This window comes from Salmonella sp. JXY0409-18, from assembly GCF_020268625.1.
Lineage (GTDB): Bacteria > Pseudomonadota > Gammaproteobacteria > Enterobacterales > Enterobacteriaceae > Salmonella > Salmonella enterica.
The window spans coordinates 173015-229226 of record NZ_CP084217.1; the positions used below are offsets into that span (position 1 = coordinate 173015).

A 56212-nucleotide genomic window follows, 5' to 3' on the forward strand; every position below is an offset into this window, starting at 1 on the left:
GCCCGGAGGGCTTTACTTTAACATGCAGGGGAACGCACATGCGAAAGTAAGCCGGGTTATTCGTAATGTGACTAACTGAAACTTTTTTCTGAATTGCGGTGTAAAAGTTACTTTTCACCGCGTCGTTTTCCATCACTACTAATTCAGAGTTTTTCTGAAATAAGCAGAGTTAAAGCTAACGATTTATTCAGGCCATTTTATTCTAATCATTATCCTACACTTCAAAAATATGCAATATTTTTTCTTCTGACCTATTAGCCAGAATTCTCGATTCGGTATCATTTACTTACGGTAATTCTTTTAAAAACGAGGTAAATGGCATGCATTCTCAGGATCCTATCACGAAATTAACCCAGACGTTGCAACGCGACGATGGTTCTCAGGTTCGTATTGTAGCGCAGCGGGGATATGGAAGCGGGCTTACAGCCTCGCTTGATGTGTACGTTCTCCGTCGTGATTCCTCTGAAAGCAACTGGTCACTGTGCGGAAAAGATCCTCACCCCGAGTGGAGAAAGATGTCAGTAGATGAGTATCAGAAATTTGGACGCTCAGAAATGCTGCGCTATGCCACACCAGGTGAAATTCTCAGGGTGGCATCCGCTATTGGCCAGCCAATGAGCTTCCTCGATGGCAACCCTGCGTTTTAGCCTGAACCCTGGCGACGCCTTTTAAACCGGCGTCATTCTTTTTACGAGCAACAGACGGAGAAAAAATGAATCTGAACGAACGAAGCACGAGCGCAGCGACGCCAGATTTGAACCGACTTTATCTCATTTCCGGGCGCATTATGTTTGATGATGATGATCAGGCCTACCCGGTCGAAGCCGATTCCCCTGGTGATGCAGAGGAGGCTTTTCGGCATCATATTGCCGACAGTGCCGACGACTTAGAAAAGGTGATTATAGTTTCCTCTACAAGTTTCGCTTCAGCTCACAGCAGTCGCGTAATTTGTCGGCCTGCCGTGAAGTAATTTCAGCTTCCAATGATATTTCCCTCTTTATAAAAGCCGCCGTCTGGCGGTTTTTATTTGCAAAAATGAATATTAATCCTGAACAATATTAATTTAAGATGAGGTGGTGTTCATATTCTTCTTAATATTTTTTCTAAAAAAACGACTTCAGGTTATTAGTTGGTAGTAGTGTGTTTGTTATGATCTTCTCATCAAATACATTAATTAAATAATCAAGGAGTCAACTGTGGCAGATAATTATACTCTGGCGTCGTTTATTATTCCCTGCACTCAGGAGCAGGCTAAAATGGCACAAGAAGCAATCACATTCGTTACCGAAGCAGAAATTGCAGAAGGTGAGCGTTTGCTTGATAAGCCACTGGCAGATTGTTCTCTGACTGAGAAGCTGATTCTCAGTATTATTGAGAACCACCCTGAGTATGACCCTTCAGAGCCGAGCTTTGGGCAACCATCCTGCCCAGACTGTAATTATGAACTGTCGTTCGCAACAGAAGTTAACAGCAGTGGGCTGTCAGTTTTTCATGGAGAGACTATTGATCTTGACCATGCAATTTGCCTCACAACTGCCGTGCTGTCGGTATTCGACCTCCCGGAAATGGTAACAATTACTGCTGCATTTACATGCAGTAAAAGCCGGACAGATGAATTTGGGGGTATGACTATTCTGGTCACAAAGGATACCCACTATTACCAGGATGGCTGTCAGTTTTCTCGTCTCATGAATGAGGCTCACAAAGCCGGTATCCAGTATGCTCTGTGTAAAGTGACGCATTACCACGGTGAGAGCAGCTATGTGGCAAGCTATGTCCTGAGCTGCGACGTAGCGGATTCAGCCCAGGAGGTCGTTAACAGACGACTGAAGGCATGTGCCGGAAAAGAGCCAGAAGACGGAATCTATATTCTGAGTGAAGAAGACAACACCAGTCTTTCGGTCGAACTCGTTACAGAACTGTCTCCGCTCGATTACGACAAGCTGAGCAAGCTTCTTCCTTCCCTTGACACCCTTTGCGGCGCATAAGCCTGCCTGATAACCGTAGCCACCGGTTCCCCCGGTGGCCTGGAGCCTGCCATGACCAATAAATTCATAGTATCTACCGTTGTTTGCATCAATGACTTTGCAAGTGATGTTCCGCAAAGTGTTTCCTTACGGATAGATACAATGCTTGAACAGCGTATCCGCAAATTGGCGACATACGTGAAAAAAAACGATCTTCAGTTAACTGAGTTTTACTTCTATGACGCTAACTGGTCATTTTGTGGTGAAGATGAAATTCAAGAAATAACAGACCAGGATGAATATAAGCATAGCGATAGCACAAGGCAGGAAGCGATGCTGCGGGAAGTAATGCCATCAGCACGTACGGAATGCCCGGTTATTAGGGTGATGAAAGATTCATTTCAGCTTTCTGCTCTACCACGCCATTGTGGTGATGACATGACTCTTAACACTCCTTCAATTCCGCTGTCTGAGTTGAAAACAAATGTCACGGCTTTTATTACACCACCAACCTATATCTAATAGCTGTGCTGGGAGATTAAATTACAATGGGTTTTTATTTTAAATCTATTTAAGAATTAAATTTGCGTGATTTTGATTTAATATAATTTCGCTAAATGGTTGCGCTGTAGTTATTTTAAAGTTCTAATAAAAATATCAGTGATGCAGCATATGCCGTGGTTCAGGAAAATATATGTTTATTGAAAAAAGTGACTCATTCCTTGAATTACCCTCAGAAGTTATTTTTCCTGAGGCGGCTAATGCTGCCATTTTGAAACATGATAAATGGGCTGATGTTTGGGAGACCCTGACAACCGATGCCGATCTGAACTATACCGATGAAAAGGAGACTGTGAGTCTTTCTTCTCTGGTCACGTCAGCCACATCTGCTATTTATCAGGCTATTACGGACGGATGGACGATGTGCGTGGGATACAGTGGCGGTAAAGACTCCCATTCTCTTCTTCACCTATTTCTGATGGCATTGATCAGGGCAGTACGTAACGGCACAAATATCAGCGAACATCATTTCATTCAGATGTCCGATACGCTGATCGAAAACCCTGAGATGCACTATCAGGCTTCACAGGTTCTCAACCAGCTTAGAATGTTCATTGCTGAACACCAGCTACCGGTCACAGTCCTTGTCGCCCAACCGTCTCTTACGCAGAGCTGGGTAGGCCGCATTCTGACTGGACGTGGACTTCCGACCTGGACTAATTCTTCAACCCGTCAGTGCTCAACCGACTACAAAATCGCCCCCCTGCGCAAGGCCAAAGCTCGTTATCTAAAAAACGCCCCGGCATCCGTACGAAGCAGGGTATGCCTGATGCTGGGCTCCAGGGATGATGAAAGTGCCCGAAGGGCCGGAAATATCCTCAAAATGGGAGGGCAGGCGAGGAAAGTAACCCTGACTGAGCACGGTGGTGAACTCTATCCAGTAAAGGAGTGGCGCACTCAGGACATCTGGTCTTTTCTAATGGCCTGTGGTTCCGAATCCCGCTTCCCTTTACCAAGCTTTATGCCGGATAACTTCAGCCTGGCAACGCTTTATAAAGACGCCACCGGAGAGTGTATCTGGTCGCCGGAGAAACCCACGCGAACCTCAGCTTGTGGGGCTAGATATGGGTGCTCGCTTTGCACAGCCGTAGGGGTTGACCATTCAATGGAAACGCTCCTTCGCACTGACCCTGAGAAATATGGTTATCAGGCAGGCCTAAGTCGTCTTCAGCGATTTCTTTCTAAGATCCAGTACGACTGGAGCCTGCGGGATTATATCGGTCGTAAAGTGTTCGAAGGCGGGTATGTGCGTCTTCAACCCAATATCTTTTCTTCGTCCCTGACTGAACGTCTTTTTCATGTCTGTTGCAGCCTTGATTATGTTGAAGCCAGACGTGCGGCAAAGCATCGCAGAAAGCTACTTTCCGGCGAGGTGGACGATACGGCTTATAACCGTCGTATGGCTGAGCCACAATTTCGGCTTGTACATGAAGCAAACGTGATCCACGTTGATTTCCTCTGGTCGTTGCACTGTTTCAACCCTCGCCCGTTTCGGGCAATTGAGATCTATCGCAGAGTCTGGGAAGAGGCCGATCTGGACCTTCTTGAGGATGAGCCTGACATGCTGCCTGTGGCCCGTACACCAATGCCAGCTCCACTCTGGATGAAACTGCCCGGAGGCCGGTTCGGTACAGCTTATGATGGACTGACTGATACGTTGCCGCTGATGACCTATTTTGACGGGCAGGCTGACCCCAGGGCTTCACGTAGCCTAAAGACCGGAGAGAGCAGTTCTGTCGTCGTGGCATTCGAGGAAGAGGATGAGCTGACTGTTGAAGAAGATACGGCGTCCTGGATTATCTGGCATGAATACGACGGGTTACGCCAGAGCATCGCTGACGGTGAGTTTACTCCAACGACTGCTGCTCAGTATCTTCTTCGTTATGGCGCGGTCCGAATTTCAAAAGGGAAGGGCGCTGTCTATCATCGTCTCGCACAACGGGGACAAACCTTTTCCCGCCTGGGGATAGGCGAAAGAGTGTCGCTTCCAGAGCTGGTTGCCAGTCGGCGTTTTAAAATACTCAGCGATACTGCATACCGTCAGGTTGTAGCCCGGAAATTGCGTGGACAGATAAAAAAGTTCAGATTCTGGGCATGCGTAGCTGCCTGTGTACAGTTGCACGTACACAACAAGACGGCACTCGGAGAAAGAATCTTAACGTTACTCGAAGGTGAGAGGGAACAGCAACAAGGTGCGATCCAGGCGAAGCTGAAGGCGGGAATGATGGATGCAGTTCTAACTCTGTGTAACCAGCGACTCCGGGTGAAAGAAAATACTAACCAGCCAGAGGAGTTCCGCTATTACCGTGCCGTAAGAGCTCGTTTCATGCGCCATTTATCTGAATGCCTTAAGCCAGAAAATGGCGGCGTTATCCGTGACGTTATCTGGGAACTGAGGGTGCTGAGCAGTGCTCACGGTACGACCAAAACAGGTTTTTACTATGTCGATAGCAATCGCCCGACAGCGAAAGGACTGTTAAACCGCCTTCTGATGAGGATGGTCAGGCAGGTCGTATAAGCGTCTGAAACGCGAAACACACGAAAATGAAGGGGTTATACAAAAAAAACTTAGCTTTGATCGTGATGTAATGTGGACATCATGTCCAAGCGTTGCTGCATCCAGAAAAGTAACTTTAATCCTGTTGATACAGCCTTTGCATTACCTGTTTACGCATAGCCTGGAAACGTTCTAATTAAACCAGACAAATATAAATTTAAATTAATTCACTCACCCCCGGAATCGGGGAACTAAACAAAAGGATCATCAATGCAAAATCAAAATACCCCCGCTCAGGAAAAACACACCGTATACCTTTTTAATGCTGAACATGCTGACAAGACAGCCGCCAAGCAAGCCGGGAAACTCTTCACGCTGGACATTGAACACCCAATGACCCTCAACGATCTCTCGCTGCTGTGTGAGTCGGTCGCGGACGCTGTGGGAGCACCTGGCGGTATTAAATATGAAATCACAACAGAGCCTAATGGGGTTCAGGAGGAATACTGAATCAGTGTGGTGTGAGTCCATTTTAATTTGAGGTTTCATGAGTTCTATCGAGAGGCTGAAGTATGACTTTGAAAATGGGAAGTCCCCGGACTTCCAAGCCTGAGGGGCCATTTGTATTAATCACTTTTGAGGGGGACGAATTTCTTTTTGATGACAGACATAATGTCGTCAAGATAAATGGCAGGCCTAAAAAAATGGATGTAAAGCGAAATTATTTTGAGTCCGATCTGGGAGAAGGGAAAGCGAAATACTGGACTTTAAATATCGAAGAGGCTCATCGGTTCAATTCGATTGATGAAGCGACAGAACAACTTTGTAAACTGAATCGCCCTCATCTGATCAAAATTCGCAAAGTTGAGGGGGTATCTGAATGACCAAAGAGATGTTTTTACGCATTTTAAATGAGGCACAGGCTCGTGTGGATAACGATTCGCTTCCGCTTGATGTTCGTATCCGGTCACGCACCACGGTAAATGATTGCGTCATCCGGGCAGATAAAGAGGGGTGGCCTATTGAGTATAAACAGAAGGTCTGGGTAGAGGCAGTCAGTGGCTGTTAACTTCAGCGGTTACTTAAGCCAGCTCCTGTGCCCGTGAGATTAGTAAAGGCGGAAAATGATATGGTCAAGGTGATAAATATCAACGGGAATTTAGTTGAGTTACCTGAGCCCTCAGCAAAGTTATCCAAAGCGGAATCACCTGATGGTAGGTTCTCAAAACCTAAAAATAAGATCTCTAAAATACAGCGAGCTGAGCTGCGAATGAAATTTGGGGGGCGTTGTGCCTATTGTGGTTGCAAGCTTCCTGAAAAAGGGTGGCATGCCGATCATGTTGAGCCTGTTCGACGCGACTTTGAACTGGTGAGAGCCCCGGTCGGCAGCGGCGTAACTCATGTTGCCCGAAGTACGGGTAAGGTTATGCACCCTGAACTGCATGCAATAGAAAACTTATTTCCATCATGCGCTCCCTGCAACCTTTTTAAAGGAGCTTTTAGTGTTGAAGGAATGAGAAATGAAATTACCAAACAGGTTGAACGGGCTCGCGCATATAGCGTGAATTTCCGTACCGCAGAACGTTTTGGTTTGCTTCATATTGTAGTAAAACCGGTCGTCTTCTGGTTTGAGCAGTATAACGAACAGAAACAAAACGAATAATTTCTCAGAGACATAAAACAAGTCAATCAACAGTGGTTAACCAATTAAAAAAGTCTATTAACTATTTTGATGCTGCTGAGGATCTGCCAGTTATATCCATAAAAGGAGAAAATGATGTATCTGCATCTTGTGCCACGTATTCTTCACCATATGAAAAACAAGTGTACTCTCATGTCCGTGTCTGTCCCTGAATTGTCACTTGAGCTTAAAGCTGATTCGCTGGTGGCAATGAAACCCTATCCCAACAAGACCTACCACGTTGGCATGCTGAAGGGGCGACGAGCATTAAATGGCTTTCTGGTAAAGAGCCCACGAACTTTAGCTGAGTTCACAATGATAACGCTCTGGGAAATAGACGGCTTTGGGGAAATTAGTCATACCGTAAAAACGCTCGTTCAGGACAACGACTATGACCTGGTCTCCCACGATGTCCTTTTGGCACATGCATACCATCAGACGGAGGAGGGATTGGGGTACCGTGTTCATCCATCCTATGACAGTTTAGCCCCTGTCGATTTTGAGCCAACAATGCAATCCCGGTACATAAAGGAATCCGACCTTTCTCACGACGTATGGGAAACCTATTCATGGGGGGAATTTCTGCGTTCGCGTGAAGAGACATTTCTGGCGATGACCATTTCTTCTTCTCGTTTAAACCACCCTGCATTTATCAGAGGAAACCGGCTTCCTCAAACTGACCAGGCCATCATTATTAGTTCCTAACTCTGCCTGGAATAAAAGTCAGACGACGGGTCAGATTTCTAGCATCTAATTAAATGAATGCCCGGTAAGCCGGGCTTTGTCTATTCAGCAATCAGCTTCTAAAATATAGTTGCTAACCGAAATTCACTCCTCCAGCTTGTTAGCTAAAGTGCTTACTTATGTATAATAATTTACGTCTGGTTATAAATTTTTTTGAATCATTTAACACAACGTCTTAAGGATACATAATGTATAAGTTCACTCCCGTCCAAATTATTGCTGATTATATACTGAGGTTTCTTAAAAATAATGCGGATGCCAAGCTTTACGAGGCAATGCAGCGGCTTGAAACAAAAATCGGTCAGTTTATCGCTGATGGGGTTGATGAACATCAACTACGCTCTTCATTAAGCAAAGCCAGTCGATCTCGTTCCAGGGCGACTCTTATACAGGAGTGTGAGAAACTTATTTCGTAAAAAGAGCATCATCCGGGAAAGTTACTTTAACGATAAATGGCTCCCTTCTTATCGGTTTAAGTTGACGGCCATCCCTACTAAAGCCATCATAAAGCTTGATTAGCATTCGAGTGTAGCACAACTGATTTTCATAGAGTCTTTATCCATTCTCCAGTTCTCTAACTGTATAGGTTCTATTCATGCCCAATAGCTTCGATAAGCCGCAGACGCGCCCAGCACATAACTCTGATGCCGAACCCTTTTTTCCCAAAAACCTTGGTTCGTTTATAGAGCAGGTGTCCGGAAGAGATCTGGCAATGCTCACAGAATCCGAAAAAGAACAGCTTGCGCACCTAATCAAAATTGGACGGAGATATGGAGTTTCTGTAGCTATCGTTCCCGATACAGACTCTGCTGAGCTTCATGAATTACTGTCTAATGCCGGTTCCATTGAAAGGCAGTTTTCCATCTATGAACGCATCCAGACGAAGATTGCGTTCACACGGTGTCAGGAAGCATAAACAAAGTGAGAAATACAACTACGTGGTATGACGTTGTACATGTTGAAATCATTACAGGCGAGCGAGACGGCAGGATATGGGTGCTGAAGCTCTCCTGTGGCCATACAGTATTTCGTCGAATACCTCCTCTTCGTCTTCATAGCCTCACCGCTTTTTCTCTGCGGGAGCCCCCAGAAAAATGTCGGTGCTCCCTTTGTAATTCGAATCCAAAATAAAACCTTTTTAAGGCCCCAAACTGAATATCACTGGATAAATCAACCTCTACAGCGTTCAATCATAAACGCTAAATTTATATTTCATTCATTCTATTTTAAAAGCGATATAAAAGACGGAATCCGATTTAGTCTGTTTGATGCTTAAATCATCTTTAGTGCCCTTTATCTTTTACACAGCGACTTTAACATTAACCTGAGCAGAAAAGTTGTTTTCAAACAAAGTGCGAAAACTTTCTGCTCAGGTTATTAGCCGGGTAAGCCACTTTGTTATATTTGTTTCACATTAACAGAGGAGGCGATATGCAAATTGAAAAGGTGATGTCATTACTTGAAGTGCTTTCAAGCTGGCTTGAAGATAACATCAATATGGATTCTGAAATTATCTTTGATAATGACGAAGATAATACCAACTCAGAAATTCTGTATCCTGCTGTAGAAAAGGCTAATGCCGTTTTGCGCAAAATGGCATCTTTATCTTCAGATTCTGTTCATGCAATTCGACAGCGCTTGCAGCTTGCCGTAGAAGGCAAAGCTGAATTGTCCCTCAAGGATGTGGGAGAGCTTCTGCTGGCAACAAAGTATCTGATGTTGTCCACTGAAGAGGGAGAGTAAGCCTGTGACCACTCTCGTATTTGAAATGGCGGATATTAATAAACTGATCGAAGAAATTCGCACCGCAAAAACGTTTTCGGTCACCGCAGATCAGATCTATGACCCGGCATGCTATCCGGGGGGAGCCCTCCTTAACGCTGAGGGACAGACTGAAGAAGAGGCGCGTAAAGCTGGTAGGGTTTTCTTTCCCTCATCCTCAAAAATTGCCAGCACACATCTGGTGCCAAAAGTGCTTCTCGCGCACAGTCATGGTGTATACCTGATCACTAATGCTGAGCTTGAGGGCTCTCCCGCATCCCGCGATACTGTGGCTTACGCCCAGGGGATGAATCCAAAACTGGATGAGGACTGGGATTACGCTTGTGATGCCGCTTTGGGTGGGTCTGATTGTAGCTATACCATTCCCGTTGAGTGGCTGGAGTTAGCGGTAGAGCAGGGTTTTCAGGAGTTTCGACTTCGAATGAGTGAAACCAAGATCAAACTTGTCACTAAATAGTATGTCCTTGCTGTTGCCAGTCAAACATTGTCCGCCAGTCGAGCTGCTGGCGGATTGTTTTATATAAGGAGGGGAAGGTATGTCAGGTTTAAGCAGTTCCGCCCAGAAGCTTACAATGGCACAGATTTACGTGTTACGACGGATGGCATCCGGCACGGTCTATGATATCTCTGGCAATTTCAGACGGGCCAGAGAACGGCGTACGTTTATGGGGAATCCTGATGATGTGACGTGCAGGAGCTCTCCGGTCCTGTTCCGGCTCGGCCTCGTGGAGTTATGCCAGCCAGCAAGCCATCTGGAGCCAGGTTTATACTATCGGCTCAAGTTGAGCTCCTCAGGGCATGAGGCTCTCAAGGCGAACGCACACCTCTAACATTTGAGATAGTTCGTTCGCAGCCAGGAAAGTAACTTTCACCTCAAGTGTGACCCTTACTACCTCATTTATGAGTAAACCCCCCCTCTGATATGTCGAAAATGCTCATTTATACGAAAATAGTTTCTCTTCAGGTGTGATGTAATTACTGAGAATTCTCCCTGAATGGAAGGCAACCGATGAAAATGTTTTTTACCCCTTATGTTCGTATCGTTTTCTATTTTTGCGCATTGATTTTTATTGTTTACAGTTTCAGTGATTTTTTCCAGGGCGTCCCTGACAGCACCTTCTTCAGTGCGGTCATCATGCTACTTGTTATCGGAACCATTGTTGCCCGGCATCTGGATCGCAAAAAATCTCTCAAAAATACTTCACAGATTTAAGTTTCAACTCAGGCCACTCTCGGGTGGCTTTTATAATTTAATAAGGACCGGTTCATGCATAACCACGAAATTCAGACCATTGCTATATTTAGTGCCCAGTATAAAAACATCGAAGATGCTGAAAATGCAGGTGCTTTATATTCTGTAGATATTGAATATCCGATGACACTAAATGATTTATCGCGGCTTTGCGACTCTATTGCCGAAGCAGTAGGTGTGCCTGGCGGCGTCAAATACCAGTTCGTGTCCCAGCCGGAAGCGCATGAAACCAGCTTCTGATAACCAGTAACCAAACTGCCTAAAAGCAGGTGCAAAGCCATGAAACAAACAAAGTCTTCTATGTCACGTATTGTGCAGCTGTACGACGGGAGCCGATACGGAAACTGCGAGCAGGCTGATAACGAAGGAGAGCTTTTTACGGTGGTGTTGAATAAGCCTTCGCAGATCGATGACATCCGTAAAATCGTAGACACAACCGCCGAAGTACTTGGCAAAGCTTTGCCAGTACTCCTCTTATAAAGCTTACATCCGTGAAGGATAATTACGGTCTTACTACTTTCAGTTTTTCATTCCAGTGCCGTCCATTTTAATTTATCGATTTTAAGCGGTCGGCGCTATTTCATCGTTTCTTTTCCGACTGTAATTCCTTATATATAGGAATATTTCAAAGAATTTTTCTCAGGTTATTTGTGGCGGGATGCCAGTTGTTATAATGATTCCACATAATCTGGAGAGTTAATCATGATCACATCTCTAATGAATTTCCGCGATTTAACCGGAGAGGCAGTCATCCAGGCGCGGCAATGCGTTATTAATGCGGAGATCGAAGCGGCCCGGGAAAAGGTAATTCATGCTCGTTCGTTATTCGAAGCGGGTATACATAATGTTGTAAACGGTAGTTCTGGCATTAAGGCTGCGGCAGCACATTTTCTGGTGATAAAACGTTTACAGACTGACACTCGGTATCTGGATGCGGTTATCACTGATAACCTTTGCATGTTTTCTCCTGAGGGTTATCTGTATCTGTTTATGCAACAGCGTTATATGCGATAAAACAATGTGTTAGGGAAGTATCTTGCCATTAAAAATATTAAAAAGGTGACTTGATGAAACCATTTGGACTTGCCGGAAAACCCCGGCCCGAACCTTGCGGCTGCTGCTGGTATACCCGTGAGGACTGCCCTTACGTCAGCGCAAAATAGATCTATCGCCGCAGGCAGCGCAAGGCAGAACGCCAGCGTCAGCGCAGCACCATTGTGATGGCCGTTTCTGAATTTCGCTGACTTCTTCTGGAAATATCATTTTTTCTCCAGAAGAATTTTAAAATAAAGGGAAATCTCTTCACGGGTATCTGATGTTTATTGTTTATGGTAAATTGCGCCACATTAATTTTTGTGGCGCAGTTCGTGTTGGCTTAAGGATATAATATGAAAATCAGCCAGCTGGAATCCGGGATGCAGGTTTGGTCTGTAACCCGTACCAAAATGGGAAATACCACCATTACAACGGTCATTGTCCACCCCGTTGTCATTATAGAAATTCATGATAATCATGTGATTGCTCGCTGGAACGGCAATGCACCACGTCGTTTTGGAGAAACGGCTATCAGGGGCTGGAAGAAGGAGAAGCCCCTGCTTGTCCGTGAACCTTTCGGAAATGCTCGCCTGGCCACCCGGGCTGAAAAAGCCGCTATGCAGGAAAAAGAGTAATACCCCTTTTAGCATCCACAATTTCAACGTCCATCTGCCTTTAACCTTGCCTGTTAATAACGGAATCCTTTCTGACTGGCCGGATCCCACGCATAACCTGAACTGTTGGCTAACCGTCTTACAGCCAAATTCCCTCCTTTATCTGGCAGGAGTGCGTCCGTGAGCTCTGTATGATCTACGTGTTTGTTCAGTAGAGCACATAACAGGAGTGGGGTATGACTGAATTAAATAAAAGCCCGTCCGGTTTTTCCGGAGCTGATGTCAGTAAAGAACAGGCTGCCATAAGGGCACTTGTAGAAAGAGTAGTGACCAACTATCGCAGCCGGACAGCACCTGATCGGGTTCAAAAGGCTTCGGTAGCGTTTAATGGGGGATTAATCCTGACCCTGATGCTGGCCTTGTCGCTATTGGGCTACCTTGTGGCGGAATTGTTCAGGGGGTATGTTGCGGATAGTTCACCCTATGTGCCTGGTCTAAGTTATTCGCAATTTTCGATGCTGATGATCGTTGAGCTGTGTCTATGCTTTCTCGCATGGTTTTTGGTTGTCACAGGGGACTATCCCCGGCCGTGGATATTTCAGGTAGTCCCGATGGAGCAGTACTGGTTCTTTGACGAAGTGGATGACGACGATCTTGCCCGGCTTTCCTGTAACCCTTACATCAAGCGCTGGCTACTTGATGAAATGTCCGGTATTCATCGACTGACCTACACGAGGCTGCATGATCGACTGGAGCGCATCTGTAATATTCCATCCCATCTCGAATACAGCCGTATTCAGGCACATAAGCTTTCCCTAATCAACGGAACCAGTGCCTCCTGATCCTACCATTGCATCCGGAAATTAAACGGGCAGGAACTGCACTGTATGTTCCGACCAAGCAGCTGCCCGTTACCCTTTTCTTTAGTGTAAAAAGACTGTCTCCGACAACCGGAAGTGACTCATGTCAAATAAATTATAAATCAATGATTTATGCAGGCAGGGTGTTTGGCTGATCAGGGCAGAGTGATATAATGACGCTGGTGCTGGAGGCTTTTGCCCCAGCCAGCGGTAACACTGTTTGACTGTGGTAAAAGCAGAAAGCCCCGAGTAATTTTTCAATTAACCTGTACTGCACCCATTTTGTTGGACGATGAAATGGAATAGCCCCTGATATGTCAAAGCCAAAATACCCTTTTGAAAAGCGCCTTGAAGTCGTGAATCACTACTTCACTACTGATGATGGTTACAGGATCATCTCGGCACGTTTTGGTGTCCCCCGAACCCAGGTCAGGACATGGGTTGCCCTCTATGAAAAACATGGAGAAAAAGGTTTAATTCCCAAACCTAAAGGTGTTAGTGCTGATCCTGAGTTGCGTATTAAGGTCGTGAAAGCGGTGATCGAGCAGCACATGTCCCTTAATCAGGCTGCTGCTCACTTTATGCTTGCTGGTAGTGGTTCTGTAGCCAGGTGGCTGAAGGTTTATGAAGAGCGCGGAGAAGCTGGTTTACGCGCGCTCAAGATTGGCACCAAAAGAAACATTGCAATATCAGTTGATCCAGAAAAAGCGGCATCAGCATTGGAGCTGTCAAAAGACCGACGCATTGAGGATCTTGAAAGGCAAGTTCGATTTCTTGAAACGCGGCTTGTGTATCTAAAAAAGCTGAAAGCCTTAGCTCATCCCACGAAAAAGTGAAAGTACTCAACGAGCTAAGGCAGTTTTATCCTCTTGATGAGCTTCTCAGGGCTGCGGAGATACCGCGCAGTACGTTTTATTACCATCTAAAGGCTCTCAGCAAGCCTGACAAGTATGCGGACGTTAAAAAGCGTATTGGTGAGATTTATCATGAGAATAGAGGCCGATACGGATACCGTAGGGTAACGCTGTCTCTTCATCGAGAAGGGAAACAGATTAACCATAAAGCTGTTCAGCGCCTGATGGGAATCCTCTCACTGAAGGCAGCGATTAAGGTCAAGCGATACCGCTCTTACAGAGGAGAGGTAGGGCAAACCGCCCCCAATGTTCTCCAAAGAGATTTCAAGGCTACGCGGCCAAACGAGAAGTGGGTTACCGATGTTACTGAATTTGCAGTCAATGGGCGCAAGCTGTATTTGTCTCCAGTAATAGATCTCTTCAACAACGAAGTTATTTCTTACAGCCTTTCGGAAAGACCAGTGATGAACATGGTCGAGAATATGCTCGATCAGGCATTCAAAAAGCTTAATCCTCACGAGCATCCTGTTCTGCACTCTGACCAGGGATGGCAGTATCGTATGAGAAGATATCAAAATATCCTTAAAGAACATGGTATTAAACAAAGCATGTCCAGAAAAGGCAATTGTCTGGATAATGCTGTGGTGGAGTGTTTCTTTGGAACCTTAAAGTCGGAGTGTTTTTATCTTGATGAGTTCAGTAATATAAGCGAGCTGAAGGATGCTGTTACGGAATATATTGAATACTACAACAGCAGAAGAATTAGCCTGAAATTAAAAGGTCTGACTCCAATTGAATATCGGAATCAGACCTATATGCCTCGTGTTTAACTGTCCAACTTTCTGGGGTCAGTACAACCCGAGGCCCCTGTATGCTAGTCACACACAGCGTAGCCTCTTGCCTGCTTAAATGCAAGGAGAAGAAGGCCATGAAAATGCCGAACCAACCCATTGTTTTGTGCATATTAATAGTTTGTTTAACGCTGTTGATATTCACCTGGCTCACACGAAACTCGCTTTGCGAGTTGCGGATGAAAGACGGAACAAGGGAGGTATTTGCTATCCTGGCCTACGAATCCGGTAAGTAGCTGACAAAGAGGGGGGCAACCCCCCTCTTTTCAGGGTGTGGATTAGTATGCCATCGGCACCTTTTGAAAGGGGTCCTCTAAAGCGGAGGAACCCTTTTTTCTTTTAGTGAAAAGATTGTGGTTAGTAACGTTATGCAGGGTAAGCGTTCATATCAGCGGGCCACCAGCCATCTTTCATTCCCATCATGAAATTGCGGTTCATTGTGCCCACAAACACTCAGCTGGGCACCGTTCCGCTTCATGCAGGTCCGGTGCATCTTCATTTTCAGACGCTAAGCTGATCGGGGTGCATCGTGGAGCAGTGATGCCAGAGGGAGAAATTGCAACCGTGAAATCAAAACTTATCATTCGGCTACCGGGCAGTGGTACTCACCTGGCAGAGCATGTATTTATATCCGGGCCTGGCTGATGCAGCCCTTCATACCTTCTGCTTCTCAAGGACACGGCGGAGTTTTTTTACCTGGGACGCAGTGGAAAGTGTGCCGGTTCTGGGATGGCATGCGCTTGCCTTTTCATCAGGTTTAAGCTCATAGGCTAATGCCAGATCGTTCAGAGCCGCCTCAGCTTTCAGCAGGGCCTCAATGGCCGTGTTCAGGTATACAGTTCGGCTCTCATGGTTCATCAGTATTGTCCTCACAAGGGTAAAATGACAGGCGATACCTGCCGTTTACCCTTTGTCTCCGTTAAGAATGGCATTACGGCAGGCTTCCCAGATAACCTGGGCATTAGCATCACACTCCACGAACCCGCCGCACTGATCGTATATCACCTGGTATACCTCTGGGGGAATCTTCCCAGGCGCAACCGGAGTTGAGCGTTTGCCTTTATGAATCTCATCTGCGGTATCACAGACAGCGTCGAGATGCCGCGACATCCACTCAGATAATTTCAGACCCTCTCGATTTGCCTGTTTTACATAGCGAACCTTTCTGGAAACCGTAGATCGCATCTGAATCTGTGTCACAGCTGGCACATCTTCTTTCATGGCATTCTGTAATGCAGCTTTGGGCTTTTTCATGTTCATGGTTGCTTTAAATTATTCTGGAGTTCGTCTGTTATAAATGCTGCCGTGATCTGTCAGCGTCGCTTAAATAGTTTATCGCCTTCCGCCAGTTCGCCGTTGAGCTGTTCAATCACACTCCAGATGAGCCGATCATCCGGCGTTGAGCCTGCACACTCTTTCACGACCGCCACGGGTCTAAATTCTTCAGGGTCTGCCTGCCCGGAGGTGAAGAGCCTGCTCTCAACCCAGTGGGCCCCCTCTGTGCAGCAGTGGCAACTGGTTTCAGGTGGTTCATCCAGACCGTCCACTCCACAGGCTGAGCAGGTGAACAGTTTGCGAGACCCACCAGCCAGTGGCGTATCGCAAGCTGCTGGAAGTGCGCCAGCATTGCGCCAGTAAAGCACATGATTTGAATCGTAGCAGTGTCCATGAAGCAGAAGCGAAACGCCGCAACTGCGAGTTTCAATGGCTTTGCCTGTGCCAAGGTATTGCCCGATTTCGTCCCATACGTCCACTAAGGTGTCAGGCAGCGGACGCGTAACAGGGAACTTAGCGCAGTCGTCCGGGGTGCCTTTAATGCAGCAGAGGGCCGAATACGCAAGCTCCTGCATTTCGTAGGAGTACTGACCACATACCACGCGTTCCAGTTTGTCGATTAGTTGTTCTTTATTCATCATACTTAGCCTTATTAAACAAATTCATTACACCACTGGCACCATCTGGGCAGGAGCAGACTGCGGCCCGGTAGTAGAGCCGCAGGGGGTGTCGCTGGACTAACAGGCGCTCAGTGAGTCCCGCACTTCCTCATGACTGGTCATATTCAGAAGAAGCTTTCCAGGGCAGCGTGGTTCCGCCTGTGAACGGGTGACGTCTTCATTGAGTGCCTGGATATGAGCAGATTCAACGGTCCTACGCTGTACGACATGGTTGCTAAGGTTGAATTCGCACTGGAGCCTTCTGGCATCAGAATCCGCGTTCATTGCAATGCGTTCATCAAAGCGGCGGTTCATTCGCAGAGCCTCTTCGTGAGCTGCATCAACAAGGGTGCGTCTGGTGACATAGTCGTTACCAGCAAAAAACGATAGCTGAGCGTGTTCCGAAGAGTAGTCGGAGCTTCCCTTACAACGGGCAATCGCGGCTTCAGAGTGCAGGATTAATGAACTCAACCGTGAACAGACGTCATTGATGGTGCCTGTTTTCAGACAGTCGTGGATAAGTGTCCAGGCGGAAATGCTCAGCGGGCGGCTGGTGGTCACATAGGGATTGTAATGATCAACCGTTACGATTGTACGCAGTGAATGAAGCGATTCGGACTGCGTACGTAAGTCACGGCGAACAGTAGATGCCACCGAGGCAACATCTTTACATTCTTTGTCGGACATCGAGTCCAGTACGCGGATCTCCACCTCTGCCGCCTTTGAGGCGATATGCGCACTAATCTCCCCCTTAAGACGTTTGTAGTCAGCCTTGAAGCTTCCCACGCTGTCAATATCGATCCAGTAACCACAGCTGTAACCAGCATTACCAAACTCGTCATCTTTCTCATAGTTCGGACAGCCGTCATTGCTCCAGCCAGCTTTTTCCAGCAGCTCGTCAATAGCGACCAGCTCAGCCATTGGTGCATGTTCGATAATGAAATAATGGACACGGCCCCAGGCATATGCGCGTGAACGGCCATCAACAGAAGTATCAGAAGTCGTCTGACGGGAAAGTTTCATGAGGTACTCCAGTTCTGCCCGGTACCGCCGGGGCGGTGGTGCGAAAGCCGCACCATGAATGACACTATGATCCTCCTGACTTCTATTGTCAATACAATTGAAGCGGCGTTTTATTTATTCATTATTTGGACCCGGCTCGTACGGAACGACCGTCGGGACTTGCCGATCTTTCTACGGTGAGCAGGGGAAGGGAACATCCCAACGCTTGTTTCCAGATGTGCAGCCTGGGAGGGCGCAGAATGCCTGACAGAATCATCGTGCAGCGGTGGCGAAAGACCCGACAAACGGGAAAAGCATCCTTTTATTCCAAATCCAACCTCAGCTTTTAATTACGCCAGTACGTTTCCTAAACATGCCAAATCGGTCTCTTATACGCCCGGATGGGCCCGATGAAAACGATAAAATGAGAAAAAGAACCCGACACATCGCTGCTCTCTGGGAAAGCCGGTCAGCAGATGGAGCGCCAGAAACTAAATCCGCTGGTTTTAATAATGATTGAGGAGAACAAGATGAAAGATAACAAGACACGTCCTGTAGACTCGTATGCTCATGCTGATTTCATGGAGTCCGTCTTCAGCAACCTCAGGGCTTTCTGTGATGCGGAATGCCAGCGGCTAACTGCCGGTTATCCCCCAACTGTCAAACCAGAACAGCAAAGCACTGACGGCCAGCTGTCGGCGGCATAAAGCATTACCTGCCAGTTCGTTCAAATTTCTGCTTCCTTAAGCCCGGGCCAAAAGCCCGGCTCAATCCAAAAACTGAACGTACCAGTTTACCTCTATATCTCCTGAATCCCCTGCGACTTACAAGAGACCCGCACCGGTTTAGCCATTCCTGTCCTGCCACTCTCCCATCACTGGCCCAGACAACCGGAAAAGTAACTTTTCTCTCTGAGTCACCTTCTGAACCAGTTATTTTGCTTAAACGTAAAAACGGCCCACTGTTGTGAAGATTTAAAACGGACGGATCGAGTAGTATTGCCTCAGGAAAATTTTTAAAAAAAGTTACTTTTTCTTCTCCGCAACCTATTAGGAAAAATGTCGAACCTGGTATTGTTGTGTTGTAGCGCAGTTAAACAACCAACCAAAAAAGAGAACAAAAATGTCCGCAATCGAAACTGAAGTAAAAAACAACAGCAACGAAATCAGCCTTCGTGGTTACCTGGAACGCACTGGTAACGGTGCCCGTAAAGGCAACGGCCTTATCATTGACCCTTCGGTTGTTGTAGAGCAGGAAGGCTTTAACACCCGCACGGCCGGTATGGGCGAGCTCTACTATTCAATGCCTCACGTTGTGGAACACCTGAACAGCCTGGCCGATGCCTACATGGAAGACCCGTTCAGCGTGACGCCTATCGTTGTTCAGATGGTTAATGGCGTACCTGTACTGCGTCAGGGGGCTTGCCGTATCCGTTCCATCGCTATTGCAAACCGCCAGCTGGAAGCAGAAGGGCGTGAACGCATTACTCGTATTCGCTGCGAAGAGTTTCGCGGTAGCGCTTCAAAAGCAGAACTCTTCACCCTGACCGGCAACTCCAACCTGGCGCTGTCTGTCGTAGCTGAAGCGCTTTCAATTAAGCGTCTGGTTGAAGATAAAGAAGAGCCTAAGACCTTTGCGGAACTGGCAAAAAAACGTGGTAAATCAGAGCAGCATCTTCGCCAGATGGTTCGCGTACTGGACCTGCCTTCTGAACTACAGACCATGCTTGTGAGCGATCAGGTGAGCATGTACGTTGCACTGGACGAGTATATGTACAGCGGTGAGGATGCGGTAGATAACATCAACAAAGCGATCTCCATCTATGGCAAGGCGACGAAAAACACGCTGAAATTCGTCAAAGCTGCCAAGGTAGAAGAGCGCATGGCAGATCCGCAGACTCCGGAAAACATCGGTGCTGAGCAACCGGCAGATGATACTACCGATAACACCCCGGTACCGGATCAACTGAACGATGAAAGCAATACGGAGACGCTGGATACGCCACCGGTACAGGAACCGGCTCCAGCTCCAAAGGACAGCGCTCCTAAACAGAACCCGGCAGGTAAAGCACCTTCCATGTCCAGCGTTCTGAACAAAAAGACTGTGACCGTCATTGCAGACACCGCGATCCCGATTTTTGAACGTATTGCTGAAGAAGCCAAGCTTAAAGAAGGTGAATCTGTCAGTACTGATACTTACACGCTTGTTCTGACCAATGATGAAATGAACGATATCATCAACGCTCATGCTGACCTGAAAGAGTACCTGCGTAAGCATGCTGATAAGATGAACAAGGGACAGTCATGATTTTCTGACCGACCCCTCCATCCGGACGGGTCGGTAACTTTTTCAGGACAAGGGGAAACAGGGCAATGAAGAAGGCTGTTATCAACGTAGACAAAACTAACCCACTGCCAGTCCTGACGGATTCGGTGACCCGGGTAAGTATTCAGTGCACGGCAAAAGATGAAAACGGGGCAGGGATCGAAGTGAATATACTCGACCTGATTCAGGATCATGATACGGCTGAAGTGAAAGTGCAGTTTGGGAGCTCGCCTGTTCAGGCTCTGGCGATGCTCCGCCGGGTTATGACAGCACTGGAAAAGCAGGCAAACGCAGAACTGAATACAAACCACTATTCGCGTATGCAGTGATCTACTCTGGCAATTTCATCCATGCTGCCTCTGATCTGTCAATCGCGGGCGAAACCTCAGGATGAATAACGCTGATGTTAGCAGCTGGTGGAACAAACAGACTTAAATGGAAAATTGCAGTGAGTAAAACAATGCGTAACGTTGTTGCGGGTTACATTCAGCCGCTAAGCGGTTCCCGGACACTATGCTAAGCGTGGTCAGACGAAAGCTCAGCAGTATCGTCGACATGCAGGAGACCGTCAGACAGTCCTCACAAATGCTTGAGTCTGATGCAGCCATATTCCTGAAACGCGCCATAGTTGCGAGGATGCTTCAAAAAATAAAATATCAGGATAGTGAAGTTTTAAAAGACTGCCTTGGCGATTTTTTTATTTATGAACAACGTGAAAAATTGCGCCGACTTGGCGTGATTACTAACTGGGGGATTAATAAAACAGCAGACGGGAAGAATAATAAGTTGTGATAACTCAGTAAATATTAATTTAAAAAGCGTCTTCAGAAATAGAAAAAATGCAAATTATATTGCTACGGGTTATTAGCCGCTGAGGCTGTTTACATATAATACTTCTAAACAGGAGGTATTATGAAAAAACAACTGGCGTACGCTTCAAACTGTTCTGACAGTCTTTATTCGTATATTTATCGCACTCTGCAAAAACGGGCTGGTGATGAGAATGAAAGCCTTTATCAGCAGGCCATTTCCCGCTGCCGTACAGCTAAACAAAAAAAGAAACTGGCCGGGTATTATGCCGGTCCATGGCAGCTGCTTTTCAACGCGTGGTGTAACAATCGCGTCCCTAACACAGCGGTGCTGGCTCTTCTACTCCAGCAGTGCTTATCTCATTTCCAGTGCGAAGAAGTGATCGCAGCCTGGCAGTAACCCTATCAAGCCCCTTCGTATAGCGGAGGGGCAGGAGATATCTCATGTACAGAAACGACAGAAACGTGGATTCCTTCAACCTGGTTAATGCTCTTCAGCCGGTCTTTCGTAACACCGGCTGTGGGATATTTGAATACGATCGTAAAAAGCAGAATGAAACCGCTGATTCAATCTTACGAGCGTTGGCGTTAAATGCCGATTTCGCGAGGGCCTTAAAACAGTACGTCCGGATTAATTCTGTACGACGGGTTGTTCAGTTCGATGACGGCTCGGTTCGCTATGGTATTCATGCCGAATTTGAAGGGCATGATAAAATTAATTCCTTCCGTATTTTTAAAGATGAAGATACAGACGCATTTGACTCCTATTTTTATTTGGTTTGCGATAATAAAGCTGAGCTGGTGGATTTTAAAATGAACTCTCTCGATATTCAATTACAGGCTGTTTTTGAAAAAGTGACAGGTATTTATCTGTCACATTAAATATTCAAATTTTCAATCCTCGGGCTGATAGACAAAAAACGCACTTTAGAATAAAGATGAGATGAATATGAAAAACGTAAATATTTTGACTACCGATATCGCGGCCATTAATGCTCTTTCTGGCGTAGAACTGACGGACTTTCTCACTGCCGGGTATCAGGTAAACTGGTCAGGAGAAAGGGAGGTTTCGCTGGTGGGCTTTCCGTGTTTAGCAAGCAACAAGCAGCCGGTAGAAGTTGGTCCCGGTATTTTCATTAATCGCGTGTACAGCAAAGACAGCCAGTCTCTGTGCGGGAAATTGCGCTATGACCTGTCTAATGGTCTGGCATCCGGCGCATTTTCATTTTTCTCCCATTCAGGCTGGTATGGGGGATTCCGTGTCGTATCCTTCCGTGACAACGGGCCAGCTGCGTTGATCAACATTGGCATTGTCCATGAAAATGTTTTGAATGCGTTTTGTGCTGACTTCCCCCGGGCCAATGTGAGCGTAAACCGTTTTCATTGTGGCATGACGCTTGAGCAGATCCGCATGTTCATTTCAGACACCGCTTACGATATGCCGCTTTATAACAACGAGTCTGACTTTCGCAGGCTCGCCAGTTAGCATGGAGACTGGCTTCAGTGCTTACGCCTAAAAACCAATGAGCGAAGTGGCGGAACCGGTTGGCTTCGCCCAGTTGGCGTGAGCGATTAGTTCTATACGGGAAGAAGTCATAGTATTCTGAAATGATAGTTATCTCATACGAACGATAGTAATGGAGTTTCTTAATGGGCGTTGATATCTGCTGGCGATTTCAAAGGGAAGAAAAGCCTGGTAAATGGATTAATTTATCAAGCAATTATAAAGGGGACCGATCATATCTCCACTTTGCCTGGCTCGGATTTGATGTAGATCGTGAAAGGGCGAGCACATCAGCAGTTTTTATCCACGCATTACGCGGATTACCTGATGATATACCGTCCGAAGATGATGATTTATTCGGTGAACATTCATACTCATGGCTGACTTCGGAAGAAATTTTGTCAGCCATACCACCCGATAACGCCGGAGAGGTGATCCAGGAATTTGTCGAAGAAGTAAAGCGTCTCCACGTGGAGAACGGCAGCGTCCGTTTCGTCTTTGGATTTGAAGGGTAACCCGTAAGAAAGTAGCTATCTTACCCGGCTAGGTCTCCAATCTCTCAGATGCTCAAAGAGGGCCGGGCATGGTGCCCACACATCCCCTACCATTCCGATTTGATATTCGTCTAATACACCCTTTAAAGAAAACAAGCAGACGGCAATGAGACGTCGGATTAGCGTCAGCAAATATGAGACGTCAGTAGTCGATGTTTGTCCTGCGGAACGTGAATCTGTTTACAGGGGGTAAAGCCGTACCATCCATGAGGGCTCAGAGAGCCGGGGTCTCCTCCAGATCACTGGAAGTTATTGACTCTGGCAGGCCTATCCCTATGACTTTTTCCCGGATGGCAAATTAAGATCGAACAGGGCCAAATTAGTACTCTTTTCTAAACGGAAATACTGAATCACCCTGATATAACTGGTCTCTCACAAGACAGGAGATCATCAATGGAACGTGTAATATTTTCAGTAATCTTTTTTATGATGCTGGGCGTACCTTTTTACCTTCTTTATAAAATTGCCCGGGACATTTTTGGGACCGCCGGTGCTGGTGAGCCTGCACAATTGCCTCAGGGCAAGCAAAGACGCTCAGGAGGCGCTGGTTCGGGTTCGATCTGGCAAGGACACCATCTACAGGGGAGCAGCCATTTGAACCCCCTCGGAGGTGATTGTAATGGTGAAAATAGCATAGCTGGTGGTTGTGATGGTGGCGGTGGAGGAGGAGGAGGAGGAGGTGGTGGTGGTGACTGATAGCCTGCAATTTTAACTATCAGGATGAAACCCATGTCCAGCAACCGGAAAAAGAATTCATATCAACCGAAAAGCCCTGCCTTAAAGTGAAGCGTATTAAACGTGAAGGATGCTGAATTAGAGGGTATCGGTTTTATACTGAAGCGTAACTGGAAGAAGGATCTGAAATTAACTATTACGGAAAAGTAACTTTCTGACTCACCACGTACGCCCCTCGGTTATGCCATACAGTTTGATACGAAAACAGATCAGTAAGTAGATTGCTATACGCCGGAGAGAAGTCTATTTTTCATACACCGAACCTGTTTGGCCTGCAATGGAAGCAGGTATAATAATCACATACAAAGGAGGGCATTATGAATAAATTTTTATACGTGCTTTTGGCCTGGATTGTTGTGCTTTTTATCGCCAACAAACTGCTCGCAAGACGTAAGCCCAAGACGGTTAAAATCCTGGTACAGCGCAACGGGAAAGCCGCAGAGGTTGATGCTGTAGTGGTTCAGGGTTCAAAGAGAGCTAACAACAGTTCTGTTGCGGACAGCGACGCGGTAGATAGTTATTTTGAAATGAATCCTTACTCCCGCGAAAACCAGTCGAATGGTTGGGCTATGCTGGCCAGAGACGATGACCAGCTTAAATAATCAGTTGAGTGTGATGTGTAAAGCAGCTTAAAACTCTAAATGGACGAACAGGGGAGGTGACAAAGATGACAACCAATACAACAACGACCACCTACCGCTCAGAAGAAATCGTGCCGTTCAGACGGCCCAAAGGGGATCTGGATAGTCGGTATATGCCTCAGGTGTATGCAATGGTGCGGAACTGGGCAAGTAACCCTGCTCAATATGGTGAGGGTGTACTGGCCTCCTACCGCCAACCGGCAGTAAACCTTGCCTACCAGGTAAAAGGAACTCGTGTTGTTTTAATTCTGGTACCAGTAGAGTGCGAGCCACCTGGAGTGATAATGACGGAAACAGTCCTGTGGCCGTCACTATCACTTGTAGAAGTCTTGCAGACCTTGCAGGAGGCCTGGCAAAATATTCCGGCGTTAAACCCCTGACGACTTCTGTCAATATCACCGGCTAGTGATTTACCTCTCTGCTGGTGGTCAGCCCGCCTAAGTTCAAATTATCTCTTTCTAAATTAGCCCGGATAAAAATCGGTCCCTCTAAAATAGCCTGCCCTGAGTAGGCTACGTCATACAAAGCGTTGGCCAGTCACCAGCTGGCTGGTGGCCATAATGCTCCACAGGATAAACCGTATCAGAACTACGCAAAGAAAAAGCCCCAACAATTTACCGATGGGGCCTTTTGCAGACATTTTACAGCCTTACCAATGATAGAGCGCTAAGGCTTCTGCTTAGTGAACAGACTTGCCCACAGATAATGGATAAAGTTGAGCAGAATGTATGTTACTCGTTGCTCGAATTTCATCGGGGCTTTGTACTTTGTCGTTATGTTGTGAATATGAGTAAGGTCCGTATAGAGCCCTGGCGACTTCCTTGTTGACTTCAACACCGAACAGATGTGCTGAACAGACTCCGGTGTGAACAACCGTAGCCCTCGTCGTTGTTTGACTTTATGGATAAAATCGTCCATCCCCATACATAACCATTCCGGCTTGATGCCATCAAACTTACAACGTCCGTTTATGATGACGACATTGATACATTCCAGTTCTCTAGCCTTAAGAGCAGACTGAATAGCCCTGATGTGCCCCTGGTTTTGCTTAAACGGGTTCTGCAACTTGAGGGTTCGGGACTGAGTCCATTTCCGCCAGTGGCTTTCCTCCAGAGTACCGTAGAGCTTGCCTACGTAGTTTTTCTGCTCTATGACGTATATACCATGTGGGGCTACGAGAATGTGATCAACCTGAGTAGTGCTATGAGCCGACAACTGAAAGGTGAGATCACTAAGTAGCCCCTGAGCTTCTTCAGGAAGCCCAGATTCAATTGCCTTTGCAGTCCGCCGTTCCGCTATGGCAGAGGTCATAAAACCCAACAGACACAGCAACACGACGAAAATAAGGATAATGAAAGCTACCCCCGTAATGCTCCACAGCAGATTGAAAGCATCCATGTTACCTCACAGAGGGGTAGCTGGTGGCATTAACAGATTCTACCAAGCGGGTAGTGGTACCGGTAAGGCTCTCAATATTTGAAGACAGGCTCATCAGCATGCCGAGTGCAGAACGGAGATTACGATGAGGCTCATTGTAGTTTTTGAACGTGTCAGTGGAGTACATTTTTGAAAGACGTGTACGGATCTCTACTGACGTAAGATCTCCATCCACCAGGCCGTACTTAACTGCCTGAGGTGTTGGCCATACACGGCCTGAATAGAGAGAAACAGCATCGGCATCATGACGCGAGAGAAGCTTTTTACCCCGTCCAAGTTCAACATCAGTTATAAATTTTTCATGCATCGTGTTCAGGATCTCCTTCTGCATGAACTCCCTCGTTGAATCGGACAATGGGTGGAAGGGGTCAAGAGCATCTTTGAACTCACCGGCCGTAAGGGGCTCATTCTTGACGCCTACTGTGCTCATGATCTCTGACAGATTCCAGTGGTCCATACGCACACCGATAGAACCGATCAGGGCATTACTGTCGGCATAAATTGCATCAGCGGGCGATACCGCGTAATAGCATGCGGATGCGCATATGCCTTTCACACTAACGATGATTGGTTTATATGAGTCTGCGATATCAGAGAAAAAACGACCGGTACCGCTGGAGAGTACTTCGAGGGAGTTTTGCTTCGACCGTGCTTCATCGCCACGTTCTGTGCTCCCGGTTTTGTTACTCTTGTCAGCGGCTACAGATGAAAGAGAGCAACCGGCATCTGATACGCGTTCAATCTGTGGCTGGTGGTTTTTAAGCGCGTTTATCTGGCGGTAAATAATGATGGCGTCAGAGGGACCACCACCACCTGACTCTGCCTCGATAATAACTGCTTTGGCATGGGGATTATTGTAAGCTTTGGCAAGAGCTGTTGCGATCACTGTTCCATCGCCCGTTTCCGAGCCGGTACCCATCTCGCCAGAAATCCGTATTACAGCTATATGGTCTTTCTTCCCTTCAGCGTCCTGCCATTGTTCGTAAAGATTGTAGAAAGAAAACCCTACAGCGGTCATGGCAATTAGCGACATAGCAACTTTTGCCGTGGTATGAATGCGAAACATCTTATAAAAACGGTCAGCGTTATCATTGAGCGATTCTTTGATATTTGTAGGGGACTTCCTTTTTTTACTGCTTAACATCTGACCACCTTTACATGAGTTTTTGAAAGTTAGACCACAAGCGATTCAATGCAATTCCCAGTATCAATAAAGCGACTGGTGGGAAAAGTTGAGCGATATTGTTAAATAGTGACATATTCGGCATGACCAGGTAGACCATCGTTAAAGCACTGATCACCCAAAATGCTCGAAACCAAATACGATAAAACTGAACTGTAACCTTACCAAATACGTACCTCTTCAATTTCCACTGGTACATTCCATCTGCTAGCATGGCAAATAGATAGGGCAGAAAAACGATTAGCCACCCCAGGATTAAGTTCCACCGGAAAATGGACTGATAAAGTAAGAGGGGTATGTTTTTGGCCATAGTGTAATTAATAGAGGTAAATTTTTCAGCAACAATGTTAATACCTCTGGCTGGTTTTTTGGTGTCAGGGATCAGAATAGTATTCAGATAGTCAATTAACTTATAGTCATGTACCAACCAATTTAAAGTCGCTTCACTATTTGCAATAACAGACTTCCAACGGTCATTTGATATGATGGACCGGCTTGCATTAACCTCCTGAGTAATCTGATATTTGAGCTCCTCAGTATTCTGGAAAGCCAGGCTGTAACCAAAATAAATGACCATGCCAAAAAAAAGCATTGTTCTGAGCACTGCTGCTCTGCTTGTATTATCCGCAGCCATTGCTTTCCCTCCATTCACGAAAAAGAGCTAGCCTCTGATCGTGATTGCAATAGTTGTTACGCCACATCGTCGGGATACCCAGGAGCCAGTGGTACTGTTTAGGTATGATTTGGTCGATGAGGCTTAACTCCGCCAGTTCTTTATGCTCTGCGCTTTTCCACTCGATCTGTCCCACATCAGGAACAAATACAGCGGTCCTTGCTTTTGCGGCCTGGCGGGAAAATTCTATAAAGTTGATGCCCCACGGCGTCCAGTATCTGTACTGCTCGTTTAGGCCGATGTTAAACACCGGCAGAGAAAGAGTTGAGTCGGCAAAAGCCGAAATCACATTTTTGCAGACTCTTGGACTATCTATTTTTTCCTGTTCGGTTTTGAGATGAGTCAGCAGTGCACGGTCAATAATGCTGTTAAAGGTGTTTGTATAAAGGCCATTAGGGTCAGGAAGCCGATCTATGGCAGTAATGATTTTAAATTTTAACCGAGAAAGAAAGGGAGAGTCCTCAATAGTAACTATATGACTATGTGTTGTTTCTGGATGAATCTGGGGTTTGATGCGCTGTACTTGTTTAAAAGAGACACTACCTGGCAAATTAATGAATGCGCCCACCGTGCGTGTCAAATCGACGAAATAAGGCAAAAGATAACAACCAAGCATACGGGCATTCTTCTTTACAAGATCACACCGTTCGTCATTGTTATCGAAAGAAATACGGAAACTAACGAATTTACGTTCAGGACCTTCGCTGGTGGTCAGCGATTGAATCCATTCATGGCATGAACCTTGTGGTACCGACCAGTAGCTGGTTTCACGGTCCCCAAAGGGATCAGTCGTGATCAACTCTCCCTTTAAAAGGAAAAGCTCAGACAGGGTATTTGCCATGGAGAATAGGGAATCGATATCGTTGCTCTGACAAAATTTTCCCAAATGATGAAACGCGTTTTTTTCTATCTTAGTTAGCCGATCTCGAACTTCCTGAGAATCTGCGTACTTTAAACCCAAAGACTGAAAGCGCCTTTTTACGAGCGAGCGACATTTGCTGACTTTTAGTGCAGAGCTTAAAATTTGCTGGCGCGTCAGGACAATTTTTTCATCCATCAATGCAACTTCCTTAGAAATTTATTAAGATTTTTGATATCGAGATTTTGACGCAAAGTAACTTTTCCGGCCTTCTTGAAAAGCATTTCCGACAGAGTTGTGTTTGGCTTCATTTGTTTCTCAGCAACAGCAATAGGGATTTGGCCTACAACCTTCCTGCCATCTTGAAGCCTGGCAACTATGTGAAACATAGGGACCTGACCCAAGAGATCCTTTGGAATACTCTCTTCTAAAGTTGTCTGCTTTCTTTCTGAGATTGAACCTGAGAAGTTATTATGCGGCAAAGATGTTTCTGAACCGGTCGTATAAGTGACCATATTTGTGCTTATCGCACTCTTACCAAAGTTCTCTACAACAAGCGTCTGAGTAGGAGTATCGTTGACTCGCAAGCTTATATAATTGTTGCAGAGCCCCGTAATTCGATTGGCAGTTTCAACACTTGCCGCAGCAATAAAGTCGGAGATGGTTTGGGTGCAAATAAACAGTGCAATTTTCGCTGCACGACCCTGCGCCAGAAGGTTAATCATAGGGTTGTTAATGGCTGAGTGTGCCTCATCAACAAAAATACTTATCCTGGAATTAGCTGACATATCACCATCCTGAGCGTTGTAGCGACTACCGGCACAGGAGGTCAGATCTGACATTATTAATTGAGAAATAGCAGCTGCTGTATCGGGGTTTGAAAGGCCATCAAGCGAAATGTATAGCACCCCGCCAGTGCTGAACATCCCTTCGCTTGTTACAATTTCTCTTGATGATACTGAGTTCGGGTTAGGAGATAAAAGCTCATTTAAAGGTTTTTCAATGAGCATATCGAAAACAGGCATAATACCTGCGGTCATTTTAGCCATATGCTCTGGGTCGGACATTGAGTAATCAATAAGCTGGGAAACAGTATCTAACCAGTCTATTTGTTCGGACCCCTCGTAATTCATGAAATGAGCCGTAAACCATTCAGCGAGACGCTTGAAACGTACCGGCAAGGTTTCGTTAGCGACGTACTTAACTTTTTCGGTCCAGACATCGTAACCATAATATCTCGCGTAACATGACTCCATTACCTTGACTGTAAGATTCACAATAGACATGTGGCTTTTCATGTTCTTGTGAATCAGATAAATAGAAGGCTTTTTCTCTATGTAAGAAAGCCCGGAAATCACATTGGAAACGAGAGCTTTGGCATACTGAACGAATGGGTTAACCTCACCGGGAACTGTCACCAAGCTCAAAAGACGAGATGTTAGGTCAGAAACATTAGTATAGGTGTTGCAGACATCAATACAGACCGAAGATGCTGGCTGGCCAGGATGAAATTTATAGAAAGGAAGACCGAGGGTCTTAGCCTCTTCCATTAGAGATTCTCGCCACTCTGCATCGTTCTTTGGATCTATGACAACAACAACATGACCAAGATGAAGCATGCTAATGCTTAGTAAACGCTGTAGCACCGTTTTCCCGGTACCCACGTTTCCGGTTATCAGAGTATGACCAAACCAATTGTCTTCAGTTACAAATATGGGTTCCCTACGTTCCACAGCAAAAATTGCATTGCTGCCGCCCATCTTACGAGCCATTGCGTCAAAATGTCTCTTAATTGGGTTGAAGACGAATGGCAACTCGATCTCACGTTTATCACTGGAGAGGTTAGCTATTTGATATGCCCGATCCGCATGTTCCGGGCCCCACTCAAACCCATCACAAAAATAGGACTTTCGCTCGGGTATATCCTTATTTTTATTTTGATAATCCTGAACCAGTTGACGATACTTTCGCTCATTGGAGAAAAAGTTACTTTTGTTAATTACACGCAGTGAATCAAGACTAACGAACATGAAATGTCGCTTGAATACACGCCAATGAGCCATCAAGAATGGCGCTGCTGTTTTGCAACGATAAAGGCACAGCAAAAAAAGCAATATTGAGGTGAACAGAACTATTGGGGCGATGTCCAGTCCGTCTGAAGAAAGTCCCATATAAAGCATAGAAACCGAACAAATCAAAAGTATTGAGGCACTACGATACTCAAGAATAGGCCGATAAAAATTCTCTTGTGCATGGAGGTTAGTCCTCTTCGAATCTGACATTATAGGTTCCCAGCCTCTTTCAGGTTATTGATAATTCGTTCAATGTCCACTTTCGCCCGGTCTGATGCGGCCAGCAAAGTAGGCATGTTAAATGCATGGCATTTTGTATTGATCACAGCACCAGAATTAACGAGGTACTGAGGAAGCTTATTGAAAAGATCTTGAGCCTCTAACTGCGACCCAAATTTTTCCACGCAAGATTGGGTCAGATAGAGAGTATTAGGAGTACTTACCATAAATCTGTTTTTGCGCTTTCTTTTAAACGCCACCTCCATTTTGGACAGAATTTGATGCAGTACTGACGCAATTTCTACAAATTCAAGCTCTGTAACGTCACCTTCGCTTATAAGCGAGAATTCACCATTTTGGTCTGATTCAGTAGTTGCAAAGACTTTACTGTTCAGATTGTGACCAGAAACAGGTGATGCTGGTTTTTGTACTTCTGCTTTGTCCGATGATTTATTCCGGTTGCGCTTGGGATTTTGTTTTTCTACCGGTGCTGTTGGGGCGAACAGTCTGGCCAGTGCTGGCGAAAGATGATGCCCCTTAGCGTCTGTGGGCGCATGCTCTCCATTTGATTCTTCAAGTACAGGAGGTAAGGCGGGCTCTTCACTTGCCATCACACTGGTTGCGGCTGCTTCGGTCTGGGAATACACAACTTCAGCTGGTGGTGGGCAGTTACCCTCAGTATCTGGTTCTGAGTTTTCTTGTCCTACAGAAACATCCATAGAGCGTTCAATCGTACCCTGGGGATCAGCGTTCTGTTCTCGGTTAAGTTCTGGTAATTCTGACGGCTCGGGGAGAAGCTTTTCATTATGGACCGAAGAGCTTGTTGCACAACTACCGACTTCTGGCCGAGAAACACTAAGCTGTGTGAAATCGGTATAATCAATGATCTCATGCTCTTCATCTTCTTCCTCAAAAAGATGTTGATAATGTTCATATTCCACAGCCTCAGTTTTCAGCGGACCAGTCGCGGATGCACTATCGGTTCCATGATATTCCACGTCGCCAGAATGTTCTTCGACTGCATTTACACGTGGGGGAGGCAGCTCAAGCGTTTGCTTTGGACGTGGGGCAGAGTTTTCAACAGAAGACTCATCATTAATCACTAATGCCTGATACATAGAAGTATTGAAAAGTGACTTTAAAGTTGTTGGCCTTCTTGGCTCATGATAGGTGAGCTGGAACCCGGCGCAGTTATCGCCGAGCTGGACTAAACGCAGATCGTCAATGTCCCTTACTATCCACATTCCATCGAGAGAGCCTTCTCTGAATGTCAGTTGGAAATAGGGCTCTTCACTAAATGCTTTTTCATCTAATCCCGGCAGCAATGCCATAGTGGCATCTATGTTGAGGTAGGGGACAGCATCTACACACACTATATAGTCATTGGAAAGTGGAGCGCTTAAAAGGAGTTCATGAAGTTGGTTGACCAGGACATGGGATTCCGTGTCCTTTGCCGATTCATCTTCACTTTCTTCTATATCAGGAATGACAGGATCAGCTGCTTCCTCACCCTCAGATTTAACTATCTGCGTGTCATTATCAATTTCATTATCACTTTCGGCTTTCTTCTCAAAATCGTCGGATGAGCCTTCATTTTTCTTAGAATGTATATCAACATCAATAGAGGCAGTGGAGCGGCCTAAATCATTAACCTTAAGAACAGCCGTCTCAACAGTATCAGTAATTTTAGTTATAGCGTCCCGACCGGGCACTGGTCTTCTGTATTCAGTAACTGTTTTTTGCTCGTCAATGTAAATAAAGTCTTTATTGGCATTAACGCTAAAAAGACCCGGCACTGAGTCAGGGATTTTATAGGAATCAAAGATTAAACCAATCCACCTTAGCTTAAGAAGGTTATAGAATTCTAGTTTCCCTATCCCATTTCTAAAGATGTTTGATATTTCGTTTTCCGAATAGATACCCGGAATGAAGTAGTGAACGACACGCTCATCATCATAGGGCTCGACGTAACCACGTTGAACTAGGGATTCTACCAATACCGTCTTACCAGCCTCTCCCTGAGGGAAGTTATATTTATGTAATTCGAAATCATTGAGAACAAAATCAAGGAATGCGTTCTCGTTAAGGTATACCTCACCATTTACGATAATGATGTGCATAGGCTTAGCATTGTAATTGTTGATATTGATACTGGTAAAGTTGTGCTTGATGGTACTAATGGCCCTTGCTGCTGCATCATTAGAACGCAGACCCATGATAGGGTCACGTAAAACATTAAGGTCTGTACCAGTAGAATAGAAATCAGCGGTCCTCACGCATTTAGACAAAAAGTCATTCCCATCAGTATAAACGTTTAGGGCGGTGATCATTTTTGAATAAACACGTTCTTTATTTACCCGATCCAAAAATGCAAGACATACCGGGTTTAGGATTCGCTCAAGGAAAACGCTGGACCAGATATTATGTTGATTATGAATACGCTTTCGCCAGTGGATTTCGTATTCAACCACGTCATTTTCACGTGCCCAGTCAAGAAGACTTTGTGAGCTTGGCGTCCAAATGATCGGACTAGCTAAATTCAGGCTTACAATATCGAGATCGTAAACCTTTCCGGCATCATGGACTAAACCACAGATAAACGCAGCATAGAGATATACTTTTCTACGGACTACTTCTTCATCTTGATATCCGATTGGTCTCAGTTCTGAGTGATGCGCATTTTTTAAAGAGAGTATGGCCACTTCCAGGCTGTGAGAAAGTAACCCACCAATACCATTATGATGATGATTTTCGGAAGCTGGCAAAAGATGTATCCAGCGAACATATTCAACCAAGGGCTTTAATACTAAATTAGTAAATGTATATGCATCGTCCCTGATGTCGCTATCGCTGATAGCTAACATCATTGAAATTGAGTGCAGCTTTTCCCGATACAGAGACAGGATTGACTGTTCATTAAATGTCTGTATGCCCGTCGGACGAGTTGGATACTCGATGAATTTCAGGACTTCTGGATTTGGATGATCAGGAACAGTGTACTTCTGATCTCCTAGAATCTGCGCAAAAGGAGAGAGGCTTGATATATCCTCAATCATTACAGAGGTTGCATCATTCTCCTGAGATGAGAATATCCCCAAAATCCGTTTAATACATAAATACAGCGCCCTGAAATTCATCATCATACCTTATCGACGTTTGCCTGACAGTTCGGCTGCAATGTATGCCTGCACACTTTTATATTGCATTACTTTGGTGATGAACTCTGCTGGACTGTATGGCCCATCCTTACGGCGAGAAACATTCAGAGTCTTTTTCACATTCTCAACATATAAATTAATACTCTTTATAATGTTGTGAGACATAACCGGATAGTCGCTTACAGCCAGTAAACCCAATGAGTTGTACTCATACATTGTGTTCATGAGCTGGTTCATCTCGAAGATGTACTTGTAAAACCTCATGGTGTTGTGGTTATTGAAGTTGAGTTGTACTGGTTCAAAACTGAAAGGTACAAACTGAGTTGATGACATGAATGAGTCATTCTTGTCGAACTCAATTGACTTAATATAAGCAACAAGATTTTCTTTCATCTTATTGTTTTCTTCATGCAGCTCGTTGAACCAATCCTGAATAGCCTGAACAAGGTCAGGATGTTTAACTGCATCAACCGTTTTAAAGAGAGAGGAAATAGCGATACTCACATCATCAAAACCTCTGATGACTGCTCCATTTCTGGCAGTTAAAAACCGGTTAAAATCTGGGGTGCCGGGGTTAATAATAACTTTGGCCATACCCTGGTGCTCTGGTCTACGTTGAGTAGAAGTTTGAGCGTTTACGCCTTGCTTTTTATTTGAACCTTTTACCATTACATCTTTTGGTTCAATGTTAATACGCTCATTGTCCGTGATAATTGCGTCGGTCATTGTGCCACCTTAGTTTTTGAGTATTGACGGATTTTTCGTCCAAGTTCGATATATGCTGAATGATAGAGCTCAAGCATTTCTCTGTAAGGCTCCAGCAATGCTTCCGTTTCAGAAATCATTTCGTATTCCCAGCTGGCATGGTTTACAAAACAGTTCTTAGAATATTTTCCACTTTTCATTGGTTGCACCCGTTTTGACATGTGACTAGGCGCTCTTGTTTTATAAGGGCTGAACTGATGCCAAGTGATCGTTACTTTTCTGGCATTACCAATTAGCTCAACTTTTGGTGCGTAAGAACCCAGATACTCCCTCTTTGGAACTTTGCTATGTCGGGTAAGGTTAATCTCTTGGTGGTTTCGTTCCTTCCACTTGATCCAGTATTTTGTAATGAGATCTTCAGCCTCAACACGCAAACCTTCAATCTGAGCACGTAAATTTTTACGTGTTAGCTCTATAGAACTTATAAGATTCGAATTACTCATGACGCCTCCTGATGTGAAATTACTATACCGGAGGAAATTTCCGTTTTTTTTCACGAACAGAAGATTTTTGAATGCTCTTTGATGAGGGAATTGAACAGATGTAATGCACTCGCTGTTTCCCCCATTCGGGAGGGGCCTTCAGAAACAGTAACAGCGAGTTTAGCCTCACTTCCATCGCTACCCTCTAAAGTTACTTTTGAGGGAATGACCATTGTGGATTATTGCTTTTGATAATGTGCATTGCTCTATTAAAGTTATACATATATCTAGTGCCACTTTTCCAAAAAAAATGACCCTATGGAACTTTGTCCATAGTGACACTTTTATAAAAAGTGACCCTATGACGACATTACATAGGGTCACTTTTCAAACATAAGTGACCCTATGTGAGGTATTCATAGGGTCACTTTTCTTTGTTTAGTGATCCTATGTAAGCATGAGGTTGATGAAAAGTAAAAATGTCAGTTTATGACGGTCAGTGAAAGACGTCGTTATTCTAATCCAACGTTGGGAGGGGCTGGATTTAGGTTTTTTTTTAATCGCTTCACATTTCGTTAGCATGCGAAGAAATTTTGATAAAATTCTGGTCAGTTTGGTTAAAAAGTGTTACAAGTAAGCGGTGTGGTTGAAGGGATAGATTTAAGGCTTATTCAAGCCTTAAGAAAATACTAAAAGTTACTTTTCACCCTACCGAACACCTAACAAAAAATCCATGTTGAAGATTTGAACAATTGTAATGGCGCAAGGACAATCAGCACATGTCAGAATCTGATAATTTAACTCGTAGCTTACTCGGTAAACTTTTCCGCACTGAGATTTCGCTTATTCGTAGTTACCGTGCATTTTTAATGTTATTGCCTGTGCATGGATCTTCTGCATATCAAACTGGGACTCCTCTTCTCCAGCGTCGCCTATTTGGGAAAGGATTTAGTACAGCCGCTGATTTAGCTTTTGAAGTGGAAACACGTCCAGGTAGTTTTTTGGTTCCGCGTACACTCGGAAAGGAAATTACATGGGAGAGGTTTTTTTCTGCGGTCTTGGACGGTGATTCCAATGTAATTCGTGAATATGATACAAATGATATTGACTATGGTATTTACGATGCCGGTGAAAAAGTGACTTTTCTGAATGGTACAGTGGATATCTATAATCCCAAGAAGATTCATGAGTTGCGTTCTAAATGTGTTGATATACAGAATGACTACTTTATGCAGGTGTTCTTTATCTCAATGCTCGCACCAGAGTTTGTAAGTGTTTTCTTTGGTTTAAAACCAACTACAGCTGATGCTATTAAAGACATTGGTTATTCATCGTTAAAAACAATTAACGATGTCGTTCTTTTCCCACGTACAATTGCTTTCTCACAAGGGCATATTGAAGAGAGTGTTTCACTTAAAACGAAAGTTTTTGCCTGGGCTTATGAATTGTCTGCTGACATCCGGTTAGGAAAAGTTAGTGATGATTTGATGGAACTATTACGTTATGACACTATGTTCACCAGTCACCGTCAGGATGTGTTCAACACTTTAACAAATAAAGTTATGTTAAAGGATTATTAATATGGCAAAGGTCGATCAAACAAAAGCTAATGCTCTATTGCGAGCAGCAAGGACTATGTCGCTTGGGGCAAATAAAAATACAATACGAATTTTGTACGGTAATCATGTTGCTGAAAATATCGATTTTGAGCCTGGTGCAAAAACAAAACTCAAAAAAGGTATCCGGGGCTGGAGCAAACGCACAGATAACCGCCGAGCTTTTTCTGCTGTTATTGATGTCGCAGTTAACTATTTTGGTTTTGATCCAATAAATCCGGAAGCGAGTTTTCGGCAAATTGACTTCAACCGAATAATGAGTGTCCTTCATAATCTGGGATACTTTGTATGCGCACCGGAAGTTAATAAAATAATAGAAATCCTTACTTCTATGAAAGAAATTGAAGAACTAGGTGCCTGCGAAAAATGTAAACGCCCATACATTGTGCCAGTGACAAATGATGCTTATTGTCCACGTTGCAGATTATCTTCAACTGCTTCAGCCATAGAGAGGTATTCTCAAGAAGAATTAGATTAAATTTAAAAAAGATATCGCGAAACTTGCCTTGTCTGAATCTAAATATTGACTTAAGTCAAATTCTGTTGTTTGCTTTACAATCAAATATTAGTTACAACTTAAATATTAACTCTTGACAAGTAAAGATATAATTTGATTTTTCTTTATACAGTCTTTCTTCGTTCCAAAAAATGTTCACCTTTTTTTCTGTTGAAAACGTAAAACTACTTAGGTTCTCTAAAACCTTCTATGCATGACGACTTCTTAATCGCTTTCAATTAATATATTTTATATTCTTGCCTAAGTTCGCTTCTTTGATCCTTAGCTATTCCTTCTTTGAAATATAGAAACAGCGTTACTGGTGATGATTTTTTTCAGCTCTTAATACACCTGTTTTCAAAGCAATATTTGCTTTTAGATATTCGATAAAACCATGTTTTTGTTACACCGGATTTTTCACAATGTGCAAGATGGATGATCTTTCCATCACCGAGACTATCTTCTTAGTCAGCACTCCTTTTCCGTCCTTTTCAACATAAAAACGACCATGCTATACGAGCTCTAACCTTTTTTTTGTATGCCATCATAACCGCATCAGAAAAGGAGAACGGTCTATGACTCGTATTGCATTAGCGCCTTCAAAGATGGTTTTGCTTATGTCTTTGGTAATTACTGGTGCCCACGCCAGCCCTGAGCAACCCCTAATAAAAGATACGCCCTTTGTATCAGGCCAGGCTTATAAGAAGGGTTTCTTCTGGTATGACGATCCTGCTAAAAAAAGCGAAGCTGAAGAAGAAAAGGTTTTGCCACCAACCGGTGCTGCTAGCTCGCCTTCAAAAGAGGAAAAGGTAGATTTAAATTCAAAATGGCTAAAAGAGAATATTCCTCGACTGTTAACGCAGGCAATGGATAACCCTACCGCAGAAAATCTATCACGTTATTACACGGCGCAAAGGTTAATGCTGGATATCAGTACGCGTTTTTCTGACAAATCAAAAGATTATTTTCTTAAAAACCCGATGATGTCTGAAAAACGCAGGCAACCAGTGGAAAAGGTGGCACTGGATGCTCACCGCACTGTTGTTGAAAAAAATCAGCAAACGGTAATGAAAGATATCTTTACTAAGTCAGGTTTATTTTTCTTTTTCCAGAGTACTTGCCAGTTTTGCCACGAAGAGAGCCAAATACTTCAATTTATGCAGAACTATTATTCGGTAGATATTCTTCCAATCAGTATGGATGGAAGGCCATTGCATAATGGCCTTTTTCAGGATTTTAACATCCCCAATGCACAAATTATTGATCAATTTAAAATTCGAGAGGTACCTACAATTTTCCTGGTTTCAAAGGATGGGACATCAGCTCAGCGCATTAGTGAAGGCATGATCTCCGCTGATGAATTAAAGAACACTATTATACTTGCCGCGAAGGGCATGAATCTGATCGATGACGCTTCGTTTCAGTCAACTCTAGATATTAAAAGGCAATATACCATCGGTGATGATGGCGTTATTACCGTTAATAAATCCGAAATGGAATCAGACCCATTCTTACTTCAAAAAATAATGGACCAAAAACTCGAAGGCTATGACATGCCTACGGCCGATCCGGTCAATTATCTCAATGCTGGCGGCAGTTTTGGAGGCACTTATGCGCAGTAATGCCGTTTTCAACTTCAAAAAGTTACTTTTGTCTCTTTCTGTTTGTGCTGCAATTTTAGCCCCGACTGCAAATGCAGACAACGCAATGCGTAACATTTTCAATGGCATGATGACGTCTACCAGCCCGGCCACCTTTTCCACAGCAACCCGTACAGGCATAGTTGGCGGGTCAATGTCTTACCGAACAACAAACGTTAATACCAACCTTGTTTCCATGTCGTTTCCAAAAGCTTCTGTCGGTTGTAATGGTATTGACGTTTTTCTTGGGTCCTTCAGCATGATCAACGGGGACCAGCTTGTGCAGGTGGCCCGTGGTATTGCCCAGGGTGCGGCTATCTATGCTTTTAACGTTGCTGTTTCAGCTATTTGTGCTGACTGTGCTGCAACGATTAATGACATCCAAAACAAACTGCAAGCGCTAAATAAATTTGCGAAAGATTCATGCAATGCAACTTACTCTTTCCTTTCTGAAAACGTGGGTACGCCAAGCCAGTTCGCTAACTCAGTTAGCTCTGGACCAGCCTCAATTCTGGGATCGATTAATGGTCTCATTCCTGATTTTGGCTCATCGATGACAAAGTCACCTGAAGCTGTCACTTCTCAGGTTAAAGCAAAGGATCCCGAAGAGTTCGCTGAAAAATTCAGTGGTAACCTCTTCTATATGTCGTTCATGGATATTGATAAGGGAACAATGAACATCGGAGGGGTAACGGAGTTATCCGGTTATAAATTGGCAGAACAACTTATGTCTCTCGTGGGTACTGTCATTATCAACTGGGATAGCAAAGGCGAAAAAGCGGGAATGGAAGTCCGCCCGTCTACCATGACTGTCACGGATTACATCATGGGGCCACCAGCTGGCGGATCAATTAAAATGCTCAAGTGTTCTCCGGCACCAGATCCATCATCCCCACGAAAGGCTCAGTGCCTTGTCATGTCAGAAGTTAATGACGGTGGTTTTAAGGGATTGAAGGATACCATTTCTGATCTTCTTTTAAACGTACAGAAAAAAATCATCAACGACGTTCGTGTTTCAGATGATGAATTACGCATTATCTCCTATATCGGCATCCCGACCATTATCGACTCTTTGCAAACATTCGAAGCACCGGAAGGGTACGCATACATTCAGGACATAAGCACTATTGCTGCGACGAGCCTCGTAATCAACATGTTGCGCCAGGTTGAGGCCAAAATTTCAACCATGAGCATACCGAGTGAGTCGCTGTCGGGTAAAAGGGATGATCTCAACCGATTAACAGACAATCTCTCAAAACAGGTTAAAGCCGCCTATGAGCTATCGCACAGCCAGGTCGGTACCAGCTCGGACGTCATTTCAACCTGGGATAACCGTCGCCTGCAACGGAAGGCTTTCACTGAAAGTATTCGTGGCACACGTAACTGAGGTCTGACATGGATTACAACATATATACCCTGGGTGATATTGATTTTGTCTGGTCGGCTTTTACCGGTATTGCCCTAATCTTTTCTCAATATACTGGTGTAAAAGAGTTCCTGACCACGGCCGCCGTTGTAGCAGGTGTGAGCCTATTCTATAAAACGTGGCTATGGCTTCAGGCTCCGACCAAAAATGAATTACCGTTTTTCTCCTGGTTTTTGGGGTTGATCCTTTTCATGATGGCAATGGTTCGAGTGGATGTAACTATTGAATCTGTAAAGTCGGGAGAGGTCAGAAACGTCGACGGAATTCCAATTTTTATTGCTGCGATGGCCACCGTCACCACTAACTTAAGCCAGGGTTTGCTGAAGGATTATAAAACTGCGTTTGATCCGCTTTCTCCGGTGGACCTGTCTGCAACAACTCTGGACGATGACATCACCCTCGGTCCGATGATCCGATTCGTGAAGTTTTTGCAATGGGGCGGCGATAGCCAGGGCTACTGTTCTGCATTTCCTGAACCGGCCAGCGGGCTAGGGCCAATGAACGTATGTGCTACCGTTCAGTCTCTTGCATACAACTGCCTGAAGGCTACCCAAAACTCAAGCGCAAATATTGCCGGTAAAGAAACTATTTTTAACGATATTTTCTCAGCTAATCTGGCAGATAGCATGGACCGGATTAATCAGGCGATGAAAGGCGCACTGAAGAATGCCTCTGCCAGTATTGTTGGCGCTAACGGTTCAAAATCTGGTACGTGTGATGAGGTCTGGTCAACTGTGAAACAGGTTACCAGTACAGCTGAAGCTCGCCAGACTATTTCCCTTATAGGACAGACAAACGGCATCCTTACTCCAGACGAAGCAAATGGTGCACCTACCGGCGCAAGTTTTACTGATGTTATGGCGTCAGCAAATGGTATGTACGGTAAGGCTATTGGTTCGTATGACGCCACCCTGAACCTGTTCATAATGAATGAGCTCAGAAATGGCGCAAGCAAATATAAGACCCCACTCGGTCTGGCTTCCGATATGCAGTTGTTTGAGGCTTCTCTGAAGCGAACCAACACAATGGCTTCACAGGGCCAGTTGTGGTTACAACTGTCTGGAGCAGCAATCGCATTCCTTGAGATGTTTGCTTACATGGTTGCTCCATTTGCTTTGCTTATGCTGCTGGCGTTAGGTGGTAATGGTGTTGCCGCTGCGGCGAAATATTTGCAACTTATTCTCTTCGTGAATATGTGGCCGCTTACGGCAGTAATGGTCAACGCGTATGTGAAGAAAGTCGCGACGGCCGATCTGGATACCTGGAGCACCCTCAACAGCCAGAATAATGCCGTCACGTGGATGGGGCTCCCAGGGCTTGCGGAAACATACAGTTCATACCTGTCTGTTGCTTCCGCGCTTTATGCTCTGATTCCGGTACTCACATTATTCCTGATGACACAGTCGATTCACCCGATGATGAATGCGGTTAAGGGAGTGACCCCCGATGCGCCGGTGGATACTGGTCATGTAACGCCCAAAGTATGGGATGGCCCTAACAGCGGTAAATCTTCATTTGGTGACGTGACACGAACCGCCTTGACCAGTACCGGTCAGGGATACAGCGATGGCGGCGCAGTTGATTCAAGTAATTTCCGTCTTGGAATGTGGAATGCTGGTTCAAGTATCGCTAACAGCCAGGGGCAAGGATCAGCTGTAACCTCATCAGTTATGAGTGCGGCAAGTAATTCATTCCAGGCTGGTTACAGTCAGATGAGTGAAATTGGAAGGTCAGGACAGTCGAGCCAGCAGTTCTCAACCAACCTGCAAACAATGAAGCAGATCTCGGATAAGATTGGTGCCTCTGTAGCAGAAGGTATTGCAACGAAACATGGGGTGAGTGCGTCTCAGATGGCCAGCATTGCTTCAAATGTTATTCTAAACGCTGGGCTTAATGGAGGTGCTGGAACTGGCAACGGAGCCGGGCTGAAAGCAGCTGTAGCAGGGCAATTGAGTAGCGGCGCATCTAAGACCAATACAGGCAGTGACTCGCTTTCAAATGACCTTTCAAAAGCAATCACGAATCAGCTTAGCCAGGATTCTGCTTTGACTGACCAGTTCAGTAAAGCGGCGTCTCAGGTAAGCAGCGATCAGATATCCAATACTAATGCGTTTAAAGAAGCATCGTCGAAAATGAACCAGGCGACACAGACGATGGCGCAAAACATTTCTACATCGGTATCGACTAACGCCAGCTCCAATAGTGGAATGAGCCTTGATTCTAAACAAAGCATTAACCTGGACAGGTTCTCCGATTCTATTCGCAACAAAAACTTCAGTGATGATGATGTAAGGAATTTTGCTCGTAAGAATGGGCTGGATGAGAATGCGTTTATGGAGAAATTCAACTCCTATAACGATACCTTCAAGGCCAGTAATCAGCTTGGTTCGCAGCTTCAACGTACTGACGCGCTTGTGGCTGCAACACGAGATTTCAGTGAGCAAAAAATTGCGATTGATACCGCCCGGGGAGAGACGGCCGAAAGTAATAAACAGGATCTCCGTGAAACCTCCAGCCTGCTTAAAAGTCTGGTTTCCGACTTCGGTGGTAATGCACAGCAGCTGCTACCTATCACCAATCAGCTCGACAGAATTTCAGGCGAAGGGTCAGGAATTAATACTATCACTCAGGCACAGGATAGAACTCCTGACAGCGTAAATACGTCTGGCGTGATGAGTGCGTCACGCGTAGGGGAACTGGGTGGAAGTGTTGATTCGCAGGCTAAACTCGGTCTTTCCTCCAACGCTCAGGACGCGACTCAGCGTGTCCCTGGAAAAAGTGAAGCTGGCTTTACTCCGTATAACCTTGATAACGCGGGCAAAGGCGATATTCAGGGAATACATAACAACAACGTGGGCCGCACTTATTCTGATGAAGAAAGGAATGTGCTCAATTCTCTCAAAACGAATGGCCCTGTACTGAATAATCAGGGTGTAGAGAAAGTCGTCAATTCAGGTCAGGATGTCAGAAATGCAGAAGGCACATTTAACGATCTGGAAAAGGCTACCGGAGGTCGGGTGGTTGGTGATGGAATGGATCAACGAGCCACTGCTTTGAACAGTATGTATCAGAGCGGTCAAGTTCGTGGCTTATCTAATAACACTGATAACTACTTTAGTCGTGTTGCCAACAACCCGAACTTAAGCCGGGACGATAAGCGAGCTGAATTGGCACAGCAAGCTGTCTTTACCTATGGTGCCAGCACCATGGCTACCGGTGCCGAAAGAGAGCAGCTCAAAGCGGATACCCAGAAGATCCTTAATGAACTGGGTAACTATAACGTTAACTGGAGTATGAATGACGTTCAGAGCATCCATAGCAGTTTCAACACTCATAACAGAGCTGATGGTTCACTTGAGTCAGTCGTACGGGCAAACCTAGGAGAGGGTGGGTCGGGCGGTGGTCTCGTTGGTAACCGCACTCAGACCGTCACAGATCGCTTGGTTGGGGAAAAGATAGAGGCCAACACTGAGCGGGGCGCGATTTCTGGTGCGCTACTCGGGGGCCAGCAATTTGTTTCGGATACGCTAACCAGCGTTGGGGCGAAACCGGTAAATGAGATGCTTACGGGAGCGGGCATCCTTCAAACCCAGACATCGATAGCAAATGATGCCTCTAACCCTGCAAATATGCCTGATTCTCTCCAGGGTAAAGTCCTTAATCACATGCAGATGTCTGATGGCGTCGCAGCTGTAAGTGACCGGTATCAGAGTATTAGCAGCGACGGCGTTTCGACTTATGCGAATGCAGCGCAGAACTCTGAAAGGGCTATCCGGCAGCAATTGACGGATGACCCACGCTTTGGGCCTCAGAAAGCAGATGAATTCATTCAGTACATGAAGTCAGAGCTGAGCAACACAAATGAGCCTTACCAGTCACGTGTCGATAAAGCGGATCAGTGGCTTAATGAAAATAAAAGGTAGGTGAGTTTCAAATATAACCTAATGAAAATTAAACGTATTTACTAAAATATGGTGTTAAACAGTGAAGGCCGCAAAGTATAAATTTGCGGCCTTTTTTATTCATAAACTTAGCTGATTTCTGTACAATCTCGTTCTTTATGTAGTAGATGTTCCGGCTGAATAGGCACTGAGACACAGGACATGGCAAACAAAGTAAAAGATATTAACCATCCATCTATTAATGATAGAGAACGTCGTGTCTTGGAAGAACTAGGTATATGTAATGGTGCACACTTTAATAATTTGCTTAAAATTGCCCGCTATCGTCTCAATGCTGGTTATTCCCATGCTGAAACTGTACTTTCTTTACGCTGCACAGGCTCATACATTGAGCGTACCGTAATGCATGCCCCCAAAAATACCCGTAAAAAACTACGTGAACACCTACAAAAATTTGCTCTAGAGACAGAGCAGAATAGCGAAACCGTTTATTCTAATTACAATACTCAGCTCCGTGTAATTCGAGAAAAAAAACAAAAAGAACATTTGATGGCCAAGCGTAAGGAGTACATTCGCGTTCGGCTAGAATCTTGTAAAACAAGGGGGGAGCGGTTGATGGCGTTCGGTCTAATTGATACTATCGATCCCGAATATATACAGGAACTGGAAGACCATCTGGCTAAGGTTAGTCATCGTAAGATGTTGGAGGATAATGACCGAAAGGTAAAAGAACGCAATAGACTGTTGAGTGAAATGAAAAAAAATTCAGCCCGTCTCACCGAACGAATAATCCTGTCGGAAAAAGAGGAACCAGATGAAGAAGCCTCTCTTCCAATACTGGTACGTAGATATATTCCCGGCGGACGTGCCGCAGAGTTCGCTATTTATGCACGTTCAAACGCTACATTACCTCCACTAGAGATCATTGAGGGTTTTCTAGGGTATCCAGTTGGTGGCCGCGAAAGATCGCAGGAAGATCAGCCTAAATCTCCACCGGCCGCGATTATGGTCGCTATGAAGACTGATGGTATAGAAGAAAAGGAGCTTCAGCCGAATATTCCTGATGAAACTACTGTACCGGGTAAGCGTAAGGGTAGTAAGACAACTGTCGAGACACGACCAGATCAGGCCTCATTTGCAGAAGCCGTCCGCAACAACTGTTATGACCAATGTGTGATTACAGGCTCTAGACTGCGCCAGCGCACTGAGGCTGCTCATCTGATGGAGCATCGTAACGGAGGAGTAGACCATTATACAAATGGGTTGCTCTTACGCCATGATATACACGATCTTTTCGACGCAAACATGATTGCCATTCATCCGGTGACGTTGGAGGTTAACATTCTCGCTGAAGCTTTGGCGGTAGATCATGATTTAGCGGCATATCAAGGAGAGTTTATTAAGCCGCTGCGTAAACCCATCAATACTGAATTCCTAAAGCACCGTTGGCAGGTTTTTCAGCACCGGAACCAAACTGAGCAGCAAGCTTAAGAGACCGGCATGTTTTCTTCCAACTGTGCAATGCTTTGACCCGGGGCAGAAATGGAGAAGCATAGAACTGATAATGCGGGCATGCTCTCCGTAAAAGTTACTTTAATTCAGGAAGCCCAACGTTTCATAAGCAGATGATACCTGGTGTTAAGAGCTGCAAGATCAGATTCGGTGAGGCCGGTGTAATAATTGGTTTTTTGCAAATGTGGATAACCGACCGGGAATAATGATTCGTCGTCATCAAGGCAGATAAATGCTTTAACTCGATGTGAAAATACAAAGTCCTCACACTCAGCAGCCCGCACACCTGACTGATTAGGTTTTAAATATACCGAATCGGTAGCACCTATGACTTTGTCTCTATAAGGTAGCCGGAAAAGAGATTTCAGGTAAGTTATACTGGCACATTCACGCCACGAACTGGAGATGACAATCACCATGGAAGGGCATTTATCCAGTAATTTTTCCACCAATGGCATTCGCTCAAAGGTTTCATTTTTGCACCTGTGACAAACCCCATCGAAATCTAAGAAAAGCACGACATGCGAATCAGGGAGAGGGCCCCATAAACCAGCTGTTGTTTCTTCAGGAACACATACTTCTTCATGAAGAGGGCTTTTCTGCATCAAGAAAGAAGAGAGAATCTTAAATATATTTCTTGCAGAAAAAGACAATTTATTACCCCTGAGTCTATGCGAATTTTTTGCGGGGGGGTACCCAAGCTACTCGATGATCTTCTGTAATATCAGGTTGAATTTATTTAACAACAGGAGTCGGGTTTTGCTCCGGGACATTTTTAGCTATATGGCCATTGTATCGAGGAGGTTGTTGGGTCCATTGATAAAGCTCACCCATCCCGTTACGCTGCTGGATCCGGCGATTGTACTTTACCATGAAGTTAAATATGTACTTTGCACGTACCTTTGGGGTTTTGCTGTTGTAATCTGCAATCCCTTCAAACACATTGCCCTTGCGATCAACAATTTTTCTGTAGAGCCACCATGTTCCAACCCAGAAACTAGCGCAAGCATCGTAAGCCAGAACCCGCCACGTTACAGTCGGGAAATGCTTTTTTATTTCAGGCAGATTGGATGAGTTGATCTGCATCGGGCCAATATCATAAGTGCCGTTAGTATTCCTGCTGAAAGTACCAACCTTACCGCCTTCATTGTCAAACAACGTAAAAACCAGTTCGGCATCAATTCCGAAGAAGCGGGCGGCATCCGTAATGCACTGAGTGTAAATCTCATCAGGAACGGGAATAGGTTTCACATCATCTGCTGGTGGTGTAAACACAACGATTTCTCCACTGAATCTACGTTTTATCTATTCTCCCATATATCTATCGACTTTCTTTCGGCTTTACCCGTTGATTTAAGCGTTTAAGCAAAATTCTGGAATTTTTGGGCGTGATAATATTAGTGCTCGATTCAAGGAGCATAAATGAAAAAAATTATTAAGGCATCGGTATTACTTCTTTCATTAAGTACCGCCTTCACGATGAATGCCGAGCCGGTTAATACAATGGTACTGCCAGATGCAGCCCGGGATAAGCTCAAAGCCATTGGGCTTTCAATCGAGCACGTCGAACCCTCGCCAGTAAAAGATATTTTTACGGTGATTTCCAGGGAGGGGGTAAGTTACGTGAGCAAAGACGGAGATTACATTTTTACCGGAAGCTTATTCCACGTGAAAGGTAAAGATGTGGTAAACACCACTGAGCAGGCCATTTTAATGGGCGTCCGGGAATTCGCATCCAAAACAAAATCCATCGACTACAAATCACCAAACGAAAAATACCGGCTTGCTATCTTTACCGATATAACCTGTGGATACTGCCAAAAACTGCATCATGATCTGAAGTCTTATCTTGATGCCGGTATTTCGATTAAGTTTCTTGCATTCCCACGTGCAGGACTGAACTCGGTAGTAGCCGGGAACATGGCCAAAATCTGGTGTTCAGCAAAGCCAAACGAAGCTCTGGATGCAGCGATGAATCCGGTTTCAACTATCCCGGAAGGACGTCCTGATGAGGCTTGCTTAAACATTATCAAATCGCATTTCCAGGTGGCCTCAACAATCCCGCTGCAAGGTACTCCTACCATGGTGACACTAAGCGGCAAACCGCAGTTATTTACGGGGTGGCTGAGCCCGGAAAACCTGGTGACCCAAATGGGCGCTGCGCAAAAGTAACTTTTCCGACTGTAAGAGGTGTGTATGAAATCTACTTTACTGAGTACGTTAATGCTGGTTGCTGTAGGTGTACAGCCCGTTTTCGCTGCACAATGTCAGTACGGAGCCTGTGGAACGGAAAACGATCCAGGAATCGTATTTCTGATGTCATCGGTACAAATGGATCAAGGTGAACAACTAAAGGAACTCTCTGGTGTTGCGACCACAGGTGACACCATCTCTAAAAAGATGGAAAGCTACCTGGGAAATAAAAAGCTCAAGGTAAACACCGACAGTACCCGCAAGGGGCCGGGTAATACCACCATCAGGCCTACAGATGAGCTCGCCCCAACGAGGCAACTAAAAGTTATCCGGCCCGAACTGGTAAAAAATCCCGATTCGCAGCTCGTGGTAGCTTTCAATGAGCGCCTGGCCTGATTTATTGACTGAGAGCGTCCAGAAGGAAAAAAGATGTCGATACTCAGTAACTTCGTCATCAGGGCAACGGGGATACCTGACAAAAAGTATCTCCGGGATCCCGTAATAAAACGTTGTTATGAACGTCTGAGTCGTAGGGTGCCTGCTCTAATGACGGGTTGGCTTCTGTGCATTCTGGGTTCAGGGTATGTCAGTATGGCACTGGAACAGCCTGATAGCACTGTGTTACTCAGTCTGCTGCTGTTGTATGTTATGTCAGGCATTTTACTGATGCAGTTCCAGTATATGTATTCAGAGCGAAGCATAGGCTACAAGTTCTACCTGGAAGTGCTTATGAATGCAGCCGCCAGTACTCAACATAAAGAACAGTTACAGTATCTAATCATTAATAAGCCCAATTCCATCACGATGGGCGATCTTTACCGACTTTATGATTTTAATGGGGGAGGGCGATAGCCACGTTTATGTGCGTGTCCAAAAGTCACTTTTGAACATTCTCTTCCCGCCGTCTGCTTTCAGTTCCAGGGGATCACTGCAACATAATTTCCGGAACGCAGCGGCGCATCAAATTTATCAGTAAAGGCGTCGATCATTGCTGAATAAGCAATGCTGTCTGACGGCACAGGTGCATTGCTTTGCATACTCACTTTCAGAACCTGCTTTGCTCCTTTCGCTGACGGGTATACCTCGACATCCAGCTGTCGCATATAGTGCATCTGCGACATCGTCTCAGTGCCTATTACCCCATCGACCGGCCTGTAGTCATAGTCAGTATGCGATTCGCCATGCTTGTCAGTTCTCGTTGTCTTTTTATCTACAACGTAGCCTGTCACCCCAGTAAGAAGCTGCTCGCTATACTGCATGTTCTCCTGTGAGCTGCTCATTCGGAACCTGAGCACATAATCTGGCTGGTGAGTGGAAATAATGACTCCTTTTTTTGCTAATCCATCAGCAAAACGGCCTGAAAACATTCTGGACTGAATACTTTCGTCCGGAGGGACTATCTGAAACCTTTTATTTGTAACAGGACGAGGCATTAGATCGTACGCATCTACCTGGTTTGCGAAATGATATCCACAACCACTCAAAAGCATTGCGGTTGTGAGTATAAAGCCCTGCCTAATCATCCTTTAATCTCCAAAAAGCATTGTTTCACGAATAATTCCGATTTACCGGGCCAGTATAATCCATCGCAGGTTAATAACTAACAGGCTGAAAAGCATAAAGGTAGCTATGTCTAAAGAATTTTATTTAAAACCGATGGCCACGATTTTAATTTCTGCGGTAATTGCTACCGCTGCCTCGGCGTTAATCGCGGCAACTTATTTTAAACCGAAGGTGCTCAGTGAGGAAGAAATTGGCAAAATTGCCGCTACTTACCTGGTAAAAAATCCCCATTATTTAGTGGAAGCAGGTAAGGCGCTGGAAAATCAGAACGTAAGTGCCTCAGTGGAACGAATAATTCCATATGCGCCAGCTCTGCTGGATACCAAGGAGACGCCAAACATCGGCCCGGATGACGCCGACGTCGCGGTAATCGAGTTCTTCGACTATCAGTGTATTTACTGCATGCGGGTTACACCTGTTGTTGAATCGGTAATGAATCAGAGCAAAGATGTAAAATTCTTCTTTAAAGAATTCCCGATTTTTGCCGGTTCAAAACCTGTATCTGCCATGGGGGCCGCTACGGGTCTGCACGTCTATCAGAATTTCGGTGCTGAAGCCTATCGTAAATACCACAACAACCTGATGGCTGTGGCTCATACCTTCATGACCTCTCAACGCAAATTCGAACTCAGCGACTTTAATACTGTGGTGGATAAGTCAGGGTTTAACAGCACGTTTTCTGACAGGGAAAAAAACCGATATGAAAACGTGATCTCCGGCAACATGCAGCTGGGCGAAGCGCTTGGGATCACCGGCACACCCGGCTTCATCATTATGAATATGAAAAAGCCGAATGCGGCGACTACCACATTTATCCCCGGGGCTATGGACGCAGCAACTTTGCAGGGCGCAATCGAAAAAGCTCGCGGGGCCTAAAGTTACTTTCACTTTTGATGAGTACGGCCATGCCGGTCATGGCCGCTACGCTTTTACAACGAGTAATTCATCCCAGCGGGTCGTATATCTCGGTGATAGCATGGCCTGTTTCATACGAAAATCCTGTTGAATGCCTTCCCCCAGCAAAAACAGAGCTCCGCGCTTTTCTTTATTGAACCGGTCCATAACTTTCATCAGTGCCTGACTGCCAGGCCTGGCCGGGCGCTCATCAAACAGGCTGAGTTGCTCTGTGCCGTCAGTCATAGCGGAGAGCATTACCCCAGCTTTCGCATACGCTATCCCGGGTTTGTAAATGCGGTTCAGGATGGTCATGGCTGCATCAACCAGATCGCGGGTGTCCTGTGTAGCGGTAAGCGGCTCGATACCACAATTGCTGTAGCGGTTTTCACCTTGCGCATAATTGCTGCTCTGAATGAAGACTGTGATTTGACGGGTCCACGAGCCATCCTTGCGCAGCTGCTCTGCCGCCCGGGCGGTAAAAAATGAAACTGCCTCATGTAGCTTGCCTATCTCATTAAGGCGCTGACCAAAACTTCTGGAAACGATAATCTGTTGCCGGACAGGAGGGGATTCATGCAGCCGGAAACATGGTTCGCCATGCAGTTCCCGCCAGGTACGCTCGATTTCAACGCCAAAGCTTTTACGTAAAAAGCGAACGTCGCTATTATAAAAATCACCGGCAGTGATGATCCCGAAAGCCGACAGGCGTTCACTGATCTTTTGACCAATACCCCATATTTCTCTGGTACTGATAAGGCCCAGGAGCTTCCTGATCCTGGCCTGATCAGTCAAAACTACAACCCCGCCTGTAGCTGCCCATCGTTTGCTCGCATAGGTGCATAATTTAGCCAGGGTTTTGGTGCTTGAACACCCCACACCACAGGTAAGGGACAGATTATGAAGAAGTGTACTTCTGATCAACCGGCCGTAATCTTCATAATCTATTATCTTGTTCATGTTTTTCAATAACATGAAATTTTCATCTATGCTATATCGACTCGATTGAGGCGCGAAGCTTTCCAGCGTTTCATGGAAGCGATTTGAGTAGTCTTCATACAAAGTAAAGTTAGAGCTCCGGACTTCGATCTGGTGTTGCTGAATCAAATCCCTGCACTTAAAAATTGGGGTCCCACGCTTAATACCAACGCTTTTAGCCAGTTTATTCATTGCAATGACGGACGAATCGTTATTGCTGGCTATGATGAGCGGCTTTTTTGCCAGCTTGGGATCCATCGCACACTCAAATGCCGCATAGGCCCCGTTAATATCAACGTGCATGTACATGGCTAAACTGATTCAGTGCAAAGGTGACGACGCCCCATATCTCAAGGGATTCGGGATTTACACGTATCGGCTTATAGGCTGGATTAGAAGGCATCAAAAGCAGCTCAGGATACGTGTGTAAGATCTTTACCGTGAACTCTCCATCCACCAGCGCAACGACGATAGAGCCGTGTCGTGCCGTTAAAGACCGATCCACAACCAGAATAGCGCCATCATTGATACCGGCATTGATCATACTGAGGCCCGCCGCCCTGACAAAGAAGGTTGAGGGGCGGTTACGGACTACATATTCATGCAAATTTAATTCATTATCTTCATGCCCGGCGCACGGACTCATCACTCCACAGCTCAGTAAATCACTGAAAAAAGGTGCCATTTCGTAAGGCTTGTTGCTAATGTGCTCAAGGATAACAGACATAGCTACACTCGAATTCTCATACTGTATGTATAAACAGTATTGCGAGTTACAGAGAAAAGATCAAATCTCTCCGGTAACGCTATCGAGCCTGACGAAAAATTAAGCTTTGTCACAAACACCAAAAACCATCTTTTACCGATAATGGCGAGCTGGCCTACGAAGAAGGTATACAAGCTAGGATGAAAGGATTCTGATGCCCCTCCCACCAAATTTTTTATCTCCTGAAGACCAGGCTGAGTACGATGCTTATATGTCAAGATTCAGCGAGATAAATCACTATTATGATTATCACACTGTCCCCGTGATTGACTGGTTCTTTAAACAAGCAACCGAGGCGTTGCATCACGAACTATGGATACCGGCCTGTACGAGCTTCCTGAACGGGATTGAAACATCACTCATGGTTACGTTGAAGTCGCTGATGCTGAAACCAACAGTTAACGATCAGCATGCAGCTCCTGAGCTGGTGGACTTGGAGGGTATCTCCGTAATGAGTAATGCCTTACTGAGAAAGGCCAAGCAGGAAGGGGTGCCGGTAGAATTACTTTCATTTCCAGCCGAGCAGGATATGTTGGTTAAGGTAGCAGCCGGGAGAACACCTGAAGCAGAAATTGTCAGGCTGAGAAACAACCTATGCCATGGCAACATTCTGGAGTTTATCATGTCTGTTGATATCGGTACTTCAGGACCCATACGTATTTTTACGCCTGAATGCTGTCGTGAACTGGCGCATGAACTTTCGTCCATTTCCAGGAATTGGGTGGTAGGTTTGCACAAGTACTGGGTCGACAACAATCTGATTTCCCCCTGAAGCTCCTTGAACCTTGCTTTCAGAAGCCAGGTGTATGAAACCCTATTGGATAATATTTAAAGCCAAAATATGGGGATCTCGTATTCGGTGACAGGCATGGTATAAATGATGTGTCTGAGCAACCATCATTGATAATCATGGAGTGAGTCATGAAATTAAAATACCTTCTGTTATGTGCAACTCTGTCTGTCGCCTTTACCTCCTCTGCGGTCCTTGCATCTGAAAACGGGAAAAAACCGATCCCGGGCAAATCAGATGTGATGGTTGCCGATATTTGTTTAAAACCTGAAATCCAAAGTGAAACCGATTATAAAAAAACGAAAGAACTGGTAAGGACTGAGTTTGAAGAAAACTTGCCTGTTGGATCTAAAATCAAAGAAAAAGACTTGAATGCCGTAATTGAAGCATTTGCTACTCGTAAAAGGGACACGCCGGAGCGAGCGGACCATTGCCAAGAAAACGTACGTGAAAGATACTGGGAAATGAACCCGGTGAAAGATAAATAAAATACATTCACGTTGTATAATATAGAGGCTTCAATTCTGAAGCCTTTTTTATTTTCAGATTATTTTGATTCTGACAATAATGAAATAAAATTGAGCATTATCGCTTAACACTGGATAAGAAAAAGAGCCATCTTTTATATTGGACAGGTTTGAATTTAAGGAATTTTGGATTCACAGTTTTCTGCGTTATTAGACGGCAAGGGCAATCTGGTATGATTCACCTAACACACGAATCTGGAAGGAAAAGTATATGGGTGACCTGGTCAGCAAAAATAGCATTGACCGTTTAGAGCGATTTCATTCTTTGCTGGCGGGTCAGTACTGGACGTCCACTGACAGCATCCCTGAAGAGGGTATTGTGGCAGGGGATACACTGCTCATTACGTCTTTGCGTGGCACTGTTGCAAATAGTCGGTGGTGATAAACTTATCATCCCCTTTTGCTGATGGAGCTGCACATGAACCCATTCAAAGGCCGGCATTTTCAGCGTGACATCATTCTGTGGGCCGTACGCTGGTACTGCAAATACGGCATCAGTTACCGTGAGCTGCAGGAGATGCTGGCTGAACGCGGAGTGAATGTCGATCACTCCACGATTTACCGCTGGGTTCAGCGTTATGCGCCTGAAATGGAAAAACGGCTGCGCTGGTACTGGCGTAACCCTTCCGATCTTTGCCCGTGGCACATGGATGAAACCTACGTGAAGGTCAATGGCCGCTGGGCGTATCTGTACCGGGCCGTCGACAGCCGGGGCCGCACTGTCGATTTTTATCTCTCCTCCCGTCGTAACAGCAAAGCTGCATACCGGTTTCTGGGTAAAATCCTCAACAACGTGAAGAAGTGGCAGATCCCGCGATTCATCAACACGGATAAAGCGCCCGCCTATGGTCGCGCGCTTGCTCTGCTCAAACGCGAAGGCCGGTGCCCGTCTGACGTTGAACACCGACAGATTAAGTACCGGAACAACGTGATTGAATGCGATCATGGCAAACTGAAACGGATAATCAACGCCACGCTGGGATTTAAATCCATGAAGACGGCTTACGCCACCATCAAAGGTATTGAGGTGATGCGTGCACTACGCAAAGGCCAGGCCTCAGCATTTTATTATGGTGATCCCCTGGGCGAAATGCGCCTGGTAAGCAGAGTTTTTGAAATGTAAGGCCTTTGAATAAGACAAAAGGCTGCCTCATCGCTAACTTTGCAACAGTGCCCACTGATCCGCATGCCCGTTCCATACAGAAGCTGGGCGAACAAACGATGCTCGCCTTCCAGAAAACCGAGGATGCGAACCACTTCATCCGGGGTCAGCACCACCGGCAAGCGCCGCGACGGCCGAGGTCTTCCGATCTCCTGAAGCCAGGGCAGATCCGTGCACAGCACCTTGCCGTAGAAGAACAGCAAGGCCGCCAATGCCTGACGATGCGTGGAGACCGAAACCTTGCGCTCGTTCGCCAGCCAGGACAGAAATGCCTCGACTTCGCTGCTGCCCAAGGTTGCCGGGTGACGCACACCGTGGAAACGGATGAAGGCACGAACCCAGTGGACATAAGCCTGTTCGGTTCGTAAACTGTAATGCAAGTAGCGTATGCGCTCACGCAACTGGTCCAGAACCTTGACCGAACGCAGCGGTGGTAACGGCGCAGTGGCGGTTTTCATGGCTTGTTATGACTGTTTTTTTGTACAGTCTATGCCTCGGGCATCCAAGCAGCAAGCGCGTTACGCCGTGGGTCGATGTTTGATGTTATGGAGCAGCAACGATGTTACGCAGCAGGGCAGTCGCCCTAAAACAAAGTTAACCCAGGATGAGAACCTTGAAAGTATCATTGATGGCTGCGAAAGCGAAAAACGGCGTGATTGGTTGCGGTCCAGACATACCCTGGTCCGCGAAAGGGGAGCAGCTACTTTTTAAAGCATTGACCTACAATCAGTGGCTTCTGGTGGGTCGCAAGACGTTTGAATCTATGGGCGCACTCCCCAATAGGAAATACGCGGTCGTTACCCGCTCAGGTTGGACATCAAATGATGACAATGTAGTTGTATTTCAGTCAATCGAAGAGGCCATGGACAGGCTAGCTGAATTCACCGGTCACGTTATAGTGTCTGGTGGCGGAGAAATTTACCGAGAAACATTACCCATGGCCTCTACGCTCCACTTATCGACGATCGACATCGAGCCAGAGGGGGATGTTTTCTTCCCGAGTATTCCAAATACCTTCGAAGTTGTTTTTGAGCAACACTTTACTTCAAACATTAACTATTGCTATCAAATTTGGAAAAAGGGTTAACAAAGCTATGCAATCGACGGCAAAAAGCTTCGTTCGCTTCGCGCACTACGCCTTTTCCGCGATTGATAGCGACGTTATGCAGCCAAATCCCAACAATTAAGGGTCTTAAAATGGTAAAAGATTGGATTCCCATCTCTCATGATAATTACAAGCAGGTGCAAGGACCGTTCTATCATGGAACCAAAGCCAATTTGGCGATTGGTGACTTGCTAACCACAGGGTTCATCTCTCATTTCGAGGACGGTCGTATTCTTAAGCACATCTACTTTTCAGCCTTGATGGAGCCAGCAGTTTGGGGAGCTGAACTTGCTATGTCACTGTCTGGCCTCGAGGGTCGCGGCTACATATACATAGTTGAGCCAACAGGACCGTTCGAAGACGATCCGAATCTTACGAACAAAAAATTTCCCGGTAATCCAACACAGTCCTATAGAACCTGCGAACCCTTGAGAATTGTTGGCGTTGTTGAAGACTGGGAGGGGCATCCTGTTGAATTAATAAGGGGAATGTTGGATTCGTTAGAGGACTTAAAGCGCCGTGGTTTACACGTCATTGAAGACTAGTCCTTTGCATAACAAAGCCATCAAACCGGACGCCAGAGATTCCGCGCCTGTTGCGCATGGCTTCGCCATTTTATGCGCAATAGGCGCGCCACCCTGTCGCCGTTTAT

The 56212-nt window shown here is 45.5% G+C and carries 66 protein-coding genes and 2 pseudogenes; 50 read left to right on the top strand and 18 right to left on the bottom strand.

Annotated elements, in window-relative coordinates:
• The first annotated feature begins 320 nt into the window (after positions 1-320).
• The 23 genes and pseudogenes from LDB27_RS23200 to LDB27_RS23310 all read left to right on the top strand — a co-directional run bounded on the left by LDB27_RS23200 (position 321) and on the right by LDB27_RS23310 (position 14934).
• Positions 321-647 carry a hypothetical protein gene (locus LDB27_RS23200; protein WP_000556022.1) on the top strand — a complete coding sequence of 109 codons (327 nt, stop codon included), beginning with the start codon at positions 321-323 and terminating at the stop codon, positions 645-647.
• 65 nt (positions 648-712) lie between these two features.
• Positions 713-970 (top strand): hypothetical protein, encoded by a 258-nt coding sequence (locus LDB27_RS23205; protein WP_151418773.1) that lies wholly within the window; start codon positions 713-715, stop codon positions 968-970.
• Between the two features lie 226 nt (positions 971-1196).
• The gene (locus tag LDB27_RS23210) at positions 1197-1988 is read left to right on the top strand and encodes a hypothetical protein (protein ID WP_000774870.1); all 792 of its coding nucleotides are present in this window, start codon (positions 1197-1199) and stop codon (positions 1986-1988) included.
• A gap of 51 nt (positions 1989-2039) precedes the next feature.
• Positions 2040-2489 (top strand): hypothetical protein, encoded by a 450-nt coding sequence (locus LDB27_RS23215; RefSeq protein WP_000182314.1) that lies wholly within the window; start codon positions 2040-2042, stop codon positions 2487-2489.
• Positions 2490-2661: 172 nt separating this feature from the next.
• Positions 2662-5046, top strand: coding sequence for a phosphoadenosine phosphosulfate reductase family protein (locus LDB27_RS23220; RefSeq protein ID WP_000469466.1), 2385 nt, complete (start codon positions 2662-2664; stop codon positions 5044-5046).
• A 249-nt stretch (positions 5047-5295) separates the two neighbouring features.
• Positions 5296-5535 (top strand): hypothetical protein, encoded by a 240-nt coding sequence (locus tag LDB27_RS23225; protein WP_001180999.1) that lies wholly within the window; start codon positions 5296-5298, stop codon positions 5533-5535.
• A 62-nt stretch (positions 5536-5597) separates the two neighbouring features.
• Complete coding sequence (locus LDB27_RS23230) at positions 5598-5909, top strand: hypothetical protein (RefSeq protein ID WP_000172889.1); 312 nt, start codon at positions 5598-5600, stop codon at positions 5907-5909.
• The gene (locus LDB27_RS23235; protein ID WP_000159618.1) at positions 5906-6094 is read left to right on the top strand and encodes a hypothetical protein; all 189 of its coding nucleotides are present in this window, start codon (positions 5906-5908) and stop codon (positions 6092-6094) included. Before LDB27_RS23230 ends, LDB27_RS23235 begins: the two co-directional genes overlap by 4 nt.
• Before the next feature lie 60 nt (positions 6095-6154).
• Complete coding sequence (locus tag LDB27_RS23240) at positions 6155-6688, top strand: HNH endonuclease (RefSeq protein ID WP_000241454.1); 534 nt, start codon at positions 6155-6157, stop codon at positions 6686-6688.
• Positions 6689-6799: 111 nt separating this feature from the next.
• Complete coding sequence (locus LDB27_RS23245) at positions 6800-7411, top strand: DUF6012 family protein (RefSeq protein WP_077248242.1); 612 nt, start codon at positions 6800-6802, stop codon at positions 7409-7411.
• 227 nt (positions 7412-7638) lie between these two features.
• Positions 7639-7866: a hypothetical protein gene (locus LDB27_RS23250; RefSeq protein ID WP_000276410.1), complete on the top strand. Its 228-nt coding sequence runs from the start codon at positions 7639-7641 to the stop codon at positions 7864-7866.
• A 179-nt stretch (positions 7867-8045) separates the two neighbouring features.
• Positions 8046-8366 carry a hypothetical protein gene (locus LDB27_RS23255; protein WP_001133831.1) on the top strand — a complete coding sequence of 107 codons (321 nt, stop codon included), beginning with the start codon at positions 8046-8048 and terminating at the stop codon, positions 8364-8366.
• 515 nt (positions 8367-8881) lie between these two features.
• Complete coding sequence (locus LDB27_RS23260; protein ID WP_001165367.1) at positions 8882-9193, top strand: DUF957 domain-containing protein; 312 nt, start codon at positions 8882-8884, stop codon at positions 9191-9193.
• 4 nt (positions 9194-9197) lie between these two features.
• On the top strand, positions 9198-9689 hold the full coding sequence (locus tag LDB27_RS23265; RefSeq protein WP_001424592.1) for a DUF3085 domain-containing protein: 492 nt from the start codon (positions 9198-9200) through the stop codon (positions 9687-9689).
• A 552-nt stretch (positions 9690-10241) separates the two neighbouring features.
• Positions 10242-10445, top strand: coding sequence for a hypothetical protein (locus LDB27_RS23270; protein WP_000781545.1), 204 nt, complete (start codon positions 10242-10244; stop codon positions 10443-10445).
• Positions 10446-10499: 54 nt separating this feature from the next.
• The gene (locus tag LDB27_RS23275; protein WP_000551490.1) at positions 10500-10724 is read left to right on the top strand and encodes a hypothetical protein; all 225 of its coding nucleotides are present in this window, start codon (positions 10500-10502) and stop codon (positions 10722-10724) included.
• A gap of 39 nt (positions 10725-10763) precedes the next feature.
• A complete protein-coding gene (locus tag LDB27_RS23280) occupies positions 10764-10964 on the top strand; it encodes a hypothetical protein (protein ID WP_000814954.1) in 201 nt (66 codons plus the stop codon).
• Positions 10965-11186: 222 nt separating this feature from the next.
• Positions 11187-11498 carry a hypothetical protein gene (locus LDB27_RS23285; protein WP_001424621.1) on the top strand — a complete coding sequence of 104 codons (312 nt, stop codon included), beginning with the start codon at positions 11187-11189 and terminating at the stop codon, positions 11496-11498.
• A gap of 374 nt (positions 11499-11872) precedes the next feature.
• Positions 11873-12154, top strand: a complete 282-nt coding sequence (locus tag LDB27_RS23290; RefSeq protein WP_000703843.1) for a hypothetical protein — start codon at positions 11873-11875, stop codon at positions 12152-12154.
• A gap of 215 nt (positions 12155-12369) precedes the next feature.
• Positions 12370-12975 carry a hypothetical protein gene (locus LDB27_RS23295; protein ID WP_000137793.1) on the top strand — a complete coding sequence of 202 codons (606 nt, stop codon included), beginning with the start codon at positions 12370-12372 and terminating at the stop codon, positions 12973-12975.
• A 332-nt stretch (positions 12976-13307) separates the two neighbouring features.
• A protein-coding gene (locus LDB27_RS23300) for an IS3-like element IS150 family transposase (RefSeq protein WP_087522250.1) occupies positions 13308-14677 on the top strand; the annotation gives its coding sequence in 2 pieces (ribosomal slippage) (positions 13308-13788 and positions 13788-14677; 1371 coding nt in all).
• 79 nt (positions 14678-14756) lie between these two features.
• Positions 14757-14867, top strand: a pseudogene (locus LDB27_RS23305) (DUF5431 family protein); the annotation flags it as partial.
• Positions 14815-14934: a type I toxin-antitoxin system Hok family toxin gene (locus LDB27_RS23310; protein WP_223165953.1), complete on the top strand. Its 120-nt coding sequence runs from the start codon at positions 14815-14817 to the stop codon at positions 14932-14934. The pseudogene LDB27_RS23305 and the gene LDB27_RS23310, both read left to right, overlap by 53 nt.
• Positions 14935-15352: 418 nt before the next feature.
• On the opposite strand, the gene LDB27_RS23315 is transcribed toward LDB27_RS23310, so the two are convergent.
• The 4 genes from LDB27_RS23315 to LDB27_RS23330 form a co-directional block, all read right to left on the bottom strand.
• On the bottom strand, positions 15353-15556 hold the full coding sequence (locus LDB27_RS23315) for a hypothetical protein (RefSeq protein ID WP_001015182.1): 204 nt from the start codon (positions 15554-15556) through the stop codon (positions 15353-15355).
• A 45-nt stretch (positions 15557-15601) separates the two neighbouring features.
• On the bottom strand, positions 15602-15952 hold the full coding sequence (locus tag LDB27_RS23320) for a hypothetical protein (protein ID WP_000743060.1): 351 nt from the start codon (positions 15950-15952) through the stop codon (positions 15602-15604).
• A 59-nt stretch (positions 15953-16011) separates the two neighbouring features.
• On the bottom strand, positions 16012-16614 hold the full coding sequence (locus tag LDB27_RS23325) for a hypothetical protein (protein ID WP_001424602.1): 603 nt from the start codon (positions 16612-16614) through the stop codon (positions 16012-16014).
• Positions 16615-16710: 96 nt separating this feature from the next.
• Positions 16711-17655, bottom strand: coding sequence for a DUF5417 domain-containing protein (locus LDB27_RS23330; RefSeq protein ID WP_000778030.1), 945 nt, complete (start codon positions 17653-17655; stop codon positions 16711-16713).
• 509 nt (positions 17656-18164) lie between these two features.
• Between LDB27_RS23330 and LDB27_RS23335 the strand changes: the two genes are divergently transcribed.
• The 11 genes from LDB27_RS23335 (at position 18165) to LDB27_RS23385 (ending at position 24582) form a co-directional block, all read left to right on the top strand.
• Positions 18165-18341, top strand: coding sequence for a hypothetical protein (locus tag LDB27_RS23335; RefSeq protein WP_001371930.1), 177 nt, complete (start codon positions 18165-18167; stop codon positions 18339-18341).
• A 415-nt stretch (positions 18342-18756) separates the two neighbouring features.
• Positions 18757-19941, top strand: coding sequence for a hypothetical protein (locus LDB27_RS23340; protein ID WP_001272970.1), 1185 nt, complete (start codon positions 18757-18759; stop codon positions 19939-19941).
• Positions 19942-20006: 65 nt separating this feature from the next.
• Positions 20007-20288 (top strand): hypothetical protein, encoded by a 282-nt coding sequence (locus LDB27_RS23345; protein ID WP_000710431.1) that lies wholly within the window; start codon positions 20007-20009, stop codon positions 20286-20288.
• A 184-nt stretch (positions 20289-20472) separates the two neighbouring features.
• Complete coding sequence (locus LDB27_RS23350; RefSeq protein ID WP_000953953.1) at positions 20473-20751, top strand: hypothetical protein; 279 nt, start codon at positions 20473-20475, stop codon at positions 20749-20751.
• Positions 20752-20871: 120 nt separating this feature from the next.
• A complete protein-coding gene (locus LDB27_RS23355; RefSeq protein ID WP_000744346.1) occupies positions 20872-21168 on the top strand; it encodes a hypothetical protein in 297 nt (98 codons plus the stop codon).
• Positions 21169-21212: 44 nt separating this feature from the next.
• Positions 21213-21650 carry a hypothetical protein gene (locus LDB27_RS23360; protein WP_000286107.1) on the top strand — a complete coding sequence of 146 codons (438 nt, stop codon included), beginning with the start codon at positions 21213-21215 and terminating at the stop codon, positions 21648-21650.
• Positions 21651-21717: 67 nt separating this feature from the next.
• Positions 21718-22254, top strand: a complete 537-nt coding sequence (locus LDB27_RS23365) for a hypothetical protein (RefSeq protein WP_000800252.1) — start codon at positions 21718-21720, stop codon at positions 22252-22254.
• A 164-nt stretch (positions 22255-22418) separates the two neighbouring features.
• Positions 22419-22787: a hypothetical protein gene (locus LDB27_RS23370; RefSeq protein ID WP_000537761.1), complete on the top strand. Its 369-nt coding sequence runs from the start codon at positions 22419-22421 to the stop codon at positions 22785-22787.
• Between the two features lie 432 nt (positions 22788-23219).
• On the top strand, positions 23220-23522 hold the full coding sequence (locus LDB27_RS23375) for a hypothetical protein (protein ID WP_000442694.1): 303 nt from the start codon (positions 23220-23222) through the stop codon (positions 23520-23522).
• 356 nt (positions 23523-23878) lie between these two features.
• Positions 23879-24163 carry a hypothetical protein gene (locus tag LDB27_RS23380; protein ID WP_001032029.1) on the top strand — a complete coding sequence of 95 codons (285 nt, stop codon included), beginning with the start codon at positions 23879-23881 and terminating at the stop codon, positions 24161-24163.
• 65 nt (positions 24164-24228) lie between these two features.
• Positions 24229-24582: a hypothetical protein gene (locus tag LDB27_RS23385; RefSeq protein WP_000210769.1), complete on the top strand. Its 354-nt coding sequence runs from the start codon at positions 24229-24231 to the stop codon at positions 24580-24582.
• Positions 24583-24868: 286 nt separating this feature from the next.
• On the opposite strand, the gene LDB27_RS23390 is transcribed toward LDB27_RS23385, so the two are convergent.
• The 8 genes from LDB27_RS23390 to mobI are packed head-to-tail and all read right to left on the bottom strand — an operon-like array spanning position 24869 to position 35011.
• On the bottom strand, positions 24869-25600 hold the full coding sequence (locus tag LDB27_RS23390; protein WP_000338612.1) for a nuclease-related domain-containing protein: 732 nt from the start codon (positions 25598-25600) through the stop codon (positions 24869-24871).
• Between the two features lies 1 nt (position 25601).
• On the bottom strand, positions 25602-26783 hold the full coding sequence (locus LDB27_RS23395; protein WP_000952983.1) for a S49 family peptidase: 1182 nt from the start codon (positions 26781-26783) through the stop codon (positions 25602-25604).
• 10 nt (positions 26784-26793) lie between these two features.
• Entirely contained in the window at positions 26794-27456 is a 663-nt protein-coding gene (locus LDB27_RS23400; RefSeq protein ID WP_000718549.1) for a DUF4400 domain-containing protein, read from the bottom strand.
• Entirely contained in the window at positions 27443-28552 is a 1110-nt protein-coding gene (locus LDB27_RS23405; protein ID WP_000343599.1) for a hypothetical protein, read from the bottom strand. Before LDB27_RS23405 ends, LDB27_RS23400 begins: the two co-directional genes overlap by 14 nt.
• Complete coding sequence (gene traD, locus LDB27_RS23410; protein ID WP_001284076.1) at positions 28552-30636, bottom strand: conjugative transfer system coupling protein TraD; 2085 nt, start codon at positions 30634-30636, stop codon at positions 28552-28554. Before traD ends, LDB27_RS23405 begins: the two co-directional genes overlap by 1 nt.
• A complete protein-coding gene (gene mobH / locus LDB27_RS23415) occupies positions 30636-33782 on the bottom strand; it encodes a MobH family relaxase (protein WP_001011151.1) in 3147 nt (1048 codons plus the stop codon). Before mobH ends, traD begins: the two co-directional genes overlap by 1 nt.
• A gap of 9 nt (positions 33783-33791) precedes the next feature.
• Positions 33792-34529 carry a hypothetical protein gene (locus tag LDB27_RS23420; protein WP_000128631.1) on the bottom strand — a complete coding sequence of 246 codons (738 nt, stop codon included), beginning with the start codon at positions 34527-34529 and terminating at the stop codon, positions 33792-33794.
• The gene (mobI, locus tag LDB27_RS23425; protein WP_000071885.1) at positions 34526-35011 is read right to left on the bottom strand and encodes a conjugative transfer protein MobI(A/C); all 486 of its coding nucleotides are present in this window, start codon (positions 35009-35011) and stop codon (positions 34526-34528) included. The genes LDB27_RS23420 and mobI overlap by 4 nt, the downstream gene beginning before the upstream one ends.
• A 758-nt stretch (positions 35012-35769) precedes the next feature.
• On the opposite strand from mobI, the gene LDB27_RS23430 reads away from it, so the two are divergent.
• The 6 genes from LDB27_RS23430 (at position 35770) to LDB27_RS23455 (ending at position 45561) form a co-directional block, all read left to right on the top strand.
• The gene (locus LDB27_RS23430; RefSeq protein ID WP_000004209.1) at positions 35770-36570 is read left to right on the top strand and encodes a hypothetical protein; all 801 of its coding nucleotides are present in this window, start codon (positions 35770-35772) and stop codon (positions 36568-36570) included.
• 1 nt (position 36571) lies between these two features.
• Positions 36572-37084 carry a hypothetical protein gene (locus LDB27_RS23435; protein ID WP_001140953.1) on the top strand — a complete coding sequence of 171 codons (513 nt, stop codon included), beginning with the start codon at positions 36572-36574 and terminating at the stop codon, positions 37082-37084.
• 593 nt (positions 37085-37677) lie between these two features.
• Entirely contained in the window at positions 37678-38724 is a 1047-nt protein-coding gene (locus tag LDB27_RS23440) for a thioredoxin family protein (protein ID WP_151418714.1), read from the top strand.
• Complete coding sequence (gene trhH, locus LDB27_RS23445) at positions 38714-40129, top strand: IncHI-type conjugal transfer protein TrhH (RefSeq protein WP_001257292.1); 1416 nt, start codon at positions 38714-38716, stop codon at positions 40127-40129. The genes LDB27_RS23440 and trhH overlap by 11 nt, the downstream gene beginning before the upstream one ends.
• 8 nt (positions 40130-40137) lie before the next feature.
• On the top strand, positions 40138-44091 hold the full coding sequence (locus tag LDB27_RS23450) for a conjugal transfer protein TraG N-terminal domain-containing protein (protein ID WP_000386159.1): 3954 nt from the start codon (positions 40138-40140) through the stop codon (positions 44089-44091).
• A 180-nt stretch (positions 44092-44271) separates the two neighbouring features.
• On the top strand, positions 44272-45561 hold the full coding sequence (locus LDB27_RS23455) for an HNH endonuclease signature motif containing protein (protein WP_001284752.1): 1290 nt from the start codon (positions 44272-44274) through the stop codon (positions 45559-45561).
• A gap of 107 nt (positions 45562-45668) precedes the next feature.
• On the opposite strand, the gene LDB27_RS23460 is transcribed toward LDB27_RS23455, so the two are convergent.
• Both LDB27_RS23460 and LDB27_RS23465 read right to left on the bottom strand, forming a co-directional pair.
• Complete coding sequence (locus tag LDB27_RS23460) at positions 45669-46187, bottom strand: HAD domain-containing protein (RefSeq protein WP_015059500.1); 519 nt, start codon at positions 46185-46187, stop codon at positions 45669-45671.
• 130 nt (positions 46188-46317) lie between these two features.
• Entirely contained in the window at positions 46318-46857 is a 540-nt protein-coding gene (locus LDB27_RS23465; protein ID WP_000494967.1) for a lytic transglycosylase domain-containing protein, read from the bottom strand.
• Between the two features lie 147 nt (positions 46858-47004).
• Here LDB27_RS23465 and LDB27_RS23470 point away from each other — a divergent pair, with 147 nt between their 5' ends.
• From LDB27_RS23470 to LDB27_RS23480, 3 genes are all read left to right on the top strand, one after another.
• Positions 47005-47754, top strand: coding sequence for a thioredoxin fold domain-containing protein (locus LDB27_RS23470; RefSeq protein ID WP_000720274.1), 750 nt, complete (start codon positions 47005-47007; stop codon positions 47752-47754).
• Positions 47755-47778: 24 nt separating this feature from the next.
• Positions 47779-48171, top strand: coding sequence for a hypothetical protein (locus LDB27_RS23475; RefSeq protein WP_000843244.1), 393 nt, complete (start codon positions 47779-47781; stop codon positions 48169-48171).
• A 195-nt stretch (positions 48172-48366) separates the two neighbouring features.
• Positions 48367-48627, top strand: coding sequence for a hypothetical protein (locus LDB27_RS23480; protein ID WP_001424629.1), 261 nt, complete (start codon positions 48367-48369; stop codon positions 48625-48627).
• Positions 48628-48686: 59 nt separating this feature from the next.
• Here LDB27_RS23480 and LDB27_RS23485 read toward each other — a convergent pair whose 3' ends face one another.
• The gene (locus LDB27_RS23485; protein ID WP_001684081.1) at positions 48687-49034 is read right to left on the bottom strand and encodes a hypothetical protein; all 348 of its coding nucleotides are present in this window, start codon (positions 49032-49034) and stop codon (positions 48687-48689) included.
• Between the two features lie 370 nt (positions 49035-49404).
• Between LDB27_RS23485 and LDB27_RS23490 the strand changes: the two genes are divergently transcribed.
• Positions 49405-50214: a DsbA family protein gene (locus LDB27_RS23490; RefSeq protein WP_000031377.1), complete on the top strand. Its 810-nt coding sequence runs from the start codon at positions 49405-49407 to the stop codon at positions 50212-50214.
• Between the two features lie 45 nt (positions 50215-50259).
• On the opposite strand, the gene umuC is transcribed toward LDB27_RS23490, so the two are convergent.
• On the bottom strand, positions 50260-51519 hold the full coding sequence (gene umuC, locus LDB27_RS23495; protein WP_042634445.1) for a translesion error-prone DNA polymerase V subunit UmuC: 1260 nt from the start codon (positions 51517-51519) through the stop codon (positions 50260-50262).
• Positions 51503-51937: a translesion error-prone DNA polymerase V autoproteolytic subunit gene (umuD, locus tag LDB27_RS23500; protein WP_000111290.1), complete on the bottom strand. Its 435-nt coding sequence runs from the start codon at positions 51935-51937 to the stop codon at positions 51503-51505. The genes umuC and umuD overlap by 17 nt, the downstream gene beginning before the upstream one ends.
• Positions 51938-52130: 193 nt before the next feature.
• Between umuD and LDB27_RS23505 the strand changes: the two genes are divergently transcribed.
• From LDB27_RS23505 to LDB27_RS23520, 4 genes are all read left to right on the top strand, one after another.
• Complete coding sequence (locus LDB27_RS23505; RefSeq protein ID WP_001130842.1) at positions 52131-52748, top strand: hypothetical protein; 618 nt, start codon at positions 52131-52133, stop codon at positions 52746-52748.
• Positions 52749-52897: 149 nt separating this feature from the next.
• A complete protein-coding gene (locus tag LDB27_RS23510) occupies positions 52898-53254 on the top strand; it encodes a hypothetical protein (RefSeq protein WP_000770127.1) in 357 nt (118 codons plus the stop codon).
• Positions 53255-53504: 250 nt separating this feature from the next.
• Positions 53505-53675, top strand: coding sequence for a hypothetical protein (locus LDB27_RS23515; RefSeq protein WP_152919720.1), 171 nt, complete (start codon positions 53505-53507; stop codon positions 53673-53675).
• A 36-nt stretch (positions 53676-53711) separates the two neighbouring features.
• Positions 53712-54416, top strand: coding sequence for an IS6-like element IS26 family transposase (locus LDB27_RS23520; RefSeq protein ID WP_001067858.1), 705 nt, complete (start codon positions 53712-53714; stop codon positions 54414-54416).
• A 53-nt stretch (positions 54417-54469) separates the two neighbouring features.
• Here the strand turns inward: LDB27_RS23520 and intI1 are convergent.
• Positions 54470-54913, bottom strand: a pseudogene (gene intI1, locus LDB27_RS23525) (class 1 integron integrase IntI1); the annotation flags it as partial.
• 155 nt (positions 54914-55068) lie between these two features.
• Here intI1 and dfrA14 point away from each other — a divergent pair.
• Positions 55069-55542 (top strand): trimethoprim-resistant dihydrofolate reductase DfrA14, encoded by a 474-nt coding sequence (gene dfrA14 / locus LDB27_RS23530; protein ID WP_004201280.1) that lies wholly within the window; start codon positions 55069-55071, stop codon positions 55540-55542.
• A gap of 110 nt (positions 55543-55652) precedes the next feature.
• A complete protein-coding gene (locus LDB27_RS23535; protein ID WP_000237816.1) occupies positions 55653-56105 on the top strand; it encodes an NAD(+)--rifampin ADP-ribosyltransferase Arr-2 in 453 nt (150 codons plus the stop codon).
• The last annotated feature ends 107 nt before the right edge of the window (positions 56106-56212 follow it).

Coding starts and splice junctions, on each gene's coding strand:
- LDB27_RS23385 (WP_000210769.1), top strand. CDS start 24,229: ATGACAACCAATACAACAACGACCACCTACCGCTCAGAAGAAATCGTG.
- umuC (WP_042634445.1), bottom strand. CDS start 51,519: ATGTACATGCACGTTGATATTAACGGGGCCTATGCGGCATTTGAGTGT.
- LDB27_RS23270 (WP_000781545.1), top strand. CDS start 10,242: ATGAAAATGTTTTTTACCCCTTATGTTCGTATCGTTTTCTATTTTTGC.
- LDB27_RS23510 (WP_000770127.1), top strand. CDS start 52,898: ATGAAATTAAAATACCTTCTGTTATGTGCAACTCTGTCTGTCGCCTTT.
- LDB27_RS23280 (WP_000814954.1), top strand. CDS start 10,764: ATGAAACAAACAAAGTCTTCTATGTCACGTATTGTGCAGCTGTACGAC.
- LDB27_RS23485 (WP_001684081.1), bottom strand. CDS start 49,034: ATGCAGTATAGCGAGCAGCTTCTTACTGGGGTGACAGGCTACGTTGTA.
- traD (WP_001284076.1), bottom strand. CDS start 30,636: ATGTCAGATTCGAAGAGGACTAACCTCCATGCACAAGAGAATTTTTAT.
- LDB27_RS23420 (WP_000128631.1), bottom strand. CDS start 34,529: ATGACCGACGCAATTATCACGGACAATGAGCGTATTAACATTGAACCA.
- LDB27_RS23520 (WP_001067858.1), top strand. CDS start 53,712: ATGAACCCATTCAAAGGCCGGCATTTTCAGCGTGACATCATTCTGTGG.
- LDB27_RS23320 (WP_000743060.1), bottom strand. CDS start 15,952: ATGAAAAAGCCCAAAGCTGCATTACAGAATGCCATGAAAGAAGATGTG.
- LDB27_RS23285 (WP_001424621.1), top strand. CDS start 11,187: ATGATCACATCTCTAATGAATTTCCGCGATTTAACCGGAGAGGCAGTC.
- LDB27_RS23335 (WP_001371930.1), top strand. CDS start 18,165: ATGAAAGATAACAAGACACGTCCTGTAGACTCGTATGCTCATGCTGAT.
- LDB27_RS23240 (WP_000241454.1), top strand. CDS start 6,155: ATGGTCAAGGTGATAAATATCAACGGGAATTTAGTTGAGTTACCTGAG.
- LDB27_RS23245 (WP_077248242.1), top strand. CDS start 6,800: ATGATGTATCTGCATCTTGTGCCACGTATTCTTCACCATATGAAAAAC.
- LDB27_RS23475 (WP_000843244.1), top strand. CDS start 47,779: ATGAAATCTACTTTACTGAGTACGTTAATGCTGGTTGCTGTAGGTGTA.
- umuD (WP_000111290.1), bottom strand. CDS start 51,937: ATGTCTGTTATCCTTGAGCACATTAGCAACAAGCCTTACGAAATGGCA.
- LDB27_RS23250 (WP_000276410.1), top strand. CDS start 7,639: ATGTATAAGTTCACTCCCGTCCAAATTATTGCTGATTATATACTGAGG.
- LDB27_RS23515 (WP_152919720.1), top strand. CDS start 53,505: ATGGGTGACCTGGTCAGCAAAAATAGCATTGACCGTTTAGAGCGATTT.
- LDB27_RS23440 (WP_151418714.1), top strand. CDS start 37,678: ATGACTCGTATTGCATTAGCGCCTTCAAAGATGGTTTTGCTTATGTCT.
- LDB27_RS23225 (WP_001180999.1), top strand. CDS start 5,296: ATGCAAAATCAAAATACCCCCGCTCAGGAAAAACACACCGTATACCTT.
- LDB27_RS23360 (WP_000286107.1), top strand. CDS start 21,213: ATGTACAGAAACGACAGAAACGTGGATTCCTTCAACCTGGTTAATGCT.
- LDB27_RS23295 (WP_000137793.1), top strand. CDS start 12,370: ATGACTGAATTAAATAAAAGCCCGTCCGGTTTTTCCGGAGCTGATGTC.
- LDB27_RS23340 (WP_001272970.1), top strand. CDS start 18,757: ATGTCCGCAATCGAAACTGAAGTAAAAAACAACAGCAACGAAATCAGC.
- LDB27_RS23275 (WP_000551490.1), top strand. CDS start 10,500: ATGCATAACCACGAAATTCAGACCATTGCTATATTTAGTGCCCAGTAT.
- LDB27_RS23390 (WP_000338612.1), bottom strand. CDS start 25,600: ATGGATGCTTTCAATCTGCTGTGGAGCATTACGGGGGTAGCTTTCATT.
- LDB27_RS23405 (WP_000343599.1), bottom strand. CDS start 28,552: ATGGATGAAAAAATTGTCCTGACGCGCCAGCAAATTTTAAGCTCTGCA.
- trhH (WP_001257292.1), top strand. CDS start 38,714: ATGCGCAGTAATGCCGTTTTCAACTTCAAAAAGTTACTTTTGTCTCTT.
- LDB27_RS23400 (WP_000718549.1), bottom strand. CDS start 27,456: ATGGCTGCGGATAATACAAGCAGAGCAGCAGTGCTCAGAACAATGCTT.
- LDB27_RS23290 (WP_000703843.1), top strand. CDS start 11,873: ATGAAAATCAGCCAGCTGGAATCCGGGATGCAGGTTTGGTCTGTAACC.
- LDB27_RS23205 (WP_151418773.1), top strand. CDS start 713: ATGAATCTGAACGAACGAAGCACGAGCGCAGCGACGCCAGATTTGAAC.
- LDB27_RS23235 (WP_000159618.1), top strand. CDS start 5,906: ATGACCAAAGAGATGTTTTTACGCATTTTAAATGAGGCACAGGCTCGT.
- LDB27_RS23535 (WP_000237816.1), top strand. CDS start 55,653: ATGGTAAAAGATTGGATTCCCATCTCTCATGATAATTACAAGCAGGTG.
- LDB27_RS23460 (WP_015059500.1), bottom strand. CDS start 46,187: ATGCAGAAAAGCCCTCTTCATGAAGAAGTATGTGTTCCTGAAGAAACA.
- LDB27_RS23260 (WP_001165367.1), top strand. CDS start 8,882: ATGCAAATTGAAAAGGTGATGTCATTACTTGAAGTGCTTTCAAGCTGG.
- LDB27_RS23330 (WP_000778030.1), bottom strand. CDS start 17,655: ATGAAACTTTCCCGTCAGACGACTTCTGATACTTCTGTTGATGGCCGT.
- LDB27_RS23370 (WP_000537761.1), top strand. CDS start 22,419: ATGGGCGTTGATATCTGCTGGCGATTTCAAAGGGAAGAAAAGCCTGGT.
- LDB27_RS23395 (WP_000952983.1), bottom strand. CDS start 26,783: ATGTTAAGCAGTAAAAAAAGGAAGTCCCCTACAAATATCAAAGAATCG.
- LDB27_RS23455 (WP_001284752.1), top strand. CDS start 44,272: ATGGCAAACAAAGTAAAAGATATTAACCATCCATCTATTAATGATAGA.
- LDB27_RS23325 (WP_001424602.1), bottom strand. CDS start 16,614: ATGATGAATAAAGAACAACTAATCGACAAACTGGAACGCGTGGTATGT.
- LDB27_RS23200 (WP_000556022.1), top strand. CDS start 321: ATGCATTCTCAGGATCCTATCACGAAATTAACCCAGACGTTGCAACGC.
- LDB27_RS23470 (WP_000720274.1), top strand. CDS start 47,005: ATGAAAAAAATTATTAAGGCATCGGTATTACTTCTTTCATTAAGTACC.
- LDB27_RS23345 (WP_000710431.1), top strand. CDS start 20,007: ATGAAGAAGGCTGTTATCAACGTAGACAAAACTAACCCACTGCCAGTC.
- LDB27_RS23480 (WP_001424629.1), top strand. CDS start 48,367: ATGGCACTGGAACAGCCTGATAGCACTGTGTTACTCAGTCTGCTGCTG.
- LDB27_RS23375 (WP_000442694.1), top strand. CDS start 23,220: ATGGAACGTGTAATATTTTCAGTAATCTTTTTTATGATGCTGGGCGTA.
- LDB27_RS23230 (WP_000172889.1), top strand. CDS start 5,598: ATGACTTTGAAAATGGGAAGTCCCCGGACTTCCAAGCCTGAGGGGCCA.
- LDB27_RS23255 (WP_001133831.1), top strand. CDS start 8,046: ATGCCCAATAGCTTCGATAAGCCGCAGACGCGCCCAGCACATAACTCT.
- LDB27_RS23505 (WP_001130842.1), top strand. CDS start 52,131: ATGCCCCTCCCACCAAATTTTTTATCTCCTGAAGACCAGGCTGAGTAC.
- LDB27_RS23430 (WP_000004209.1), top strand. CDS start 35,770: ATGTCAGAATCTGATAATTTAACTCGTAGCTTACTCGGTAAACTTTTC.
- LDB27_RS23365 (WP_000800252.1), top strand. CDS start 21,718: ATGAAAAACGTAAATATTTTGACTACCGATATCGCGGCCATTAATGCT.
- LDB27_RS23220 (WP_000469466.1), top strand. CDS start 2,662: ATGTTTATTGAAAAAAGTGACTCATTCCTTGAATTACCCTCAGAAGTT.
- LDB27_RS23350 (WP_000953953.1), top strand. CDS start 20,473: ATGCTAAGCGTGGTCAGACGAAAGCTCAGCAGTATCGTCGACATGCAG.
- LDB27_RS23435 (WP_001140953.1), top strand. CDS start 36,572: ATGGCAAAGGTCGATCAAACAAAAGCTAATGCTCTATTGCGAGCAGCA.
- LDB27_RS23380 (WP_001032029.1), top strand. CDS start 23,879: ATGAATAAATTTTTATACGTGCTTTTGGCCTGGATTGTTGTGCTTTTT.
- LDB27_RS23355 (WP_000744346.1), top strand. CDS start 20,872: ATGAAAAAACAACTGGCGTACGCTTCAAACTGTTCTGACAGTCTTTAT.
- mobI (WP_000071885.1), bottom strand. CDS start 35,011: ATGAGTAATTCGAATCTTATAAGTTCTATAGAGCTAACACGTAAAAAT.
- LDB27_RS23450 (WP_000386159.1), top strand. CDS start 40,138: ATGGATTACAACATATATACCCTGGGTGATATTGATTTTGTCTGGTCG.
- LDB27_RS23490 (WP_000031377.1), top strand. CDS start 49,405: ATGTCTAAAGAATTTTATTTAAAACCGATGGCCACGATTTTAATTTCT.
- LDB27_RS23215 (WP_000182314.1), top strand. CDS start 2,040: ATGACCAATAAATTCATAGTATCTACCGTTGTTTGCATCAATGACTTT.
- LDB27_RS23315 (WP_001015182.1), bottom strand. CDS start 15,556: ATGAACCATGAGAGCCGAACTGTATACCTGAACACGGCCATTGAGGCC.
- mobH (WP_001011151.1), bottom strand. CDS start 33,782: ATGAATTTCAGGGCGCTGTATTTATGTATTAAACGGATTTTGGGGATA.